At 65.0% G+C, this 56,992-nt stretch carries 55 protein-coding genes and 1 tRNA gene (2 of these 56 cut by a window edge); 23 read left to right on the top strand and 33 right to left on the bottom strand.

The window, feature by feature from the left end; genetic code table 11:
- Positions 1-11: the 3' portion of a DUF6802 family protein gene (locus tag CH293_RS08135; protein ID WP_094720088.1), read on the top strand. It extends 328 nt beyond the left edge of the window; the window shows 11 of its 339 coding nt (coding positions 329-339); its start codon lies off the left edge, out of view; the stop codon is at positions 9-11.
- A gap of 328 nt (positions 12-339) precedes the next feature.
- Complete coding sequence (locus tag CH293_RS08130) at positions 340-2,172, top strand: phosphoenolpyruvate carboxykinase (GTP) (protein WP_037112026.1); 1,833 nt, start codon at positions 340-342, stop codon at positions 2,170-2,172.
- A 106-nt stretch (positions 2,173-2,278) separates the two neighbouring features.
- On the opposite strand, the gene CH293_RS08125 is transcribed toward CH293_RS08130, so the two are convergent.
- Both CH293_RS08125 and CH293_RS08120 read right to left on the bottom strand, forming a co-directional pair.
- Positions 2,279-3,163: an ROK family protein gene (locus CH293_RS08125; protein ID WP_094719919.1), complete on the bottom strand. Its 885-nt coding sequence runs from the start codon at positions 3,161-3,163 to the stop codon at positions 2,279-2,281.
- A 168-nt stretch (positions 3,164-3,331) separates the two neighbouring features.
- Positions 3,332-4,129, bottom strand: coding sequence for a class I SAM-dependent methyltransferase (locus tag CH293_RS08120; RefSeq protein WP_176459944.1), 798 nt, complete (start codon positions 4,127-4,129; stop codon positions 3,332-3,334).
- 99 nt (positions 4,130-4,228) lie between these two features.
- Here CH293_RS08120 and CH293_RS08115 point away from each other — a divergent pair, with 99 nt between their 5' ends.
- The gene (locus tag CH293_RS08115; protein ID WP_094719918.1) at positions 4,229-5,440 is read left to right on the top strand and encodes a glycosyltransferase family 4 protein; all 1,212 of its coding nucleotides are present in this window, start codon (positions 4,229-4,231) and stop codon (positions 5,438-5,440) included.
- Here the strand turns inward: CH293_RS08115 and CH293_RS08110 are convergent.
- Positions 5,378-7,075: a hypothetical protein gene (locus CH293_RS08110; RefSeq protein WP_255122760.1), complete on the bottom strand. Its 1,698-nt coding sequence runs from the start codon at positions 7,073-7,075 to the stop codon at positions 5,378-5,380. The two genes, CH293_RS08115 and CH293_RS08110, sit on opposite strands and share 63 nt — an antisense overlap.
- A 76-nt stretch (positions 7,076-7,151) precedes the next feature.
- Here CH293_RS08110 and CH293_RS08105 point away from each other — a divergent pair, with 76 nt between their 5' ends.
- Positions 7,152-8,309, top strand: coding sequence for a polysaccharide biosynthesis protein (locus CH293_RS08105; RefSeq protein WP_176459958.1), 1,158 nt, complete (start codon positions 7,152-7,154; stop codon positions 8,307-8,309).
- 187 nt (positions 8,310-8,496) lie between these two features.
- On the opposite strand, the gene CH293_RS08100 is transcribed toward CH293_RS08105, so the two are convergent.
- Positions 8,497-9,624 carry a DUF3068 domain-containing protein gene (locus CH293_RS08100; RefSeq protein WP_037112013.1) on the bottom strand — a complete coding sequence of 376 codons (1,128 nt, stop codon included), beginning with the start codon at positions 9,622-9,624 and terminating at the stop codon, positions 8,497-8,499.
- A gap of 209 nt (positions 9,625-9,833) precedes the next feature.
- Here CH293_RS08100 and CH293_RS08095 point away from each other — a divergent pair, with 209 nt between their 5' ends.
- Positions 9,834-10,952: an acyltransferase gene (locus CH293_RS08095; RefSeq protein ID WP_094720086.1), complete on the top strand. Its 1,119-nt coding sequence runs from the start codon at positions 9,834-9,836 to the stop codon at positions 10,950-10,952.
- A 12-nt stretch (positions 10,953-10,964) separates the two neighbouring features.
- Here CH293_RS08095 and CH293_RS08090 read toward each other — a convergent pair whose 3' ends face one another.
- The 3 genes from CH293_RS08090 to CH293_RS08080 form a co-directional block, all read right to left on the bottom strand.
- Entirely contained in the window at positions 10,965-15,296 is a 4,332-nt protein-coding gene (locus tag CH293_RS08090) for an alpha-(1->3)-arabinofuranosyltransferase (RefSeq protein ID WP_217900748.1), read from the bottom strand.
- On the bottom strand, positions 15,277-15,447 hold the full coding sequence (locus CH293_RS08085; protein WP_019665569.1) for a DUF2613 domain-containing protein: 171 nt from the start codon (positions 15,445-15,447) through the stop codon (positions 15,277-15,279). The genes CH293_RS08090 and CH293_RS08085 overlap by 20 nt, the downstream gene beginning before the upstream one ends.
- An 84-nt stretch (positions 15,448-15,531) precedes the next feature.
- Positions 15,532-15,999, bottom strand: a complete 468-nt coding sequence (locus tag CH293_RS08080) for a universal stress protein (RefSeq protein WP_037112011.1) — start codon at positions 15,997-15,999, stop codon at positions 15,532-15,534.
- An 84-nt stretch (positions 16,000-16,083) separates the two neighbouring features.
- On the opposite strand from CH293_RS08080, the gene CH293_RS08075 reads away from it, so the two are divergent.
- Positions 16,084-17,250: a glycoside hydrolase family 3 N-terminal domain-containing protein gene (locus tag CH293_RS08075; RefSeq protein WP_094719914.1), complete on the top strand. Its 1,167-nt coding sequence runs from the start codon at positions 16,084-16,086 to the stop codon at positions 17,248-17,250.
- A gap of 122 nt (positions 17,251-17,372) precedes the next feature.
- Positions 17,373-17,978: a TetR/AcrR family transcriptional regulator gene (locus tag CH293_RS08070; protein WP_037112007.1), complete on the top strand. Its 606-nt coding sequence runs from the start codon at positions 17,373-17,375 to the stop codon at positions 17,976-17,978.
- A gap of 94 nt (positions 17,979-18,072) precedes the next feature.
- Here the strand turns inward: CH293_RS08070 and CH293_RS08065 are convergent, their stop codons facing one another.
- Together CH293_RS08065 and CH293_RS08060 are read right to left on the bottom strand one after the other, a co-directional pair.
- A complete protein-coding gene (locus CH293_RS08065; RefSeq protein WP_037112005.1) occupies positions 18,073-18,930 on the bottom strand; it encodes a MaoC/PaaZ C-terminal domain-containing protein in 858 nt (285 codons plus the stop codon).
- On the bottom strand, positions 18,927-20,273 hold the full coding sequence (locus tag CH293_RS08060; RefSeq protein WP_094719913.1) for a 3-oxoacyl-ACP reductase: 1,347 nt from the start codon (positions 20,271-20,273) through the stop codon (positions 18,927-18,929). The genes CH293_RS08065 and CH293_RS08060 overlap by 4 nt, the downstream gene beginning before the upstream one ends.
- A 132-nt stretch (positions 20,274-20,405) precedes the next feature.
- Between CH293_RS08060 and CH293_RS08055 the strand changes: the two genes are divergently transcribed.
- Positions 20,406-21,704 (top strand): acetyl-CoA C-acetyltransferase, encoded by a 1,299-nt coding sequence (locus tag CH293_RS08055; RefSeq protein WP_020110485.1) that lies wholly within the window; start codon positions 20,406-20,408, stop codon positions 21,702-21,704.
- A 129-nt stretch (positions 21,705-21,833) separates the two neighbouring features.
- Here the strand turns inward: CH293_RS08055 and CH293_RS08050 are convergent, their stop codons facing one another.
- The 5 genes from CH293_RS08050 to CH293_RS08030 are packed head-to-tail and all read right to left on the bottom strand — an operon-like array spanning position 21,834 to position 26,687.
- Complete coding sequence (locus tag CH293_RS08050; protein WP_094719912.1) at positions 21,834-23,153, bottom strand: ABC transporter substrate-binding protein; 1,320 nt, start codon at positions 23,151-23,153, stop codon at positions 21,834-21,836.
- Positions 23,150-24,205 carry a branched-chain amino acid ABC transporter permease gene (locus CH293_RS08045; protein ID WP_094719911.1) on the bottom strand — a complete coding sequence of 352 codons (1,056 nt, stop codon included), beginning with the start codon at positions 24,203-24,205 and terminating at the stop codon, positions 23,150-23,152. The genes CH293_RS08050 and CH293_RS08045 overlap by 4 nt, the downstream gene beginning before the upstream one ends.
- Before the next feature lies 1 nt (position 24,206).
- On the bottom strand, positions 24,207-25,085 hold the full coding sequence (locus CH293_RS08040; RefSeq protein WP_037112000.1) for a branched-chain amino acid ABC transporter permease: 879 nt from the start codon (positions 25,083-25,085) through the stop codon (positions 24,207-24,209).
- 26 nt (positions 25,086-25,111) lie between these two features.
- Entirely contained in the window at positions 25,112-25,831 is a 720-nt protein-coding gene (locus tag CH293_RS08035) for an ABC transporter ATP-binding protein (RefSeq protein ID WP_094719910.1), read from the bottom strand.
- A complete protein-coding gene (locus CH293_RS08030) occupies positions 25,824-26,687 on the bottom strand; it encodes an ABC transporter ATP-binding protein (RefSeq protein WP_255122759.1) in 864 nt (287 codons plus the stop codon). Before CH293_RS08030 ends, CH293_RS08035 begins: the two co-directional genes overlap by 8 nt.
- Positions 26,688-26,835: 148 nt before the next feature.
- On the opposite strand from CH293_RS08030, the gene CH293_RS08025 reads away from it, so the two are divergent.
- Positions 26,836-28,134 (top strand): CdaR family transcriptional regulator, encoded by a 1,299-nt coding sequence (locus CH293_RS08025; RefSeq protein ID WP_275041289.1) that lies wholly within the window; start codon positions 26,836-26,838, stop codon positions 28,132-28,134.
- A 195-nt stretch (positions 28,135-28,329) separates the two neighbouring features.
- Positions 28,330-31,149, top strand: coding sequence for a VanW family protein (locus CH293_RS08020; RefSeq protein WP_094719908.1), 2,820 nt, complete (start codon positions 28,330-28,332; stop codon positions 31,147-31,149).
- Here CH293_RS08020 and CH293_RS08015 read toward each other — a convergent pair whose 3' ends face one another.
- On the bottom strand, positions 31,150-31,917 hold the full coding sequence (locus CH293_RS08015) for an SGNH/GDSL hydrolase family protein (protein WP_094719907.1): 768 nt from the start codon (positions 31,915-31,917) through the stop codon (positions 31,150-31,152).
- 160 nt (positions 31,918-32,077) lie between these two features.
- Between CH293_RS08015 and CH293_RS08010 the strand changes: the two genes are divergently transcribed.
- The 6 genes from CH293_RS08010 to CH293_RS07980 all read left to right on the top strand — a co-directional run bounded on the left by CH293_RS08010 (position 32,078) and on the right by CH293_RS07980 (position 36,732).
- On the top strand, positions 32,078-32,590 hold the full coding sequence (locus tag CH293_RS08010; RefSeq protein ID WP_094719906.1) for an NADPH-dependent FMN reductase: 513 nt from the start codon (positions 32,078-32,080) through the stop codon (positions 32,588-32,590).
- On the top strand, positions 32,587-33,078 hold the full coding sequence (locus CH293_RS08005) for a flavin reductase family protein (RefSeq protein WP_019665585.1): 492 nt from the start codon (positions 32,587-32,589) through the stop codon (positions 33,076-33,078). Before CH293_RS08010 ends, CH293_RS08005 begins: the two co-directional genes overlap by 4 nt.
- A gap of 262 nt (positions 33,079-33,340) precedes the next feature.
- A complete protein-coding gene (locus CH293_RS07995) occupies positions 33,341-33,850 on the top strand; it encodes an NADPH-dependent FMN reductase (protein ID WP_037111989.1) in 510 nt (169 codons plus the stop codon).
- Complete coding sequence (locus CH293_RS07990; protein ID WP_037111986.1) at positions 33,847-34,347, top strand: flavin reductase family protein; 501 nt, start codon at positions 33,847-33,849, stop codon at positions 34,345-34,347. The genes CH293_RS07995 and CH293_RS07990 overlap by 4 nt, the downstream gene beginning before the upstream one ends.
- The gene (gene ribB, locus CH293_RS07985; RefSeq protein ID WP_176459957.1) at positions 34,347-35,564 is read left to right on the top strand and encodes a 3,4-dihydroxy-2-butanone-4-phosphate synthase; all 1,218 of its coding nucleotides are present in this window, start codon (positions 34,347-34,349) and stop codon (positions 35,562-35,564) included. Before CH293_RS07990 ends, ribB begins: the two co-directional genes overlap by 1 nt.
- Before the next feature lie 217 nt (positions 35,565-35,781).
- Complete coding sequence (locus tag CH293_RS07980; RefSeq protein ID WP_094719903.1) at positions 35,782-36,732, top strand: hypothetical protein; 951 nt, start codon at positions 35,782-35,784, stop codon at positions 36,730-36,732.
- A 151-nt stretch (positions 36,733-36,883) separates the two neighbouring features.
- Here the strand turns inward: CH293_RS07980 and CH293_RS07975 are convergent, their stop codons facing one another.
- A complete protein-coding gene (locus CH293_RS07975; protein WP_037111982.1) occupies positions 36,884-38,719 on the bottom strand; it encodes an acyl-CoA dehydrogenase in 1,836 nt (611 codons plus the stop codon).
- 91 nt (positions 38,720-38,810) lie between these two features.
- A complete protein-coding gene (locus tag CH293_RS07970; protein WP_094719902.1) occupies positions 38,811-39,434 on the bottom strand; it encodes a bifunctional 2-polyprenyl-6-hydroxyphenol methylase/3-demethylubiquinol 3-O-methyltransferase UbiG in 624 nt (207 codons plus the stop codon).
- An 81-nt stretch (positions 39,435-39,515) separates the two neighbouring features.
- On the opposite strand from CH293_RS07970, the gene CH293_RS07965 reads away from it, so the two are divergent.
- A complete protein-coding gene (locus tag CH293_RS07965; RefSeq protein ID WP_037111978.1) occupies positions 39,516-39,950 on the top strand; it encodes a MarR family transcriptional regulator in 435 nt (144 codons plus the stop codon).
- Positions 39,951-39,966: 16 nt separating this feature from the next.
- Here the strand turns inward: CH293_RS07965 and CH293_RS28155 are convergent, their stop codons facing one another.
- The 8 genes from CH293_RS28155 to CH293_RS07930 are packed head-to-tail and all read right to left on the bottom strand — an operon-like array spanning position 39,967 to position 44,620.
- Entirely contained in the window at positions 39,967-40,128 is a 162-nt protein-coding gene (locus tag CH293_RS28155) for a hypothetical protein (RefSeq protein ID WP_170945183.1), read from the bottom strand.
- A 45-nt stretch (positions 40,129-40,173) separates the two neighbouring features.
- Positions 40,174-40,515, bottom strand: a complete 342-nt coding sequence (locus CH293_RS07960) for a DUF4180 domain-containing protein (RefSeq protein WP_094719901.1) — start codon at positions 40,513-40,515, stop codon at positions 40,174-40,176.
- Complete coding sequence (locus tag CH293_RS07955; RefSeq protein ID WP_094719900.1) at positions 40,512-40,928, bottom strand: helix-turn-helix domain-containing protein; 417 nt, start codon at positions 40,926-40,928, stop codon at positions 40,512-40,514. Before CH293_RS07955 ends, CH293_RS07960 begins: the two co-directional genes overlap by 4 nt.
- A gap of 34 nt (positions 40,929-40,962) precedes the next feature.
- Positions 40,963-41,448, bottom strand: coding sequence for a hypothetical protein (locus tag CH293_RS07950; RefSeq protein WP_176459943.1), 486 nt, complete (start codon positions 41,446-41,448; stop codon positions 40,963-40,965).
- Positions 41,445-42,107: a DUF2064 domain-containing protein gene (locus CH293_RS07945; RefSeq protein ID WP_094719898.1), complete on the bottom strand. Its 663-nt coding sequence runs from the start codon at positions 42,105-42,107 to the stop codon at positions 41,445-41,447. Before CH293_RS07945 ends, CH293_RS07950 begins: the two co-directional genes overlap by 4 nt.
- The gene (locus CH293_RS07940) at positions 42,104-42,751 is read right to left on the bottom strand and encodes a glycosyltransferase family 2 protein (RefSeq protein ID WP_037111968.1); all 648 of its coding nucleotides are present in this window, start codon (positions 42,749-42,751) and stop codon (positions 42,104-42,106) included. Before CH293_RS07940 ends, CH293_RS07945 begins: the two co-directional genes overlap by 4 nt.
- A complete protein-coding gene (locus CH293_RS07935; protein ID WP_094719897.1) occupies positions 42,735-43,832 on the bottom strand; it encodes an NAD(P)-dependent oxidoreductase in 1,098 nt (365 codons plus the stop codon). Before CH293_RS07935 ends, CH293_RS07940 begins: the two co-directional genes overlap by 17 nt.
- The gene (locus tag CH293_RS07930; RefSeq protein WP_037111963.1) at positions 43,829-44,620 is read right to left on the bottom strand and encodes an S-methyl-5'-thioadenosine phosphorylase; all 792 of its coding nucleotides are present in this window, start codon (positions 44,618-44,620) and stop codon (positions 43,829-43,831) included. Before CH293_RS07930 ends, CH293_RS07935 begins: the two co-directional genes overlap by 4 nt.
- Positions 44,621-44,636: 16 nt before the next feature.
- On the opposite strand from CH293_RS07930, the gene CH293_RS07925 reads away from it, so the two are divergent.
- A complete protein-coding gene (locus CH293_RS07925; RefSeq protein WP_094719896.1) occupies positions 44,637-46,007 on the top strand; it encodes a hypothetical protein in 1,371 nt (456 codons plus the stop codon).
- Here CH293_RS07925 and CH293_RS07920 read toward each other — a convergent pair.
- The 5 genes from CH293_RS07920 to CH293_RS07900 form a co-directional block, all read right to left on the bottom strand.
- On the bottom strand, positions 45,983-46,657 hold the full coding sequence (locus tag CH293_RS07920; protein WP_037111958.1) for a methyltransferase domain-containing protein: 675 nt from the start codon (positions 46,655-46,657) through the stop codon (positions 45,983-45,985). The two genes, CH293_RS07925 and CH293_RS07920, sit on opposite strands and share 25 nt — an antisense overlap.
- Positions 46,654-47,133, bottom strand: a complete 480-nt coding sequence (locus tag CH293_RS07915; RefSeq protein ID WP_037111956.1) for a hypothetical protein — start codon at positions 47,131-47,133, stop codon at positions 46,654-46,656. Before CH293_RS07915 ends, CH293_RS07920 begins: the two co-directional genes overlap by 4 nt.
- Positions 47,130-48,425 (bottom strand): molybdopterin-dependent oxidoreductase, encoded by a 1,296-nt coding sequence (locus CH293_RS07910; RefSeq protein ID WP_094653347.1) that lies wholly within the window; start codon positions 48,423-48,425, stop codon positions 47,130-47,132. The genes CH293_RS07915 and CH293_RS07910 overlap by 4 nt, the downstream gene beginning before the upstream one ends.
- Positions 48,425-49,111, bottom strand: coding sequence for a hypothetical protein (locus tag CH293_RS07905; protein WP_020110506.1), 687 nt, complete (start codon positions 49,109-49,111; stop codon positions 48,425-48,427). Before CH293_RS07905 ends, CH293_RS07910 begins: the two co-directional genes overlap by 1 nt.
- A 356-nt stretch (positions 49,112-49,467) precedes the next feature.
- Positions 49,468-51,033, bottom strand: coding sequence for a GMC family oxidoreductase (locus CH293_RS07900; RefSeq protein ID WP_094719895.1), 1,566 nt, complete (start codon positions 51,031-51,033; stop codon positions 49,468-49,470).
- A 131-nt stretch (positions 51,034-51,164) separates the two neighbouring features.
- Between CH293_RS07900 and CH293_RS07895 the strand changes: the two genes are divergently transcribed.
- Positions 51,165-51,377, top strand: coding sequence for a DUF2945 domain-containing protein (locus CH293_RS07895; RefSeq protein WP_019665609.1), 213 nt, complete (start codon positions 51,165-51,167; stop codon positions 51,375-51,377).
- A gap of 11 nt (positions 51,378-51,388) precedes the next feature.
- Positions 51,389-52,186 (top strand): aminoglycoside 3-N-acetyltransferase, encoded by a 798-nt coding sequence (gene aac(3) / locus CH293_RS07890; RefSeq protein ID WP_094719894.1) that lies wholly within the window; start codon positions 51,389-51,391, stop codon positions 52,184-52,186.
- A gap of 35 nt (positions 52,187-52,221) precedes the next feature.
- Here the strand turns inward: aac(3) and CH293_RS07885 are convergent, their stop codons facing one another.
- The 3 genes from CH293_RS07885 to CH293_RS07875 form a co-directional block, all read right to left on the bottom strand.
- Entirely contained in the window at positions 52,222-53,193 is a 972-nt protein-coding gene (locus CH293_RS07885; protein WP_094719893.1) for a triacylglycerol lipase, read from the bottom strand.
- A 98-nt stretch (positions 53,194-53,291) separates the two neighbouring features.
- Positions 53,292-54,026: a glycoside hydrolase family 16 protein gene (locus CH293_RS07880; RefSeq protein ID WP_094653346.1), complete on the bottom strand. Its 735-nt coding sequence runs from the start codon at positions 54,024-54,026 to the stop codon at positions 53,292-53,294.
- 402 nt (positions 54,027-54,428) lie between these two features.
- A tRNA-Gly gene (locus tag CH293_RS07875) sits at positions 54,429-54,499 on the bottom strand.
- Positions 54,500-54,600: 101 nt separating this feature from the next.
- Here CH293_RS07875 and dcd point away from each other — a divergent pair.
- The 3 genes from dcd to CH293_RS07860 all read left to right on the top strand — a co-directional run.
- Positions 54,601-55,179, top strand: coding sequence for a dCTP deaminase (gene dcd, locus CH293_RS07870; RefSeq protein ID WP_019665613.1), 579 nt, complete (start codon positions 54,601-54,603; stop codon positions 55,177-55,179).
- A 104-nt stretch (positions 55,180-55,283) separates the two neighbouring features.
- Positions 55,284-56,438 (top strand): Hsp70 family protein, encoded by a 1,155-nt coding sequence (locus tag CH293_RS07865; RefSeq protein WP_094719892.1) that lies wholly within the window; start codon positions 55,284-55,286, stop codon positions 56,436-56,438.
- A gap of 71 nt (positions 56,439-56,509) precedes the next feature.
- Positions 56,510-56,992, top strand: partial view of a CYTH and CHAD domain-containing protein gene (locus CH293_RS07860; RefSeq protein ID WP_037111942.1) — the 5' end (the start) only. The gene runs 966 nt beyond the window's last position; only the first 483 of its 1,449 coding nucleotides appear in the window; the start codon lies at positions 56,510-56,512; the stop codon falls past the right edge of the window.

Raw genomic sequence — 56,992 nt, 5'->3', positions numbered from 1 at the left:
CCTTCGAGTAAGGATGACCGATTGTTGCTGATGTCCTGACAAGGAGAACGGGCTGCTGGAAGGCCTCGAAGTGCACGTAGGAGTAGCTGAATCGGTCTTGTGACCAATCGGACAACAGCCTGATTCCTGATTGGCAACTCACGGCGTTAACCTGAAACCAGGACACCCGGCGCCCGTGTCCTCGGTTTGACGTTGCCGCTATGATGCGGTATACGCAGATCGTGCGATCGGGCAGTTCCCCACCGAGAGGGGAAGATCGGATCTGCGTCTGCCTCGCTGAACTGACCTGTGTGCGAGCAGACATCAGAATCTGGTTCCGGCTCACCCCAGGAGAGTTAGATGACCTCAGCGACCATTCCCGGTTTGAACGGCACTGACGCCGCGCCTCCCACCCAGCACAAGGAACTCCTTGCGTGGGTGCAGCAGGTGGCGGAACTCACCGAGCCGGATCGCGTGGTCTTCGCTGACGGATCCGACGAGGAGTGGGAGCGTCTGACCACCCAGCTGGTGAACGCCGGCACCTTCACGCGTCTCAACGACGAGAAGAAGCCCAACTCGTTCCTCGGCAACTCGGACCCGTCGGACGTCGCTCGCGTCGAGTCACGCACCTACATCTGTTCCGAGCGTGAGATCGACGCAGGTCCGACGAACAACTGGATGGACCCGTCGGAGATGCGTTCTCTGATGACCGACCTGTACCGCGGCTCCATGCGCGGCCGCACCATGTACGTCGTTCCGTTCTGCATGGGACCGCTCGGCGCCGACGACCCCAAGCTGGGCGTCGAGATCACCGACTCGGAGTACGTCGTTGTCTCCATGCGTGTCATGACCCGCATGGGCGCCGCTGTACTGGAGAAGCTCGGCACCGACGGCTTCTTCGTCAAGGCTCTGCATTCGCTCGGCGCTCCGCTCGCCGACGGCGAGGCCGACGTGCCGTGGCCGTGCAACGACACCAAGTACATCACTCACTTCCCCGAGGATCGTGAGATCTGGAGCTTCGGTTCGGGATACGGCGGCAACGCCCTCCTCGGCAAGAAGTGCTACTCGCTGCGCATCGCATCGGCGATGGCGCACGACGAGGGCTGGCTCGCCGAGCACATGCTGATCCTCAAGCTCATCTCGCCGGAGGACAAGGCTTACTACATCGCCGCGGCATTCCCGTCGGCCTGCGGCAAGACCAACCTCGCGATGATTCAGCCCACCATTCCGGGGTGGCGTGCCGAGACCATCGGCGACGACATCGCGTGGATGCGCTTCGGTGAGGACGGCCGCCTGTACGCCGTCAACCCGGAGTTCGGCTTCTTCGGTGTTGCACCGGGAACCAACTGGGATTCCAACCCCAACGCGATGAAGACCATCGACCAGGGCAACTCCGTCTTCACCAACGTCGGCCTCACCGACGACGGTGACGTGTGGTGGGAAGGCCTGGAGAACCGGCCGGATCATCTGATCGACTGGAAGGGCAACGACTGGACGCCTGATTCGGATTCGCTCGCCGCGCATCCGAACTCGCGTTACTGCGTGCCCATGGCTCAGTGCCCGTCGATGGCCGACGAGTGGGACGACCCGAAGGGTGTCCCGATCTCCGCGATCCTCTTCGGCGGACGCCGCAAGACGACGGTTCCGCTGGTCACGGAGGCTCGTGACTGGCAGCACGGTGTCTTCATGGGCGCCACCGTCGGCTCCGAGCAGACGGCCGCCGCCGAAGGCACGGTCGGCACCATCCGCCGCGACCCGATGGCCATGCTTCCGTTCCTCGGCTACAACGTGGGCGATTACTTCCAGCACTGGATCGACCTCGGCAAGAACGCCGACGACTCCAAGCTGCCGAAGGTGTTCTACGTCAACTGGTTCCGTCGTGGCGACGACAAGCGCTTCCTGTGGCCAGGATTCGGTGAGAACTCCCGCGTCCTGAAGTGGATCGTGGAGCGCATCGAGCACAAGGCTGCAGGTGTCGAAACGCCCATCGGTGTCGTCCCCACAGCCGACGCTCTGGACATCTCCGGGCTCGACACCACCACCCAGGACGTCGCTGAGGCGCTCGCGGTGAATGTCGACGAGTGGAAGGCCGAGATCCCGTTGATCGAGGAGTGGTTCGACTTCGTCGGCGAGAAGCTCCCCACCGGCATCAAGGACGAGTTCGACGCGCTCAAGCAGCGCTTGGGTGCCTGAGTGTCGTAGCTAGCACCCTTTTTGTAGACCTGGCACCCCTGTTCCGATGCGAACAGGGGTGCCAGCCTCGTAAATAGGGTGTCAGGTTCCCAGCCGCTGAGCCGATTCAGCCACCGGACGCCAACACCGCTGCGCCCGTCAGGGTCCCGACGGCTCCGAGCTTCGCCGGCACGATTTCGAGGCCGTCGAGGAACTCGAGCTTGGCGTGCAGGGCCGCGGACTCCTGGATGGGATCCCAGAGCGGCGGGCCTGCCTGAGCGAAACCCCCACCGATCACAACGAGGTTCACGTCGACCAGAGCTGCCGTCGACGCGATCGCCTGACCCAGTGCCACACCTGCACGCTGAAGAGTGGTGATGGCGACGATGTCCCCGTCGCTCGCGGACTGTGCGAGGTCAGCGCCTGTGCTGCCGGTCCAACCTTGTTCCTGGGCCCACCGGACCGCCGACGGCCCGCTGGACACCGTCTCCACGCAGCCGAGGCCGCCGCACGTACAGGGCGTCGCCGATCCGGGTACGACGATGTGTCCGATGTGACCTGCGTTTCCGCTACGCCCGTGCACGATGCGACCTCCCAGCACCAGTCCGCCGCCGATTCCGGTCGACACGACGAGGCTCAGTACGTCGTCGACGCCGACGGCAGCCCCGAAGCGGTGTTCGCCGAGCGCAGCACACCCACCGTCCATCGCCAGCGTGACCGATGCGCCGTCGAACCGCGTCCGTACGGCGTCGGTCAGGGCGAAGCCGTCCTTCCATTCCGGGATGTTGATCGGCGCGACCGTGCCCGCGACGGTGTCGACCGGACCGGAGCACGCTATCCCGATTGCGTCGACGTCCGAGCCGACGGACACCGCGTCCAGCAGCTCCTCGCAGGCTCGCCACACGTCCGACTGTGGGGTCGGCACGGTCAGCGGTTCCCCCGGCCTTCCGTCGTCGCCGACGATGGCCGCGGTGATCTTGGTTCCCCCGATATCCAGTGCCAGCGCTGTCATCGTTCCAACGTACCGGCGCGAGTGGAGCCTGCGGAATGAGCCGGGTGGGCGGCGCGAGTGGAGCCTGCGGAATGAGCCGGGTGGGCGGCGCGAGTGGAGCCTGCGGAATGAGCCGGGTGGGCGGTGCGAGTGGAGCCTGCGGAATGAGCCGGGTGGGCGGTGCTCGCGTCAGTCGGCGCGGAAGACGAGGACGAGGTTGCTGGCGAGGAGTTCGCGGAGGCCGGGAACCCGCATGATCCACCACGCCCATCGGGGGTGGTACCGGGGGAACGCCGCGAGGAGGGTTCCGCTGGAAGTGTTTCGAGCCCAACGTAATCCGTCGCCTGCTCCGATGTCGAACAGTGATTCGCCGAATCTGTTCTTCGGCTCGTGGCCGTGTGTGCGCAGGTATCGCCGGGCCGCGTATTCGCCGCCGATGTAGTGCCACGGCCGTGTTTCGTGCCCGCCGAACGGGCTGAGCCACAGTGTGTAGGACAGGACCGTCAATCCGCCGGGACGGGTGACGCGGAGCATTTCCTCTGCCATGATCCAGGGCTCGCGGACGTGCTCGGCGACGTTCGAGGAAAAGCAGATGTCGACGCTGTCGGTGAGAAACGGCAGTGCCATTCCCGAGCCACGGACGCTGCCGTGGACGGTCAGGCCTGCAGCGTGCAGTTCGGACGCGTCGGGTTCGACGGGGAAGTACCGAGCTCCGCTGCGTTCGAAGCCCTCCGCGAAGTAGCCGGGGCCCCCGCCGACGTCGAGCACGACGCGATTGTCGAGCGAATCGCCCGTCATGCCCCGGTAGAGGTCGCCGATCAATTCGACGGAGTCACGGGCGAGTGCGCCGTAGAAGATGTCGGGCGCGGTCTGCTCGTGCCCGAAGTCCCGGAGCAGCCCGACCGACCTGCTGAGGGTGGCGCGTTTCGCGAACAGTCGAGTGACCCGGTCCCTACGCACGAGCAAGAACACTAGGCGAGCGTCCATGTCGAGCGACCGCTGGGCCACACGAACGGCTAGGGTGTCCAGAAGTTTCAGCTGTTCGGACGTTTGGGTGATGGTGTCGGCCGCGAAGGGGGTACGGGCGTGCGCGAGGTGCTGCTGCTGTGCTGGCGCGACACCGGGCATCCCCAGGGCGGCGGCAGCGAGCGGTATCTCGAGCAGGTCGGGGCCGGGCTGGCTGCGCAGGGAGTGAAGGTGACGCTGCGGACGGCGTCGTATCCGGGCGCGCCCGCCGAGGAGATCGTCGACGGAATTCGTATCAGTCGTGCCGGTGGACGGTTGAGTGTGTATCCGCGGGCGCTGGCGTCGATCGTCGCGGGGCGTCTCGGGTTCGGTTCGCTTCGCGGAATAGCCCCCGACGCCGTCGTCGACACCCAGAACGGCATTCCCTTCTTCTCGCGGATCGTGTCCGGAGCACCGGTGACGTTGCTGGTGCACCATTGTCACCGTGAGCAGTGGCCCGTCGCCGGACCCCTGATGGCCAAGCTCGGGTGGTGGCTGGAAAGCACGGTCTCTCCGCGGATCCACCGTCGTAACCAGTACCTGACGGTGTCTTTGCCGTCGGCCGACGAGCTTGTTGCCCTCGGTGTCGATCGCGAGCGAGTTGCCGTCGTGCGCAACGGCGCGGACGAGATTCCTGCAGGAACGCCGGTGGACACCAGAACTCCGTACCCGTCGCTGTCGGTGCTGTCGCGGCTCGTTCCGCACAAGCAGATCGAGGACGCACTGGCTGCGGTGGCCGCTCTTCGGTTCCGAGTCCCCGGACTGCACTTGGACATCATCGGGGGAGGTTGGTGGGAGGAGAACCTGCGTGAGCGGGTCGAGCAGCTCGGCATCGCGAGCGCGGTGACGTTCCACGGCCACGTCGACGAGGTTCGTAAACACCAACTTCTCGGACAGTCGTGGGTACACGTGATGCCGTCACGGAAGGAAGGTTGGGGTCTCGCTGTGGTCGAGGCGGCCCAACACGGAGTGCCGACTGTGGGGTACCGCAGCTCCAAGGGCCTCACCGACTCCATCATCGACGGTGTCACCGGTGTGCTCGTCGGCTCGGACGGCGCCGATCGTGATGTCACCGCGCTGACGGACGCTCTCGCCGAGCTACTGCTCGACGACGACATGCGTGCCGATCTGGGGGAGAAGGCCAGGGTCCGTGCGCTCGAATTCTCGTGGGTGCAGACCGCTCGCGGTGTGCAGAGCGTTCTCGCGTCGTCGATGCGCGGCTCGCACGTGTCAGGCCTCGTGTCGGCCGGACTTCCGGGTGCGGACCGCCCAGCCGAAGCCGCCCACCAGTAGCAGCAGCCACGCGAGGTGGGCAGCGACGACTGCCCGGTTGTCCGTCGGTTCGATTCGAACATCTCCCGGCACGCGGTACAGCGCGAGCTCGCCGTCCTCGTACTCCACCGTCAGCTGCTGCAGCGTCGCAACCGAGTTGCCCATCTGGCCGGGCGTCGTCCGTTCGAGGAGCACCCATCCGACTCCGAGTCCGGCCAAGTCGTCGGGAGTTCCGCCGTCCAGAAGAACCTGTTCGACGGCCTCCGCCCTGCTTCCTTCTCCGCGGACCGAACCGCCTGCGACGAGAAGCTCCCCGGTCTGGAGCACGTCCAGCGGCAGCATGCGAGGTGCAGGATCGAGAACGGCGGCGTCGCCGCTGTACGGGAACCGGCGGAACATACCTGCGGGCAGCACGGCTACGTCGCCGTCCTCCCCTGCCAACTCGTCGGCGACCACCGACCACGACGTCGGATACTCGACGGGCTTCACCTGGTCTCCGACGCCCCACGCGAGGTCCGGCAACGTGATCACCACGGCCAGCGCCGCTGCGACTCCGGGAAGCCAGCGGTTCCCGAGTCTCGCGGCAGCCCACGTGACACCCGCCGCCGCGGCGAGAACGTAGAACGGCACGGCGAGCGCAACCCACTTCTGGGCGTCGCGGAGCAGTCCGGCGCCCGGTACCTCGGTGGCGGCCCATTCGCCGACGCGAATCCCTGGAGACGTCGCGGCGAGGGCCGGACCGACGATCGCGAGCGCGGCCAGAATGCCCAGAGCGGTCACGACGGGGTTGCGTCGGCGTCGCCACAGGGGCCTGACTCCGAGCGCGACGACAACGAGCAACAGAGCGGTGCCCACGACAGCGAACGCCGATGTTCGCGTGACGGGGACGGCGTCGGCGTTCCAGATGCCGCCGAGTCCCGCGAGGGAACCGACCGTACCGAGTCCGGGTTCGGCGCGGGCTGCGAACGCGGCGACGCCTGCGGGGTCGGTACCGGTGGCCCCCGAGCCCGATACCGCCGTCGCGACGAGCCAGGGCGCCGACGCGAGCACTGTCAATCCCGCTGTGAGCGGAAATGTTTGCCTGGATGCGCATAACCACGCACATGACGCGGCGAGCAGCGCACCCGTCGGCGTCAGGCCCGCAACAGCGAGGCAGACTGCGAGCCACCCCCACCGGCCCGTCCGCCTGAGATCGAGAGCGGCGACGACCGTCCACGGCAACGCCGCATAGCCGATCAGAAGACTCCAATGCCCCTGTAGCAGACGCTCGGCGACGTAGGGATTCCAGATCGCGACCGTCGACGCCACCAGCAGTGCGGGCAGAGGTGCCGACGGCAGCACAGTCCGCGACATCTGCGCGGCACCCCAGCCGGCGAGCCACACCGCGAGCAGCAGAGCAGCTTTCACGACGAGTCCCCCGTCGACCACCGTGGACAGGGCGGCCACCACCGCGTCCTGCGGGACGGCCCGGGCGGCGGCGTCGCCGACACCGAGTGCCGAGTCGGTGAAGTAGGACCTGGGTGTGCTGACGGCGTCGCGCAGAAGCAGATAGCCGTTGCCGAATAATGGGCCGAGCACCACGAACGCAAGGGCGACGCTGTAGAGCGGCGGCGCCCACCGGTACCCGCGCGCAGCCCACCGACCACCCGACGCCATGTTCGGCACCCTATACCGTGGGCGCATGCCGACTCGCGCTGTCTCCGCCTCCGGATCCGGGTCCGCAGGCAGAGCGATGGTAGCCGGGATGACGATGGTGACCATCGGATCGATGACGGCCAACGTTGCGTCGTATCTACTGCATCTGCCTGCGAGCCGTCTGCTGGGTGTGGCGAAGTACGGCGAGTTCGCGAGCCTTCTCGCCGCCCAGCTGGTGCTGGCCGTTCCGGCGCTTGCGTTGCAGTCGGTCGTCGCCAGGGAAGTGGTGCGCGGTCGAAGCGCCGGCAAGCTCCGAAGCCTCGGATACCGCTGCGCTGCCGTGGTCGCCGTCCTGTCCGTCCTCGCGGCACCGATAGTTGCGGTCGCGATGGACACGAGTGTTCTGGCGACGACATCGGCGCTGGTAGTCGCCCCGCTGCTCGTGTTACTCGCGACCGAACAAGGGCTGCTGCAGGGCACCGCGCGGTTCGGCCGATTGAGTATCGTGCTGGCATCCGCGGGCTTCGGCAAGGTCGTTCCCGCCGTCGTGGCGCTGTTCCTCGGCGCGGGTCCCGGCACCGTGCTCGCGGTCAGTGCCGCCGGCACAGGACTGGTCGCCCTCGGCGCGCGGCTGGCGAACCGAGAGCCATCCGTGTCCGGCGGCCTGCTCACCGGTGACGTGCGCATCGGTGTCGCCACCGTGCTGCGGGCCTCGCAGGTTCAGTTGGTGCTGATTCTGCTGTCGTCGGTGGATCTGCTCCTCGCGCGCGCACTGCTGACCGAAGCCGACGCAGGCATCTACGCCCTCGGCGCCGTCGCCACGAAGGCAGCGTTCTGGCTTCCGCAGGCAGTAGGGGTAGTGCTGTATCCGCGCATGGCCAACCCTGCACACTCGGCGTCGGCGCTGCGATCGGCACTGTCCGTCGTCGCGGGAATCGGTGCGGTTCTGATCGTCGGGGCGGCCGTCGCCGCGGGACTGATCCCGCTGATCGTGGGTGAGGATTACGCGGCCGTTCAGGGATACCTGTGGATCTTCGCGTTGCAGGGGGCCTGCCTCGCGGTGCTCCAGAGCGCGTTGCTCTGGGCTATTGCAGGCGAACGCACGACCCTTGCGATCCTGGCGTGGCTCGGGCTGGCCGCCGAGGTCGTCTTGTTGACGCTGTGCGCGTCCACGGTGTTGCAGTTCGTCGTGGTCGCAGTGTCCGTGGCCGCTGCAACCGCACTCGCGGTGTGCGTGGCAGCCCTACGTTCCTGAGTGCACCGCAGTCCGCCACCGCAGTCCGCCACCGCAGTCCGCCACTGTAGTCCGCCACCGCAGTCCGCCTCGACGGCGCATCCGGCCCTGCAGCAGCGTTCTGTGTGCAACTGGGGCCGGCCACCCTGCCCGGAAACGAACAACGGCGCGACCCTAATGGGCCGCGCCGTTGTTGTTCGTGGAGGTGCTACTCCTTGGAGAGGTTGGTCCTCGGAATGACCTCGGTCCGATCGGTCGTCCAGTCGCGGTTCTGCGGAGCTGCCGGTGCTGCGCCGCCGCCTCCGCCCTGCTGCGGTCCGCCGGTACGCACGGGACGACGCGGGCCGTTCCCACCGCGGAGTCCGAGCACGATACCTGCGATCAATGCGATGACGCCGAGGATTCCGGCGATGATCGGCACGGTACGTCCGAACGTCGAGAGCTGGTCCTGGCCGTCCTTGGCGCGCTGGATCTGGTATTCGACGGTGTTCTCGTCGAACTTGATCGGTGCGTTGAGCACGTCCACCTCGGGCTGGCCCGCGGTGCGCGAGTAGTACTGGTGGATCTGCTCTTCACCGTCGACGATGACGCCGGTCTTGGGCTCGACCCACACCGTTCGCGTGTTCTCGTACCAGCGCGTCATGGTGACGGGAGCTTCGCCGCCCTCGACGCCCCACGTGTCGGCGGGAAGGGTGACCTTGTTGGTCGGGATGTTGACGACGCCGGACAGATCGACCGGGCCGACGGTCTGCTCGTACTTGTAGACCGGCGTGCCGTTGATCTCGGTCTCTTCGACGAAGTCGATGTCCTGAGACGCGCGGGCGTTGATGTCGAAGAACGGGTACGCCTTCTGCTCCGCGTTGAACGGGAACTTGTACTGCAGGCCGGTGTGCGGAACTTCCTCGGCCGGCTTGTCGCCTTGGACCTGGATGGTGCCGACGGGGTTCTCGACGGGCTCGGACGAGACACGATCGAGCGTCACACGGTCGACGCTGGCGGTGAGCAGCCCGGTGTCGCCCTGCTTGTCGGTGCGGCGCAGCGTCTGCCCGGCCTGCACGGTGATGTCGTCGGCGTTCGACGGCTCCTCGGTGGTGACGAAACGCTGCGACACCAGGTTCACGTTCTCGTCCACCTCGGCGCGGCCCGCGGCCAGTGATGCAGCGTTGAGAACGCTTCCGGTGCCGGTCGATACCGTCGTGACCTCGAGATCCAGCGGTGTCTTCTCCAGGCGGGGCACGGTGTACGTCGGGATCAGGATCGCTGCTACCAGCAGGAATGCACCCAATCCGACGAGTACGAGGGCAAGAATCCGGCTCGGCCCTGAGCGCTCCGCCATGTGAGAATCTCCTTAGTCTTATTTCCTTGGCGCGCCGCTGCTTCCACCCCCGACAGGTCAGGGTAGGAAACGCCCGTTCCTGGAGTGTCCGATTGGTATCGCCACGTCGCTGGTGACAGTAACAGTCATCACGTCGTACAGTCGCGGGCACGCCCGACGACCGTGGAGTTTCACAAGTGGACGGTGCGGAGTGTTTGACTGGTCGTGCCATGACTACGTCCACTGAATCGCTGCCGAAATCCGTCGCGCCGCTGCACGGATTCATCCCGTCGCTCGAGGGAATGCGCGCGTTCGCGTCGATCGGCATCATCGTCACCCACGTGGCCTTTCAGACAGGTGCAGCGAATTCGCCGGTCATGGGCCGAATCTGGGGCCGGTTCGACCTCGCGGTGGCATTGTTCTTCGCCCTGTCCGGCTTTCTGCTGTGGCGCCCGCACGCCGCCCAGGCGAGGGGGATGGGTCGTGCTCAGCCGATCGGACGTTATCTGTGGTCGCGCGCCGTGCGCATCCTTCCGGCGTACTGGGTCGTGGTGACGCTGGTTCTGCTGTTCCTGCCCAACACGGGGAGCAGTTGGCGTGTGTGGGCGGCGAACCTGTCGCTGACGCAGGTTTTCGTGCCTCTGACTCTCACCGAGGGCATGACTCAGATGTGGTCTCTGTCGGTGGAAGTCGCCTTCTATCTGTTGTTGCCGTTCCTGGGTCTGGCTCTGGCGGGCTTACGGGGTGATCGGGCGCGATTCCGTATCCCCGTCGTTGCAACCGTCGCCGCGATCAGTCTCTGCTGGGCGTTCGTCCCCGTGTCCACGCCGGAAGCGATTCACCACGACAACTGGTTGCCGGGATACTTCCCGTGGTTCGCGGCCGGAATGCTCCTGGCCGAGTACACGACCAGCCCACGAACGTGGTTGCACCGTCTGGCGAGTCGCCGACTGCTGATGGCCGCGATCGCCCTGGTGGCGTTCGCCCTGTCGGTGACGCCGATCGCCGGGCCGGAAGGGCTGGTGCGTCCCGAACCGTGGCAATTCGAGGTCAAGATCGTGCTCGGTGCACTCCTCGCGTTCGCGTTGTTGGCGCCTCTCGTCCTGGCCGACGGACCCCGACGCGTCCTCGAGCACCCGGTGACTCTTGCTCTGGGACGTTGGTCCTACGGCATCTTCATCTGGCATCTGGTGATCCTGGCGATGGTCTTTCCCGTGTTCGGGATCATCCCCTTCAGCGGACACTTCCTGCTGGTTCTGGTCGTGACCGTCGCGTTGTCGATCCCTGTCGCCGCCGCGAGCTACGCGCTGATCGAAGAACCGATGCGCGTGTGGCTTCGGCGCCGGTGACGTGACCGCCGGTTATTGGCGAGCCCGCAGAGCACTCACTGCCACGGCGACGAGTGCGATCAACGCGGCGAGTTGAATCAGTGACGAGTGGCCGATGTAGCCGTCGGGGGATCGCCACGGGCCCTTCGACAGCAGGGCTGTCGCCAAGAGTGTTCCGATTCCGGCGACCCACACCGCCGTCCTGGCTTCCACCGATCGGCCGAAGCGTCGGCCGACAGCCACTGCCACGGCCGCGGTTGCGGCGACGACGGCAACTCCGCCCGGTCCGGAGATCACGGCGACGGCCGCGGTCAGTCCGACCCAGCCGAGCACCGCGCTGCGCCAGGGCTGTGGTGCTGAGTCCTGCGTGACGCGGCTTCGACGAAAAGCGAAGAACGCCAACGGGATCAGCAGGAGCAATCCGCCGAAGATTCCGAGTCGGTACCACTTGTCCGACGGGTATTCGAGCGTCACCGTTCCCGATGTCCCGGCCGGCACGATCCAGCCTTGCTGCCAGCCGTTGACGGTGACAGCCTGCAGTTCTGAAGCGGGAGTGGAGCCTGCGGAATGACCGGGTTGGGCGGGAGTGGAGCCCGCGGATGCTGCGGTTGCGTGCCAGCCGGTGTTGCTGCTCTCCGGTACCACGAGCAGTTGATCGACGTCCGATTCACGAACGGTCACTTCTCGGTGGTCGGCGTTCCACGCTGTCGTCTCCGCGGTTCGAGGATACGAGCTCGTTGCGCTGACGGCGGGGACGGGCATCGTGCGGAGTCGCACCCCGTCGACGACGAAGGCTGCACCTGGGTCGACGACGACGTCCTGTCTCCCTTCCGGCAGGGGTATCGGGTTGAGCGTCTCGTTGGGAACCGGGAAGGGACCCTCGCAGATGGTCGCCTGCAGTGGTTCGCCCGACAGGAATTGCCGCGCCGTCGCCGTCACCGACGCCCGGATGGTCTGGCCCGCAATGGACATGATCGGCCCGACGTCGCAGGCGACCGTGATCGTGCGGTCATCGGCGGCGTCGGGTGCGGCGCCGATGTCGCTGCCGCCCGACAGCACGGCGACGTCGGCGAGACCGGGCGGTTGTGGCAGGACGAAGCCGAGGGAGTTCTTGTCCAGTCGGTCGTCCCAGTCGACGATGGAGAGCACGATCCGATCCGTCACCCGTGGCGCTAGATCGATGGTCGTCGGACCGTCGGGATCCACCTCGCGCACCTGCGGTCCCCCGCCGAGGTTCACGGCGACGGTCGTCGGGTGCGCGGGAAGGTCGCCGAGGCTCGGGGTCAGGGTGAGGCCGTCCACCAGCGTCGGCGCGGGCAGGTCGATCGTCAGTGTCGGCTGCGTTCCGGCCCGCTGCTCGATGCTTTTCTCGGGCGCGGTCCAGGATGTTCGATCGTCGCCGTCGGTGGCCGCGAAGGCGGATCCTTGGAGGTCGCCGACGTCGGATGCGCCCGTGGCCACGGGTCGTCCCGGTTGCGCCAGCAGTGCTTCCAGTTCGGGGCTCTGCCGGGTGCGCAGAGTCAACTCCGGCAGCACCGCGGTTCCGGTAGGCACCGACAGGGTGCGCGAGAACCTTCCGAGTTCTTCGGGTGCGGCGGACAGTCCACTGCTGCACCGGATTCGGTCCTCGGTGTCCAGGCAGGCCGGCCTGCCGGGGAACTCCTGGCCGAGCTCCCAAGCCGTGACGTCCGCTCCGGGGGTGACGCCCGGCAGCACGGCACGATGCACGATCGACACAGGGTGCGGATTGTCGCGGTCCGAGTAGTCCTCCACCGACAGTTCGCTGATTCCGAATTGACTTCCCCGGGTGCCGTCCACGGTCGATTTCGCCGTGATGCGCACCCACGGTGTCGACCCGCCGGGGAGCGAGACGGTCATGGGCTCGCCCGCAGTGTCGACTCGTGCCGCGGTACTACCGCCCGGCGTGGTGATCTCGAGCCACTTCACCGGGTCGCCGATGGTCCCCGGGCTGGTACGCAGATGCAGGAGTCCGCCGGAGATGGGCTCGTCGAAGTCGAGTTGAAGCCACTGTCCCACAGCGCTTTCGATGCCGTTGCTGACCCAGCTCGTCGCGAGATCGCCGTCGACGACCGCCGCGACCCCACTTCCCGGTTTGGTGCCGCCGATCTGAGTCGAATCCGACGCGGAACTCGACGCGGTGATGCTCGCACCCTCCCATTCCCCGTCGACGGTGTCCGCGCCCACGACGGGATAGTCCGCGACTTCGTTCAACGAGCGACGAGGATCGTCGGCGGTTCTCAGCGCCGAATTGTGGTTGTCGACCTGCCCGAAGTCCGTCTCCCTGTTCATCGGAGTATCGGTGACGGTGACCGAATCGACGTCCAGGCCTGCGGCGGTAGCGTCGGACGCAAGGATGACCGGGCCTGCAGGCACTGGATCGGGGACACCGGATCGGCGCTGTTCGTTCAGTCGCTGAACGGATTCCGGCCCGCCTTGCACGAACGGGACACGGTCCAGATCGACGGTGTAGGGCCCCGAAACCTCGGATTCCTTCGAGCTTGGCTCCTGCAGCTTCACCGAATAGATCTCGACAGCCGGATACGGCGGCCGCATGTCGCCGTCGACCGTGATGCCGTCGACCGTTCCCGGCGAGATGTCCTCGCCGAACTCCGCGACCTTCTCGAGACCGGGAGAGCCGTCGAGTGCGGCGTGGACCTGGACGGGGCGAGCGGAACGTGACGTCTCGGGATCGAGATCGTTGCGGACGACCACGTAGTGAATGCCCTGCCCGACGAGGGTGTCGGCCAAGCCGACCGAGGATCGGCCGTCGGCGATCAATCGTTGAACGGAGTCGAGGGCACGGATTGCGCCCGGCGGAGTCAGTGGTACCGAGTCGCGGACGGCCCACGGCGTCGTCGCGAGGGCCTGGAGGGGTTCGTCGCGAGTGAGTCCCCACGTCTGAATCGCGAAGGGAGCACCCGGAACGACGAGCGCGCGCTCGGCATCGGAGCCGTCGGGTGAGCTGCCCGACGCGTGGGCGGTGAGCCAGTCCGCGGCGTCGTGCCAGTACTGCGGAATGGATTGGTACGCCCCGCGAGGTGCTAGCTTGCCGGTCCACGCGAGCGACGTCGAGAACGTCAGCGCGACGAGCACCAGACCGGCCACGGCCACCATCTTGTCCTTCTCCGGGTGTGCGATGGCCGTCCGCCACGTGCGTGCCGGTACGGCACCGGGGAGCGGGATCTTCGCCAAGAGGTGAGCAAGTCCGAGGACCAACGGAATGCGGACGAGCGGTTCGAGTTTGTGAACGTTGCGGAGCGGCGCGCCACCGGAATCGAGGAACACGCGGACGGTGTCGGCGATCGGAGAGCCGAGTCCACCGACGTATCCGGCTGTGAGACCGAGGATTCCGACGAACAGCATGACGGTCAGGCGGCCACGGGCGGGCATCGACCGCATCGCGAGACCGACGACACCGGCTGCGGCGACGACTCCCGTCGCGACGACCGCGGCCGGTTGCGTGACGAGCACCGCTCCGGCGACGCGCTCGGGCGAGACGAACGGTGTCCAGCTGCTCGTCCCGCGGAGGATCTCGATCAGTGAGGCCCACTGGGTCGTCGTCCCCGAGGACTCGATGTAGTCCAGGAACGGCGGGCTGACGGCGCCGAGCAGAAGGAGCGGAACGATCCACCACAGGGTCGCGAGGGCCAGGAAGCCGGCCCACCACGCACTGAAGACGATCCACAGTCGGTTGGGTCTGTGGCAGAGAATCCAGATCACGCCGACGAGACAGGCGGCTGCGGTCGCGACGGCGTTGACGGCTCCCATCAACGCCACGGCCAACGCCGACTGCGCGGCGAGTGTGCGGGTGGAAGTGTTGCTGCGGAATGCTCGAACGATGGGAATCAGTACCCATGGCGCCAACATCATCGGCATGGATTCCGACGAGATCGACGCCAGCGTCGTGATGACTCTCGGGGACAGGGCGAACGCGGTGGCGGCGATGATCCGCGAACTGCGGCTGCCGACTCCCAGTGCTTCGGCGAGACGGACGATTCCCCAGAACCCGGCGATCAGAAGTAGCGCCCACCAGATGCGCTGGGTGATCCATGGGGGAATCGACGCGATGTCACCGAGCGCGAAGAACGCGCCGTGTGGGAAGAAGTAGCCGTACGCCTGGTTCTGTACTTGGCCGAGGGGAGCTTGCGACGTCCACTGATGCGACGCGCGTGCGAGGAATCCGAGGGGATTCTGCGTCAGGTCGTACTTGGTATCGGCAACGGTGTAACCGGGAACCTGCAGAAAAGCGAGGAGAAACGCCAGTGCGGAGACGCCGAGCAACCACCTACGACCGAGTGGTTCGGAAGAGATCGGAGCAGGTGCGTCAGCGGCTGCCGTACTCAACCTGGTTCAGCAGGGACGAATCAGCATTGCCGGAGCGATCGATCTCGGGACGTGTGTTGTCGGCCGCCGCAGCAGTTACTCCGAATACCACCCCGGCACCGAGCACAGCGCCGACTACCGCAGCAACAACTCCCGGGACAGCGAACTTCATCTCGGTTCTCCACTTTCGTCGACTGGCACGCGTGCGCGGCTCACGCTATCACCCGCAGGCCCGATAGCCGGAGCGCACGCGCGTCTACTTTCCAGGCGGCACGATCAGGACAGGCCGGTGACTGTGGCGCAGCACATGGTCCGCGACCGAGCTCTGGAGAAGCGAACGCAACCCCGTCGTGCCGCGAGTGCCGGTGACGATGATGTCCACGTCGAGATCGTCGGCCTTCTCCACGATGGCGCTCCAGATCGCCGTCGTGCATTCCGTGCAGTGGCCCTCGACCTGAAGGCCGGCCTGCTGGGCGAGGCGAACGCCCTCGTCGTTGGTCACCTTCGCGTCGGTGAGCGCCACATCCTCGGCCTCGTCGTCGGGAACCCACTCGGGTTGCATGACCCCGGACAGTCCGGACATTCGCGCTGCTTGGCGCACCATCGGTTCCCATGCGGTGACGACGATCGCCCTCGTCGTCGTCAGGAATCGGCCGGCGTACTCGATGGCACGCTTGGCGTTGTCGGAGCCGTCGTAGGCAATGAGAATCAGGTCTGCGGGCATCTCGTAGTCCCTCCTCGTGTCGCTTTTGTCCCTAGGTTACTGCGCGCGTACAGCTGTGTGGGACCACTCCGCTACGGTCGGGGCATGAGGAAATTCCGATCGCCCGTCGCGGTCGCTGCAGTGGTGATCGGGGTCGGATTCACGGCCTCGTGTTCGTCCGGTGACCCGGTTCCTGCGGCTACGGAGTCCGCATTGCCGCCGACTACGACCACCACGACCACCCTTCCCCCCACCACCGACGCTCCGGTGAATTCCTGCGAGGCCTTCGTCGAAACGCTGAGCGAGCGTCAGCGATTGGCCCAGCTGCTGACCGTCGGCGTCACCGGGACGGCCGATGCCGTCGACATCATGGCTCGGGAACAAGTGGGCGGGATCTTCATCGGAAGCTGGACGGATACGGCGACGCTCGCCAATCGCGAGGTTCCGCAGATCGATGCCGCAGCAGCAGTGCCTCCGATGGTCACCATCGACGAGGAAGGCGGGCGAGTGTCCCGCGTCGCGGATCTGCTGGGCGAGGACCCGTCGGCACGCCGGACGGCATTGACGATGTCCGTCGACGCCACGTACCGCATGGCCCTCGAACGCGGCCGTGGTTTGCGAGACCTCGGGATCACCGTCGACTACGCGCCGGTCGTCGACGTCAGCAGCCAACCGAACGATTCGGTGATCGGCGACCGTTCGTACTCCGCGGACCCGATTCAGGTCGTCGCGTACGCCGGTGCCTACGCGCAGGGCTTGCGCGACGCCGGCGTTCAGCCCGTCATCAAGCACTTCCCCGGACATGGTTCCGCGTCCGGAGATTCGCACACCGGTGCGGTGACGACGCCCCCGCTGGAGGAATTGATCCAGTCGGATCTGATCCCGTTCGCGCAACTGTCCACCGGTGGTGTCGGCGTGATGGTGGGTCACCTCGATGTACCGGGCCTGACCGAGCCGGGTGAACCTGCCAGCATCAGCCCAGCGGCGATGTCGCTGCTGCGCGACGGAGTCGGGTACGGCGCGGCGCCTTTCACCGGCCCGATCTTCACCGACGACCTCAGCGGCATGGCGGCCATCACCGACCGGCTGGGCATCGTCGCGGCCGTCGAAGCAGCTCTCGTCGCAGGCGCGGATGTCGCTCTGTGGCTCACCACCGACGACGTTCCGCAGGTACTCGACAATCTGGAGGACGCCGTCGCGACGGGACGCCTCGATGCAGCGCAGGTCGACGAGTCCGCAGCGACGGTCGCTCGCTTCAAGGGCGTCTGTTAGAACTATCCGGGTGCCTGCTGGATGGTTCCGGCGCCGCGGCATTCATCGGGCAGGCACAGTAGTGACGCAGGCCTCCTTACCGTGGAGTAAGGTCATGAGTTCGATATCGGTTTGGAGGACTCATGGCTGGTGGCACCAAGCGACTGCCGCGCGCCGTACGTGAGCAGCAGATGCTCGACGCGGCAGTCGACGTGTTCTCCGACAACGGGTTTCACGAGACCTCCATGGATGCGATCGCCAAGAAGGCAGCGATCTCCAAGCCCATGCTGTACTTGTACTACGGCTCGAAGGACGAGCTGTTCGCGGCGTGCATCAACCGCGAAGGCGTCAAATTCGTCGAGGCACTCACACCCGCTGCAGACCCCACCCTCACTCCACGCGAACAGCTCCGACGCGCACTTCTCGGCTTCCTCGGATTCGTCGGCGAGAACCGTAAGTCCTGGATGGTGCTGTACCGGCAGGCGATAGGTCAGAGCGCCTTCGCCTCACAGGTCCAGAGCAGTCGGGACAGACTGATCGAACTGACGGCCCGTCTGCTCGAGATGAGCACCAAGGAACCGGATCCGGATCAGAACTTCTCCCTCATGGCAGTAGCCCTCGTCGGTGCAGGCGAAGCCGTCGCCGACCGCGTCGCCGGCGGGGAAATCGAAGTCGACGCCGCCGCTGACCTGCTGGAAAACCTCGCGTGGCGCGGTCTGGCAGGTAAGAAAACCGCTCCGACGCAGTAGTCGGCGCACCCCTCGTTGTGGGAGCGAACGTGCCGTTCGGTCACTTGAAGTGACCGAACGGTACGTTCGGTCCCGGAAGGGGGTGGAACTGTACCTATCGCAGGGTTGCGGTGAGGTGGGGGTAACCCTTCTTGGGGTTCTTGAGTGACAGGTCCCAGCCGGCGCCGACGGATTCGGCGTAGAGGTTGACCGTTGCGGGCAGGACGATGGGCTTGCCGAAGCGGACATTGTAGGTCACTTTGTCAGGGATGCGACCTTCGATGACCTGCAGTACCGCTGCTGCGCTCCACATTCCGTGTGCAATGGTCCGCGGGAAGCCGAAAGCTTTGGCGCCCAACGATGACACGTGGATGGGGTTGCGGTCGCCGGAGACGGCCGCGTACTTGCTGATGGTCTTCTGATCCACTCGCAGTGTGCGCGTCGGGGGCGGCGGGACCTCGTCGGCGGGTGGAGCTTCACGAGGACCGCCGGAGAGGGAGGTCTTCTGCAGGCTCAGGAAGCTCGAGGTCTGCTTCCAGACGAGCTCGCGTCCGACGCTGACTTCGCTGATCACGTCGATCAGCAGGCCCTTGCGGTGTTCGCGCAGGTTCTCTGCGTGCACCCTGATGTCGAGTGGTTCCGACGACGAGATGGCCCGGTATTGCTCGATGACGTTCTCGGCGTGTACCGATCCGATGGCGGCGAACGGAAATGCCTTGGACACCATCAGTTTCATGACCGTCGGGAAGACGAGCGTGAACGGATACGTGACCGGCAGAGTGTCACCGAACCGCAGACCGGTGGCCCGGCTGTACGCGGCCAGGTTGTCGGGGTCGACGCGAAGTCCGCGGAGTTCGTACACCGTCGACGGTGCCGTGGTGGACTTCGAGCCGAGGAACGGCAGGGCTCCGAGCGCGGCGGAAGTGTAGATCTCCGACGTCTTCGGCTGCTCCGTGAGCTGGACGACGCTCATGCGCCGAGAAGGCTCTGGCCGCAGACTCGGACGATCTGTCCGGTGACGGCGTTGGATGCGGGAGAGGCGAAGTAGGACACCAGCTCTGCGACGTCGACGGTCTGGCCGCCCTGCAACAGCGAGCTCATGCGTCGGCCTGCCTCGCGTGTCGCGAACGGAATCGCGGCCGTCATCGCGGTCTCGATGAATCCGGGTGCGACGGCGTTGATGGTGATGTTCTTCTTCGCGAGAACCGGCGCCGAGGCGTGCACGAGGCCGATGACGCCTGCCTTGGACGTGCCGTAGTTGGTCTGGCCGCGGTTGCCTGCAATTCCTGCGATGGAGGAGACGTCGACGACGCGTCCGCCTTCCTTGAGTGCTCCTGATGCCACGAGTTGGTCGGTGATGCGCTGCGGCGCAGCCAGGTTGACGCCGATGACCGAGTTCCAGCGGCTGTCGTCCATGTTGGCGAGCGTCTTGTCGCGGGTGATGCCTGCGTTGTGGACGATGATGTCCGCGCCGCCGTGGCGTTCGAGCAGGTGCTTGGAGAGGACCTCGCCGGCGTCGGGCGCCGTCACGTCGAGGGCGAGGGAGGTGCCGCCGACCTTGTTCGCGGTCTCGGACAGTGCCTCACCGGCGGCGGGGATGTCGGCTGCGATGACGGTGGCGCCGTCGCGCGAGAGAACCTCGGCGATGGTGGCACCGATGCCGCGGGCTGCGCCGGTGACGACCGCTACCTTGCCTGCGAGGGGCTTGTCCCAGGATGCGGGTGCCTCGGAGTCGGCGTCACCTACGGCGATGACCTGGCCGTCGACGAATGCGGACTTTGCCGACAGCAGGAAGCGAAGTGTGGATTCGAGGCCGGACAGCCCGGTCGATGCTTTCGGGGAGATGTAGACGAGCTGAGCCGTCGCGCCGCGCTTGACCTCTTTGCCCACACTGCGGGTGAATCCTTCGAGTGCTCGCTGGGCGACGTGCTCGTCGACGCTCGCGGTCTCTTCCGGCGTCGTGCCGATGACGACGACGCGTGCGGACGGCGCGAGGTTGCGGATGACAGGCTGGAAGAACTGGAACAGCTGTTCGAGCTCGGAGACGTTGCCGATGCCGGTGGCGTCGAAGACCAGGGCGCCGTACTTGGTGTCGTGTGCCTGCGCCTGGGGGTAGTCCGACAGCAGTTCGCGCAGCGGCTCGACGAGTCGGCCGCTTCCGCCGATGAGCACAGGCCCGGCAAGTGGCGGTTCCCCCGCCTTGTAGCGGCGCAGCTTCTCGGGCTGCGGCAGACCTGCTTGCTTGGCGATGAAGGCTCCGGGCGCGGACGCCAGGAACGTGGAGTAAAGGTCTGGGGCTCCCTTGGTGGCTGCCACTGTCCTACCTTTCGAATTGGCGCCTCCCTCGTGTGGAGCAGGGAGCGCACGACCGGGTGTCGACAACCAACTTACTCGCCAGTAAGATGAATCTCCACCAGGGTCTTTTTCCACGATGTTTGGAGACGAAAAGTGACAAGCAAGCAGCTACGACCGGTCGCAATCGTCGGTGGCAACCGCATCCCGTTCGCGCGCTCCGACAAGAAGTACGCCCTGGCTTCCAACCAGGATATGCTCACTGCCACCATCGACGGGCTGGTCAGCCGGTTCGGCCTGCAGGGTGAGCGGCTCGGTCTGGTTGCTGCAGGTGCCGTCCTCAAGCATTCGCGTGATTTCAACCTGACCCGCGAGGTCGTGCTCGGTAGCGCATTGAGTCCGTACACCCCGGCGTTCGACATCCAGCAGGCCTGCGGCACCGGGCTGCAGTCGATCATCGCGGTCGGCGACGCCATCGCGTCGGGACGTATCGATGCGGGCATCGGCGGCGGCGTCGACACCACGTCGGATGCGCCGATCGGCGTCAACGACGAGCTCCGTGAGTTCCTTCTGTCGCTCAATCGCGCGAAGACCACCACCGATCGCATCAAGCTGCTCGGTAACGTTCGTCCGTCCATGCTGGGTATCGAGATCCCGCGCAACGGCGAGCCTCGTACCGGACTGTCGATGGGCGAGCACGCCGCTATCACGGCCAAGGAGTTCGGCGTCCGCCGCGAGGATCAGGACGAGTTGGCTGCGGCGAGCCACAAGAACATGGCCGCCGCCTACGACCGCGGATTCTTCGACGATCTGGTGACGCCGTTCCTCGGGCTTACCCGCGACGACAACTTGCGTCCAGGCTCGACCGTCGAGAAGCTGTCGACCCTCAAGCCAGTGTTCGGCAACAAGCTGGGCGACGCCACCATGACGGCAGGTAACTCGACGCCTCTCACCGACGGCGCGTCGGCCGCTCTGTTGTCGACGGACGAGTGGGCGTCGGAGCGCAACCTTCCGGTGCTGGCGCATCTGGTGGACTCCGAGACCGCTGCGGTGGACTACATCCACGGCAACAGCTCGTTCAAGGACGGACTGCTGATGGCACCGACTTACGCCATTCCGCGTCTTCTGGCTCGCAACGGGCTTACGCTTCAGGACTTCGACTACTACGAGATCCACGAGGCGTTCGCATCCGTCGTGCTCGCGACGCTGCAGGCATTCGAGAGCGACGAGTACTGCAAGGAGCGTCTGGGCTTGGACGGCGCTCTGGGTTCCATCGACCGCAGCAAGCTCAACGTCAACGGGTCGTCGTTGGCTGCAGGCCATCCGTTCGCAGCCACTGGTGGCCGCATCGTTGCGTCGCTGGCCAAGATGCTCGCGGAGAAGGGCTCGGGCCGTGGCCTGATCTCCATCTGTGCAGCCGGTGGTCAGGGCGTCACCGCGATCATCGAGCGCTAGATAACCGAGCGTTGAGCCGCAAGAACTTCGAGCGCTGAACAGGCGCTCGACACCGGGGGCACATGGTCGGCAGATCCGTCAGCGAGGGGTTTACGGATCTGCCGATCGTGAATCGTGCGGGAAATCGCCTCAGCCCGGAATTCCGCTTTCGGGCGGGGTGGACTCCTCTCCGGTGTACTCGACCACTTCCGAGTCTCCGATGTCCGTCTGTAGGACCGGCGTCAGGTACTCGGGTACGCCGTTCACGATTTGGTACACGCTTGCGCCGGAGATGCCGAGGTGGCTGTCGTCCGAATATCGGAAAGGCGCGAGTTGCGGTCCTTCGAAGTCCATGCCGCCCTCTTGGATTGCGGAGACAATCCCTTCGCGGGTGGGGTTCTCGCCGGCTGCTTCCAACGCTTGAACGAATGCGTATGCCTGGCTGAGGCCGTAGATGCGGTAGTTGGTGAGAGGTTGGCCGTCGCCGTTCTCCGCCCACACCTTCTGCCACAGTTGAGTCCAGGGGTTCTCGGGTGAGTCGATTCCGGGGATGTACTCGAGCGAGATCATGCCCTCGAGTGATTGGTTCCCGTCGGTCACGGCGCCCTGGGAGAACCGCCCGAGGAGTGAACCGACGAGGTCGACGTCGGATCCGATCGAGGAGTAGAACCATTCCGGGTCGTAGTTGAGGCGCATCGCCGTCAACTGGCTCAGGGCGGTGTACGACGGGACGTCGAATCCGAGCACCAGGTCTGCGCCTGCACCTTGGAGTGCAGCGATCTGCGGTGCGACATCGGTGTTGCCGGAGGTGTAGCGGACTACTTCGACGATCTGGTCGTCGAGATACTGCCGGACGGCTGCCTCACTGTCCCGTCCGAGGTCGTCGTCCTGTAAGTACAAGCCCACCTTGGCATCCGGGCGGTTCTTCTTGACCCAGTCGCCGATGATCTTGCCCTCGACCTGGTAGTCGGGTTGCCAGCCGAAGGTGTTGGGATACTTGGCCGGATCGTTGCCCCACATGATCGCGCCGGAGGAGACGAACAGATCCGGCACGCCTTCTTCGTTGAGGAAATCTATGACGGCGCTGTGCGTCGCGGTGCCGAGTCCGCCGACCACCGCGAACACCTCGTCCTGCAGCACGAGTTCGTTGACGACCTGCGTCGTGGTCGTCGGGTCGTAGGAGTCGTCGCGCACGACGTACTCGATCTGCCTGCCGTTGATTCCGCCCGCGGCGTTGACGTAGTCGAAGTATGCCTGTGCGCCGGTGGGGATTTCGCTGTATCCGGGAGCGGCGACACCGGTCAGAGGGAAGTGGGCGCCGATTTTCACCGACGTGTCGGTGATGCCGACGGTGGAACCTTCCGACGTTTCGGTGGCCTCGTCTCTACCTCCCGCGCCGCAGGCAGCGGCCAGTGACACCACCGCGACCAAGGCGGTCGCCCGCGCTGCCAGCGATCTGGTTCTGTTCATCTTTCCCCTTTTCTCGTGATGTTCCGTGTGAGACGCCACTTTCGGTAGGTTCCGGTCAAACCCAGTGGAGCGAACAGGATCACGAGAACCGTGAAGATTCCCGTGACGAGTGGTGCGAGCTCGGCGGATTGCAGGCTGCTCAGTCCGGCGTCGAGTCCGAGGTTCGTCACGACCGGTGGAATGTAAGTAAGTAGGGCTGCACCGATGAGTGCGCCCGACAGCGTTCCGAGCCCGCCGATCACCACCGCCGACAGCAATGTCAGCGACAGTGTCAGGGTGAATCCGCTCGGTGCTGCGATGCGGGCGGACATCGCGAGGACCGCGCCGGCGGCTCCGGCGCAGGCGGAACTGACGACGAACGCGAGTATTCGTGCGCGCCCGAGGTTTATCCCGGCGAGTTCCGCGGCCACCTCGTCGTCCCGTACCGCCCGCCACCGTCGTCCGATTCGGCTGGCGGACACGTTGGCGAGGAGAAAGAAGACCACGACGAGCAGGATCCAACTGACGTAGGCGACGAATTTCGTTCCGCCGAGCTCGTTTCCGGTGATGAAGTACATGACATCGTCGATGGGTCCCGGCACTTTCGGAGCGGGGACCACGAGGCCCTGCTCTCCGCCGAGATAGTCCTTGAAGTACAACGCGAGGCCGGGGACGGCGACAGCCAGCGCCAGTGTCGCGCCTGCGAGATAGGGGCCGTGGAGTCGGGCTGCGGCGACGCCGACGACGACTCCGACGATGCCGGTCACGACGGTGGCGGCGAGGAGAACCAACGGGACGGACCATCCGGAATCCTGGGCACGGAGCATCAGTGCCGCGGTGTAGGCACCGACGGCCATGAACGCGCCGTGACCGAGCGAGAGTTGACCGCTCAAACCGGTGAGGACGGTGAGGCCGCCGGCTGCGATCGCGAGGTAGGCCACCGACGTCAGCTGACTCTGCCGGAACGTGCTCAGGGATTCGAGAGCCAGTACGACGACGACCAGGCCGAGTACTGCGCAGAGGAAGTGGCGTCGGACCGGTGTGGATGTCATTCGGGTGACGACTGCGTTCATGTCACACCCGCCTTGCCGCGGTGCCGGCGAACAGCCCGCTCGGTCTGAGCAGCAGTACGACGATGAGGATGACCAGAGCTGCGGAGGACACCAGGTCCTGGCCCAGGTAGCCGCTGACGAAACTGAGCCCCACGCCCATCAGGAGCCCGCCGACGACGGCACCACCCGGGCTGTCCAGTCCACCGAGCACGGCGGCGACGAAACCGAATACGACGATCGAATCCATGTATCCGGGGTGGACCAGCGAGCCTCCTGCGATCAATAGCCCTGCCAGGGATCCGACGACGGCGGCCAGAGCCCATCCCAGCGTCAACATGCGGCCGACGCGAACACCGAGCAGTTTCGCCACCTCTTGTTCGAAGGCGCTCGCCCGCATCTTCAGGCCGAGATCGGTGAACCGGAACAGCAGAACCAGCAGTCCGAGGACGATCAGCACGGCCACGATCTTGAAGACGTCGTACCCGGTGAGCGCGATGTTCAGATCCCCGACCTTTTGACCGGTCAGACCGAAGGGCGCAGGGAAGGAACGGAACTGGTTGCCGAACACGATGGCTGCCACCGCATGAATGATGATGAACAGCCCCAGCGTCAGGATGACGGGATTGATGTGCGACGAGCTGTCCACGAACCGAACGACGAGTCGTTCGACGGCAGCTCCGAGGATGAGACCGCTGACGAGTGCGACGCCGAAGCCGACCCAGTACGAGTAGCCGGCGTCGATCACCACCAGTGCGACGTAGGTGGTGATCATGGCCATCGGTGCTTGGGCGAAGTTGACGATGCGTGTCGACCGCCAGATCAGAACGAGGGCGAGGGCGAACGCGGCGTAGATCATGCCGGTCGTCACTCCGTTGATGAGGATGGTGAGCAGTTGCTGCACTTGAGGTGGCGTCCTTTCAGCTCGCGTCAGAACCCGAGGTAGGCGTGTCGGAGGGCGTCGTCGTCGGCGAGGGTGGCTGCCGGGCCTTCGACGGCGACCTTGCCGAGATCGAGGACAACGGCGTGTTCGGCGATCGACAGGGCGCTTCGTGCGTTCTGTTCCACGAGAAGTACTGTCATGGACTCTGTTTCGACGAGCGTGCGGAGCGTGTCGAAGATCTGCGCGACGACTTTCGGCGCGAGCCCCAGAGATGGTTCGTCCAGGAGGAGCACGGATGGGGTTGCCATCAGGGCGCGTCCGATGACGAGCATCTGACGTTCGCCGCCGGACAGCGTGTGTGCCGACGACGTGCGACGCCCGTCGAGTGGCGGGAACATGCCGTAGACCCGGTCGAGTGTGACGGCGTCGTGACTTCGGTTGCGGCCCAATGCTCCTAGCCGGAGGTTCTCCTCGACGGTGAGTTCGGCGATGACGCCTCGGCCTTCGGGGACGTGGGCAAGTCCTTTGCGGGACATGCGGTCCGGCGGAACTCCCACCAGCTCGGTCCCGGCCAGCTCAATGCTGCCCGATTCGGGTTTCAGCAGGCCTGACACGGTGCGGAGCAGGGTCGTCTTGCCCGCGCCGTTGGCGCCGAGCACCGCGGTGATCGCGCCGGCTGCAACCGTCATGGTCACCGAGTCCAGCGCTGTCACCGGTCCGTAGCGGACGGTCAGGTCGGTGATGCGAATCTGGGCCGAGTCACTCACCGTGGTTCACCTCGTTCCCGAGATATGCGGCCAGAACGGCCGGGTCCTGACGAATGTCGTCGGGCGAGCCGTGAGCGATCACCTTGCCGAAATCGAGGACGAAGATCCGATCGCACACGCTCATGACGAGGTCCATGTGGTGTTCGACGAGCATCACCGACGCCGGGGAGGCGGGAGTGGAGCCTGCGGAATGACCTGGGGAGGCGGGAGTGGAGCCTGCGGAATGACCGGTTTCGGGGTGGGCCAGGGATCGGATTTCTTCGCCCAGTTCGGCCATCTCGTCCGATGACAGACCTGACGCCGGTTCGTCCAGAAGGATCAGTGATGGTTCGCTCACGAGGGCGCGGGCGAGGGCGACGCGTTTGCGCACGGCGTAGGGCAGGCTCGGTGGCAGGCGGTCGGCGTACTGGTCGATTCGGAGGCGTTCGAGCGTGGCCATTGCGGCTGATCTGATTTCGGCGTCGTCGGATGCACTCGACGGAAGTCCGAGCAGTCCTGCCAGGATTCCGGTGCGTGCCCCTTTGTCCGCGCCGATCATGACGTTGTCGACGACGCTCATCCGGTCGAACAGTCCGAGTCCTTGGAGTGTTCGGCTCATGCCCAGCTTCGGGAGGTCGTGGGGTCGCAGCCGGGACAGGGTCTCGCCGTTCCGGGTGAGTGTTCCGGTTCCTGGGCGGACGAGTCCGCAGGCAACGTTGAACAGCGTGGTCTTGCCTGCGCCGTTGGGGCCGATGACGCCGAGAACTTCGCTCGGCCGCACGTCGAGACTGACGCTCGACAGCGCGACCACGCCGCCGAACGTGACGTCGACGTCGGTCATGGTGAAGATCGGGGCTGGGGTAACCGTCGAACTCAAGTGATCCACCTCACAATCTGTGTGCGTTCACTATGGTTGCCGCGCACAACCGGCGGTATGGGCGCAGCGCACAGAATGTTTGGGTCCCGCGGCACCAGTACCGGTCAAATCGCCCTGTCGACTGGGCGGGATGCGCAAAACTGTGTCGATGGTTGCCTCCGACCGACCCGCCGACCGATCTTCGGTGGGTGCCCCTCGTGCTCGGGTGCCTGCATCGGATCAGGAGAAGATTCAGCGTGCGTGGTCTGCGCTGATCGATCGGGCGGATTCGATAGCGGACTCCATCACGCTGGCGCTGATCGAGCAGGAGCCCGCGTACCTGGCCAGTGCGACGCCTGACATCGCCGGCGAGATCAGGCGAAGCACCCGCGAGCACATCCGCCAGGGGCTGCGGACGCTGTCCGGGGTGGCGGCCGCCGACGACAACACCCGTGAGGTCTGGCGCCGCACCGGGCGGGAACGTGCGCGTCAGGGCATCCCGATGGAGTTGGTGCTCAAGGCGTACACGCTCGGCAGTCGGACACTGTGGGAAGAGTTGGTTCACGCACGTGATCGTCGACGGTCCGACATCGACGAACATTTGCTGCTGGTGGCGGGCCAGCAGTTGTGGCGTGCACTCGACGGGCAGTACGAGACCCTGGTCGACGCCTATCGCCGCGAGAGTGCACGGATGCAGCAACGCGACCTGGCGAACGTTCTGGTGGTGCTCGACGGGCTTCGCTCCGGGCGTGGAGGTGATCCGTCGTTCGTGCTCGAAGCGCGTGCGACGCTCGGTCTTTCGGCGTCGCAGCAGATCGCGTGTGTCGTCGGGCCCGTGGACGACCAGGGATCACCTCCACTCACGGCGCCGGAGGATGCGCTGGATCAGATCGGTGCGGTATCGCATTGGAACATTCGCGACGGGCATCAGTTCGCGCTCGTTGCGTTGGCCAAGGGATCACTGAATTCGGTCGTCGACGCGCTTTCGGTCAGGGCCGTGGGCCCGGTGGGTGTGGCGCATTCGCCCGACGGTGTGTCCTCGTTCGCGGCGGCGTATCGGCTGGCGACGCTCACCGCTGACACGATCTCGGAGGAGGCAGGGGTGGCGTTGGCGACCGATCGGCTGCCCCGGGTGATCATGGCAGCCGACGAGGAATCGTCGGATCTGCTCGTTCACCACGCGTTGGGAAACATGTGGACGCATCCGGAACCTCAGCGTGGGACGTTACTCGAGACGCTCGCTCACGTGCTTGCCAGCGACGGATCGCCGACGAATGCCGCGAAGGTCCTGTACTGCCACCGCAACACGGTGATCTATCGAGTCCGACGGATCGAGGAGTTGACCGGCAAGGACCTCACCGATCCGAGGGATCGTCTGCTGCTCACGCTCGCCCTGGTGAGGACCGGACATTGGGGCCGTGCCGTAGGACAGGGTGACAGCTCGACACCGCGCCGATCATTCACCTGAATGAATTGACGAGACACCGCACGATCGGTTGTAACGCTTCACAAGCATGCGCGATACTCGTAGTGGCTCCACACTGCTGCCCGACCCCCGACCCGGCAGCGGTGTGGAGCCTCTTTCGTGGGCTTGCGGCGGCCGGGGTTTCCCGATGCTCGAGTCGATCCCCTCATGTGTCGATGCGTAAGCTCGTGCGCGACAGTGTCGGTGTTCGTCCGGGGTTTCGGGAGGGTCGAGAACGTGAGCGTCGGTGGAGACGGCAAGGGCAAGCACGAGCGCGGCTCCCATTCCGACGAGGAAGCCCGTGACGAGGCGCTTCGTGGCGATGCGGGTGATGTCGGTGCGCACGGCGACCCACGGGACGACGTCGAAACGGTCGATGCCGAGCCCGAGCACGTTCTGCCGTACGAGGCCATCACCGAGGTGATGCGTGCCATCGATCCCAACGAGCCCCCTCCCGGGCACTCCCCGGCTCAGCCGTCCGAATCTGCCGCTTCCCCTGTCCCTCAACCCCCTGTCCCGGAGCCACCCGTCCAGGAGCGCGTCGAGCAGGAGTCGGCCGAGCAGGGACCGGTGGCGGAAGGCCTGTCCGACGAGATCCCAGCCGACGAGACCCCAGCCGATCAGGTCTCAGCCCATGAGATCCCAGCCGACGAGCTGCCAGCTGATGAGGTAACAGCCGAGAACGAACACGGCGACGACATTCCGGCAGAGGATTCTTCGGCCACGGACGCTGGGGCCGTTGCATCTCACAACGTTGCCACTGAGAACGTTGCCGCTGAGAACGTTGCCGCTGAGGACGTTGCCGCTGAGGACGTTGTCGCTGAGGACGTTGTCGCTGAGAGTGATCGACTCGAGGACGAACCAGTCGCGGGCCTCCCGGGTGAAGGATCGTCGACTCCGCTCACCCCCGAAGAGCCTGATGTCGACGAAGCGATTGCTTCCGAGGCCGACACGCAGGACCAACCCACACCCCCTTCCGGGCTTCCGGCAGCAGGGCACGTCAGCTCGGTCCGGCCCGGTCCGGTCGAGTCTGCTCCGACGCAGGCGTATTCCGCAGTGACACCGCCCGGTGATCGGGGGCCGATGACCCCGGAGCCCGAGGGTGAGGACAGCGCCACCGTCGCGATTCCCGTCGTCGCAGCGTCGTCCGAACAGCAGCCTGCCCCGACCGAGCAGTTCGTGCCTGCCGAGCAGTTCGTACCTGCCGAGCCCGCTGACGGCGACGTGGAGGGACAGCCCGCAGGCAAGGAAGAAGAGAAGTTCTCTCGAATGAAGATTGCCGTTCTCGCCGGCGCTGCGGTGGCGATTCTGGGAGTGTTCTACACGGCGGACATGCTCTCGACGAGTGGTTCGGTTCCCCGGGGCGTCACCGTCGCCGGTATCGAGGTCGGCGGTCTGAGCCACGAGGATGCCGAGGCGAAGCTCGTGTCCGAGCTCGGCCCCCGTGTGAACGAGGCGGTTCGGGTCGACGCGGGCGACCAGCAGCTCGAGGTGGTGCCGTCGGAGGCCGGTCTCGGTGTGGATTGGGTGACGACGCTCGATCGTGCCGGGTCGCAGCCGATCAATCCGTTCACACGTGTGATGTCGTTCTTCACCGGCCGCGAGATCGGTGTCGAGTCGACCGTCGATGCCGCATTGCTCGACGCCGGCGTCGAATCGATGAGGGCACAGACGGATCGAGCGCCGTCCGAGGGTGACGTCGTGTTCGAGGGCACTACTCCGGTCGGTGTCACCCCGGCGCCGGGTCAGACGATGGACGTGCAGGCGGCGCGGGACGAGCTCGAGGCGAACTGGGCGTTCGGTGAGGTCGAGGTACCGGTGGAGACCGTCGACGTGACCGTTCACCAGGATGAGGTCGATCGTGTTCTGGCTGAAGTCGCGACTCCCGCGGTGTCCGCGCCGGTGGTGTTCACCGGTCGTGACGGTGCTCGTGCGGTGCTCTCGCCCGAGAACGTGGCAGCAGTGCTGCATTTCGAGCCGGACGGCGAAGGTCAGCTGGCGACCAGGTACGACACGCCCGCGGCGACGGCGCTTCTCGCGCCGCAGTTGGCGTCGACGGAAACACCTCCGAAGGATGCGACGTTCGCTCTCGGTGGCGGAGTACCGACTGTTGTTCCGGCGGTCGTCGGTGAATTGGTGCAGTGGCCGAAATCGTTGGAGCAGTTGCCCGCCCTCCTGGCCTCGGTTGATTCTCGCTCCACCGACGCCGTCTACGAGCAGGCGCAACCTGCACTGACGACGGAGGGTGCTCAGGCGCTCGGCATCAAGGAGGTGGTGGCCGAATACACCACGGGCGGTTTCGAATACGCGTCCGGTGTCAACATCAGGCTGACCGCCGACATCGTCAACGGCGCGTTGGTGAAGCCGGGTGAGACCTTCTCGCTCAACGAGTACACGGGCCCTCGCGGCACGGCTCAGGGTTTCGTGGAATCGGGCATCATCGACAACGGTCGACCGGACAGGGCGGTCGGAGGCGGGATCAGCCAGTTCGCGACGACGTTGTACAACGCCGCCTACTTCGGCGGCATGGAAGATGCCGGGCACACCGAACACAGCTACTACATCAGCCGGTACCCGGAGGCCCGCGAGGCGACCGTGTTCGAGGGTGCGATCGATCTGAAGTTCACCAACACCGGTAAGACGGGTGTGGTGATCGAGTCGTTCGGGTCGAGTTCGGATGTGACAGTGCGGCTCTGGGGCACCAAGACCGTCGACGTGGAGTCGATCACCGGGCCGCGTTCCAATCCGACGAGTCCGAACACCATCACTCTCCCGGCCGGTAACGCGTGTGTGCCGTCCGGTGGTGGACCCGGTTTCACCGCCAGCGACACTCGGGTGATCACGGACATCGCCACCGGCAACGAAGTCTCCCGTGACACGAGGACGGTCAAGTACGACCCGATCCCGATCGTGCGGTGTGAATCGCCTGAGCCGGAACCGGAGCCCGAGGACGAGCCGGCCGACCGACCGGCCGGAGCAGCTCCTCCGGCCGCGCCGTCCGCGGAGGACGGCGAATAGTCAGACCGTGATCGGTTGCGGGGCAGTGTGCTTCGGGCTGATGTCGTCGCCCGAGGATGCGCCGCGGAGGCGTCGGGACACCCATGGCGCGGCAAACGATTTGACCCATTCGGCGTTCTCGCGTCGTTGGATCGCCTTCTCGACAGGAGGCAGCGGATCGAGGGCCGGCATCGAGATGGAGTGTTCGACGCCGAGGAAGTCGAGCACTTCGGCAGCCATTCTGGTGTGCCCGCGGGTCGACATGTGCAGTCGGTCCCAGTCCCACATTCGAGGATCGTCGTAACCGTCGAATCGCCAGTAGTCGATCAGTTCGACGCCGCGGTTGTCGGCAACTTCGCGGAGTAGTTCGTTGTAGATCGCGGTGCGACCGCGGAGGCTGCGAAAGATCGGTGACCATCCGGCGTCGTATGCCGTGAATGCCAGTACGCGCGCCCCGGTCGACTTCAGGCCCGCGAGCGCGGCGTCGTAGCGCTCGATGATTCCGTCGATGTCGACCTTCGGCCGCATCAGGTCGTTTCCACCCGCGTAGACGGTGACGAGGTCGGGTGCGACGTCGATGGCGGTGCCGACTTGATCTTCGATGACCTGGTCCAGAAGTTTCCCTCGCACTGCGAGGTTGGCGTATCGAAAGTTCGGGTTGTGAGCGCCGAGTTCTGCGGCCACTCGATCCGCCCAGCCACGGACTCCATTGGGGCTCGACGGGTCGGGGTCGCCGACGCCTTCGGTGAATGAGTCGCCGAGAGCGATGTAGGTGTCGATTGTCGGCACGGGACCGTCCTTTGTGAGTTCTGCTAACTACCTCAGAGTACGACGCCTGGACTCTGCCGTTCATTCCCGGGTTTCGATCTGCGTGATTCAGAACCTGGACACCCGTCCGCGGTGAGGTGTTGGCTGATGGGGAATGTGTTCTCGGATCGAAAGAAGGCTCATGACGGTCACCGTGGTGGCAGGCAACCCCAAACCCGAATCCAGGACTCTGGCGGCAGCGCATCTGTTGGCGTCGGAGATCACCGGAGGGCAGGCCGACGGTCAGGTGGACGTCATCACGCTCGGATCCGGGCTGCTCGGCTGGGGTGACGACGCGGTGAAGGCGGCTGTCGACCAGGTGGCGACGTCCGACATCGTCGTGTTCGCGAGCCCGACGTTCAAAGCCACGTACACGGGTGTGCTGAAGTTGTTTCTCGACCAGTTCGCCACCGACGAGGGTTTGCGTGATGTAGTGGCCGTCCCACTGATGCTCGGGGCGGGACCGGCGCACGCGCTGGCTCCGGATCTGCTGCTCAAACCGGTCCTCGTGGAGCTCGGCGCCATCACACCGGCTCCCGGTCTGTACCTCGTCGATACCACTTTCACCGAGGACACTCGTATCGTGGACTATGCGCGGCGATGGGGACCCGTCATCACGGCCGCCGCAGACGCACGAAAGGGAGCTTCGGCATGACGCTCACACACACCGACCTCGACCAGGCGACGTTGCGCCAGGCGTACGCGCAGTTCCCCAGTGGGGTCGTCGCCGTTGCCGCGGAGATCGACGGGGTTCCGGTCGGGCTGGCCGCGAGCAGTTTCGTCGCGGTGTCCATCGAGCCGCCGCTGGTGGCAGTCTGCATTCAGAACACGTCGACCACATGGCCCAAGCTCGAAGGCGTCCCCAACATCGGAGTCAGTGTTCTGGGCGAGGCTCACAACGATGCTGCGCGGACGCTTGCAGCCAAGACGGGTGACCGCTTCGCCGGGCTCGACCTGACGACCACCGAGCAGGGCGCCGTGTTCATCGAGGGCGCGACGGCGTGGCTCGACACGACGATCGACCAGCAGGTTCCGGCCGGAGATCACCTGATCGTTCTGCTGCGCATCCATTCGCTGAAGGTCCAGAGCGACATCGATCCCATCATTTTCCACGGCAGCAAGTTCCGCAAGCTTCAGGCGTAGCCGCTGCACCGTTGGGCGGCGGAGCCGCTGCGGTGTTGGGCGGCGTAGCCGCTGCCGTGTTGGGCGGCGTAGCCGCTGCCGTGTTGGGCGGCGTAGCCGCTGCGGCGTTGTGCGGCCTGGTGCGGGCTCGCGCCCTGGTAGGTCGCACGACGGGAAGTACGGACGCGGCGCAATACGTCCGCCACATTCGGGTTGCATATTCGACACGACCTCGGTGTTGAGTAGCGGTCACATCAGGAATCGATGTGGCTGGAGGCCCGAAGTGAAACTGACAGTGGTTGCAGGTAACCCGAAACCCGGCTCTCGCACGTTGGATGCTGCGCGCATCGTCGCCGAGGCCGTGGCGGGCCGTGAGGTCGACGAGATCATCGACGTCATCACCCTCGGCCCAGGCCTTCTCGGGTGGGGTGACGCCGGTGTGGCGTCTGCAGTCGAGTCGGTCCGCGACTCGGACCTCGTGGTGGTGGCGAGCCCGACCTTCAAGGCGACCTACACCGGTGTGTTGAAGCTGTTTCTCGACCAGTTCGCCACCGGAACAGGCCTCGAGAACGTAGTCGTCGTGCCGGTGATGCTCGGTGCAGGCCCCGCACACGCGATGGCGCCGGATCTGTTTCTGAAGCACACCCTCGTCGAACTGGGTGCTGTCACTCCCGCCCCCGGTCTCTATCTGATCGACACCACGTACACAACAGACACCGCAATTGCCGATTACGTCGCACGCTGGGGCCGCGTGTTGACCGATGCGGTCACGACACGAACGGACATCTCATGACTCTCGCTACCACTTCCCTCGACTCGGCCGTTCTCCGTTCGGCTTTCGGTCAGTTTCCCAGTGGTGTCGTCGCGCTGTGTGCCGAGATCGACGGTGTACCAGTGGGTATGGCGGCCAGTAGTTTCGTCGCCGTGTCGATCGACCCACCTCTGGTCGCCTTCTGCGTTCAGAACACGTCGACGACCTGGCCCAAGTTCGCTGCTGCGGATCGGATCGGTATCAGTGTTCTCGGTGAGGCGCACGATGTCGCTGCTCGGACGCTGGCCGCGAAGACCGGCAACCGATTCGACGGTCTCGACGTGACCACCACCGAGGACGGCGCAGTGTTCATCGGCGGTGCGAGCATGTGGTTGGACGCAACCGTCACCGAGGAGGTACCCGCAGGCGATCACGCGATCGTGCTGATGCGGATCAACGAACTCGAGATCAAGGATGTTGCGCCGATCGTGTTTCACGGCAGCAAGTTCCGTCGCCTGGCCGTGGAGGTCGAGCAGTGATGAAGGAAGCGCTCGACGCACTCCGTGCAGGCAAACCCGTACTGGTGACCGACGACGCACGGCGTGAGAACGAAGGCGATGTCATCCTCGCTGCGGATCGGGTGACGCCCGAATGGACGGCGTGGACCATCCGCAACACCTCGGGATTGCTGTGCGCGCCGATGTCCGGAGCACGTGCCGACGCTTTGGAGCTGCCGCCGATGGTGGCGGACAACCAGGATCCGAAGAAGACGGCCTACACCGTGACGGTGGATGCTGCCGAGGGCGTGACGACAGGTATTTCCGCGGCCGATCGTGCCCGCACCCTGCAGGTGTTGGCCGATCCCTCCTCCAGTGCAACCGATTTGATCAGGCCCGGGCATGTCATCCCACTGCGTGCGCGTCCCGGTGGAGTCCTCGAGCGTCCGGGCCACACCGAGGCCGCGGTCGATCTGTGCAGCCTGGCAGGAGTGCCCGCTGTCGGTGTCATCGCCGAGCTCGTCGCCGACGACGGAACGATGATGACCTTCCCGGACATCGAGCGTCTGGGGCGTCGGATGCAGCTTCCGGTACTGACCATCGAACAGCTGATCAACTACCGGTTGGCCCACGGAGTGACGGCAGTTTCCGCTCCGCGACGCGTCGAACGAGTCGCGGAAACGGTCTTGACGACCGCGCACGGTGATTTCCGAGCAATCGGATATGCGGACAAGGAAACCGGGGCCGAACATATCGCGCTGGTCAAGGGTGAGCTCGCCGGGTCACCGATCGCGCGTGTTCACTCCGAATGCCTGACCGGTGAATCGTTTTCGTCCCAGCGTTGCGAATGCGGACCGCAGCTCGACGCTGCACTGGCGCGTGTCGCTCGCGAAGGTGGCGTTGTGGTCTACCTCCGCGGACACGAAGGCCGCGGCATCGGTCTGCTCAAGAAGCTCGCTGCCTACCGGTTGCAGGATCAGGGTTTCGACACGATGCAGGCCAATCTGGAACTCGACGAACTGGCCGACGGTCGAGAATACGGCGGAGCCGCAGCCATTCTCGAGGATCTCGACGTTGCTGACGTTCGGCTGCTCACCAACAACCCGTTGAAGGTGGATGGGTTGCGGAAGAACGGCATCGCAGTCACCGCGGTCATTCCACTACTCGTCGGAGCAGCACCCGCCAACGTGCGTTACCTCGAAACCAAACGTGACCGAATGGGCCATCTGCTCCCGGGGCACTTGGAACAGAGCATGTGAACGCTCACCTACGTGCCGGACGCACGGCCCAGTGCTAGCACCTGGGCGAGCGTCCGGCACACAGGTGAGCGTCCAGGCCATCCACGTCCGACGCCCGCCGGTGTGCGGATCAGCCGCTGTGGTACCTCCGTCCAGGAATTCATCCACAACCCCCGCTTTCATCCACAAAGTGCGAATCCGCTACCCGAACGACTATCCCGGCGGGCAGTCTTGCTCCATGGAACTCGATCCGACCGGACTGCTGCGACGTACCGATGCGCTCGAATCCGGTTTGGCGCTGCACGAGTTCCGCGCGTTGTACTCGAGTGGTGGGTGGGAGCGTCTGGCGCGCGGAGCCTATGTCTTCAGCGACCATCATTCGACGCTGGACGAGCGGGAGCGTCATGTCCTTCGCATAATTGCGCTGCTGCCGAATCTAGCGAACGATTCGATCGTGAGTCACGATTCCGCCGCTGTTCTTCACGGATTACCCTTGTATGGACTGGATCTGACGAAGGTGCATGTCACCAGAGCCCGGCGCGGCGGTGGCCGTACGACCGCACGCGTCGTCGTTCATTGCGCAGCGGTGGAGGATGTCGTCGAGGTGAACGGCATGCGGGTGACGTCGGTAGCCAGGACCATTGCGGACGTGGCGCGAACCCGCTCGCTCGATGCGTCGGTGTCGATGGGAGACATGGCGCTCCGCAGCGGTCTGCATCCGGATCTACTACTGCATCAGTTGGATCTGGCCAGGAAGCGGAAGGGTGTTGCCCAGGCTCGTCGAGCAGTGGCCATGTTGGACGGTCGCAGTGAAAGTGTCGGTGAGTCCTTGGGGCGAATTCGACTGCTGCACAGTGGCTTCACCGACGTCGAGTTGCAAGTCGAGATTCGCGACGAGGACGGAAATTTCGTCGGACGCCTCGATTTCGTCGTCTGCGCCCGGGTGGTTCTCGAATTCGACGGCAAGGTGAAGTACGAGAAGTACCTGCGGCCAGGTCAAAGTGCCGGCGACGCTGTGTTCGAGGAGAAGCAGAGGGAGGATCGCATTCGCGGGCTCGGATACCCAGTGGTGCGCTTCACTTGGGCCGATCTGTTCGCCTTCGAACGAGTAGCGGAACGCGTGCGTCGAGCGATCGCACAGGCCGATCGGATGCCTGCTCCACGTGGATCTTTGGAGCAGAGCCTGTGAACGCTCACCTACGTGCTGGACGCACGGCCCAGTGCTAGCACCTGGGCGAGCGTCCAGCACACAGGCGAGCGTCCGGCACGCAGGTGAGCGTCGGCACCGACGACAACGGCCGCACCCTTCGACAAGGGTGCGGCCGTGGTGACAGCAGGGATCAGAATGCTGCTTCGTCGAGTTCCATGACGTCGAGGTCGATGTTGGAGAGGATGTTCCGCGTCGCGGTGAGCTGCGGCAGAATGTTCTTGGCGAAGAACGACGCGACGCCGATCTTGCCTTCGTAGAACGCCTTGTCCTTGCCCTCGGCGCCGTTGTCCAGTGCCGTGATGGCGATCTCGGACTGACGCAGCAGCAGCCAGCCGATGAGCAGGTCGCCGAATGCCATGAGGAAACGCACCGATGCGAGGCCGACCTTGTAGAGCTCGGTGGGCTGTTCCTGAGCACCCATGAGCTGCTGGGTCATCGTGGTGACGATGGCCTGTACGTCCTCGAGAGCGGTTGCGAGCAGTGCACGCTCGGCCTTGAGGCGACCGTTTCCTGCTTCGCTGTCGATGAACGACTTGATCTGTCCTGCTACGTGAGCGAGCGCAACGCCACGGTCGCGAGCGATCTTGCGGAAGAAGAAGTCCTGCGCCTGGATGGCCGTCGTGCCCTCGTACAGTGAGTCGATCTTCGAGTCACGGATGTACTGCTCGATCGGGTAGTCCTGCAAGAAGCCGGATCCGCCGAGAGTCTGCAGCGACTCCGCGAGCTGGTGGTAGGCGATCTCGGATCCGACACCCTTGACGATCGGGAGAAGCAGGTCGTTGACGCGGTAGGCGATGTCCGCGTCGGCGTCGGAAACCTGCTTGGCGGTGATGGGATCTTGGTGCGCTGCCGTGTACAGGTACACCGCGCGCAGGCCCTCCGCGTATGCCTTCTGCGTGATGAGGCTGCGACGCACGTCGGGGTGATGCGTGATGGTGACGCGCGGTGCTGCCTTGTCGGTCATCTGTGTCAGGTCGGCGCCCTGCACACGCTCCTTGGCGTACTCGAGTGCGTTGAGGTAGCCGGTGGAGAGGGTGGCGATTGCCTTGGTGCCGACCATCATTCGTGCGTGCTCGATGACGTCGAACATCTGCGCGATGCCCTTGTGGACCTCGCCGACCAGCCAGCCCTGAGCGGGGATTCCGTGTCCGCCGAAGGTGAGCTCACACGTCGCCGACGCCTTGAGGCCCATCTTGTGCTCGACGCCGGTGACGAAGACGCCGTTGCGTTCGCCGAGTTCACCCTTCTCGAAGTCGAAGTGGGTGTTCGGGACGAAGAACAGGCTGAGGCCCTTGGTGCCGGGTCCTGCTCCTTCGGGTCGGGCGAGAACGAGGTGGAAGATGTTCTCGAACAGGTCGTCGGACACGGCCGAGGTGATGAAGCGCTTGACGCCCTCGATGTGCCAGGAGCCATCTTCCTGCTTGATGGCCTTGGTTCGTCCGGCGCCGACGTCGGATCCGGCGTCGGGTTCGGTGAGGACCATGGTGGCGCCCCACTGGCGCTCGACGATGACCTTGGCCCATTCCTTCTGCTCGTCGGTTCCGTTGTGGAACAGGACGTTGGCGAAGGACGGTCCGGCGGAGTACATGAACGCGGCCGGCTGGGAACCCAGCAGCATTTCGTTGAGGGCCCAGCCGAGGTTGCGGGGAGCAGCGATGCCACCGACCTCGTCGTCGAGGCCGACGCGCCACCACTCGCCGTCGTAGAGCGCCTTGAAGGACTTCTTGAACGAGTCCGGCAGCTTCAGGGTGTGAGTTTCGGGGTCGAACACCGGCGGGTTGCGGTCCGCGTCGGCGAAGGATTCTGCGAGGGGACCCTCGGACAGGCGTACTACCTCGCGAAGCATGTCGCGTGCAGCTTCACCGTCCAGGTCTCCGAAGTTGTCACCTGCGAGGGACTCGTCGAGCCCGAACAGCTCGAAGAGGTTGAACTCGAGATCCCGAAGGTTGCTCTTGTAATGGCCCATTGCGTCTCTCCAGTCGGTGGTGCGGTCTCGTGAGTACCGCCCAAGCATTTAGCTACTCGGTATAGCTACTCGTCGGTAACATAGAGGCATGTTACCCCCGTTCATTCGCGCTGCCAAGGCGGGACCTACTGGCGAGTAGTAACGAATCGATAGCGGTACCGCCGGCCGTTGTCCTGAGGCTCGTTTCGCAGAGGTTCACGACGGCTCGATCCCCGACATCGATCGCCAATTCCTCTGGCGTATATAGTAGTTCGACTTCCTGGGGTCCGCCCACTCCGTCGGCGATGTTGTTCGAATGGTGACCGAGAATCATGAGGATTCCGTCAGGTTTCAGCGCATCGAGTGCCGTCGAGATTGCTTTACGGCGTTGCTCGTGGGGCAGATGCAGATAGAGCACGAGAACCAGGTCGTATCCCGGTTCCGGTAGGACGGTCGTCACATCCGCGTGAACCCAGGTGAGCCTGTTTCGGACGGACGCAGGCGACGCCGACGCGACGCGGTGTGCTCGTGTGAGTGCCTCCGACGAGAAGTCGACGCCGGTTACTTCCCAGCCGCGGGTGGCCAGCCAGATGGAGTTGCGGCCGGCGCCGCACGCCAGGTCCAGCGCGCGTCCCCGGGGAAGCGAGGTCGCGATCTCGACGAGTGTCTGGTTGGGCGGCTCTCCGAAGACCAGTTCGCGACGTTCGTACTTTCGGTCCCAGTCTTCGGCGTCCATCCCCTGATGATGCCGCAGAATCCGTGTGCTCGACGCGTCGGCCGTGCGCGACCTGTTCGTTCGGCACGCTAACCTGTCGGGATGAGCTCGGAATCGGACACGCACCTGGCCAGGGACCTGTCGGTGTCGGCGATGCGCCTGAATCGTCGGCTTCGTCTGCGGCACGCCAGCGACCGAATTCCTGTCGCTCAGTTGTCGATACTGACGACCATCTTTCGGGAGGGTCCGATGACGACGGGTGAGCTGGCCGTGCGTGAGCGGATCAAACCGCCGTCGGTGTCGAGGTCGTCGCATGCCCTGGTGGAGATGGGTTTGCTCGAGAGAGTGCCGCACGCGACCGATCGGAGACAGGTGGTTCTGACTCTCACCGACTCGGGTCGGGCCGTGGCGGACAGTGACGTCGCCGAGCGCGAGCGGGTACTCGCCGAGAGACTGGGTGAGCTCAGCGACGACGAGCGCACCACACTGGCGGAGGCGGCACGGATACTGACCGAAATCGTGGAGAAGAACGAGTAGGTAGTGGAAGTGGCGGCTATCGATCGTGCTGAACGGCCTCGTCGATCTCTTCGGTGTCCCAGCTCAGAGTCGATCCGAGCTCCTCGCTGTCCGCGCGCTGAGAGACCCGACCCAGCACGACGGCGACGATGAGAGCCATCGCCATCCAGATCGCCACGCCTATGAGTACCCCGGTCACACATCGTTTGTAGCACCTGGTCCTGAGAAATGACTGCGAAAGCGGCTATCGGATTGTTGCAATCCGGTCCTGGAGCGATAACCGATTGGGAACGAACCATATGTGTCGGCCCCGATTGGATTCGGCCACGAATGCGCGTAGCGGCTCGCTGACCTGGGTGTATGGCTGGATATCGCCTTCGATCACCAGCTGAATCCGGTAGTTCACTAGTTTCTGTACGAATTCACCGGCGAGGCGGGTGCTGAGATCGAAGAATTCCGGCATCAACCGCTGCACCGGCACTACGGCGACGCGCGCCTCGATGCCGAACGCATCGCCGACGATGTCCAGTGCGTCCTGTTCCGTTCCGATCGGGTCACCTGCAGCTGGTACGTAGAGAACGTTCACTTGGTTCCCTCGATGAACGTGTCGATCAAGCGCAGGACCTCGGCGACGTCGCCTGCACCGCCGAAGGCGACGATCTTCAGCGTCGACGTCGAGGTGTCGTATGCAGTGTCGATCCGAAGCCGCCGAGCGCTCGGCCCACGGCCGGTAGCAGCGGTCGAGAGAAACAGTGCGAGGCGCGACGCTGTCTGCTCGTCGATCGCGGTGGCGTCGACGATGCTGGTCACGCTGACGTCGACGTCCGGCGAGGGGGTGTCGCCTCCGGTCAGGGCAGCCAACCCGGCGGGGGTGATGCGGTACTGCTTGCCGATTCTGACGGCAGGCAAACGTCCGTCCTGGATGTAGTTGCGCACCGTTCGAACGTGAAGGCCCAGCAGTTCGGCGACCTGTTCGGCGGTGTAGAAGTCGTTCGCCACAATTCCCTAAACTACCCTATGAGGGCATTTCAGGTTAGTCTTCGGTAGTCGCACCGCTCCGTGTGAGCACCAGAGCACTTCCGACGACGCCGATCAGAGTCACCGCGATGGCAATCGACGACCACCCTTCGTTCTGCCAGTACACGTCCTCGAGTGTGATGAGAAGAGCTGCTTCGTCGACGATCAGCCCCAACGCAACGCCGAGTGCGATGCCCATCCAGGAGCGAGTTCTCGGGCTGCGGTCGACCAACCCGAAGATCGCGACCGCCGCCAGCAGGAGAATTCCCCACAGATAGTGGTGCAGGTGAACCCCGCCGGCACTGAGATCGCCGACGCCGCGGGTGTCGATCTGGATCAACCACGTGACCAGCCTGGCCCCGCCGAAGGTGATGGTGAAGGCCAACCACGCGAGGACAATTCCGCGGCGCGCGGGATCGATTTGTCTCAGCCGACGGGGAAACCGGATCCGAGCGGGTTTCTTGTCAGACACTGGTGTTCTCCGAGAGCATCCATCGATCATTGCAGACGCGGTACGTACCGCTCGGCCGCGGCCCGAAAACGACTGCCCGACGCGCATTCCGCGGCCACGTACTGCACGTCGCTCTCGTGATCGACGTCCCGCAGGACAGTCAGCGGTCGCACGCGGGCTCCCAGCTTCTCCAGGGCGGTGCGAGTCGCGGCTCCGGTGGTGGGTGTGGACATCGGGACGTCTCGCAGTGACTGTGCAAGAGCAGCATTCGGCAGTCCCAGTGCCCACCATCCGCCGTCCTCGGCGAGTCCGAGCACCGACTGTTCCGGTTCCGTCAGGTGTATCGCCGACGCGTCGAGCAGTTCTGCGGTGACCTGCGGGGTGTCCATCCCGATCTGGAAGACAGGGGTGCCCGACGCGTCCTCGTGTGCATGGATCAGGCGCTCGGCGAACCCGTCGCCGCGCTGCCTCACCACGGTGTACGACGCCAGTGCTGCCTCCAATTCGTCTCGGCGGCTTGCTTTGTCGAGGTCGCCGGTGATGGCGACGACGCGGTGATCGAAGTCGGCGGCGGACACGGCGTCGAGGGTGTCGAGCAGTGCGGCGGCGGCGATGTCGGCGGCGGCGGCGTTGCCGAGGGTTGCGGCGAGCCTTGTCTTGGCCAATCCGGGGACGGGGGATTTAGCGACGACCAGGGCGGTGACCTTCATGACAACACCTTCCAGAAGTCCAGTGTGGCAACGATCGTCCCCTTGATCGAGCCGGATACCTTGGATTTACCGGCGGTTCGCGGATTGTAGGAGACGTCCAGTTCGCGGACGGTCAGCCCGGCCTTGGATGCGAGCACCAGCAGTTGCAGGGGGTATCCCGATCGTCGGTCCGTCACGTTCAGGTCCAGCAGTGTCCGTCGGCGTATCGCCCGCACCGCGCCCAGGTCGTGCACAGGTAGCGAGTACTTGGTTCGCAGTCGGAGGGAGAGAACGGCATTCCCTAGCCGTGCGTGCAGCGGGGAGTGACCGGACTGTCGGCGCCCGACGACCAGGTCGACGGTGTCCAGTGCGCGCACCAGCGGAGGGAGGTCCTGCGGATCCATCGACCCGTCTCCGTCCATCACGCAGACGATGTCGGTCGTTGCTGCGAGTACTCCTGCGTGCACAGCAGATCCGTATCCGGGAACCGATTCGTGTACCACGGTGGCGCCGTGTGCTTTCGCGACGTCCGCGGTGCCGTCGGTGGAGTTGTTGTCGACGACGAGCGCGGTGTATCCGTCGGGAATCCGTGCCAGCACGCCAGGGAGTGATCCTGCTTCGTTCATGCACGGAAGGACGACCGTCACGTCAGACACGGGGTGCACCGGTGCCTTCCGCGTCGCGAAGGGGTGCCGTCGCGAACTCTCGGAGACCCTGTTCCGGGGATATCGCCGCGACGAATCCGAGCGTCCGCCTCGCTTTTTCAGGGCTGGCGACGATGTGTCGTACGTCGCCGGGGCGGTACTGGCCGGTGATCTCGGGAGCAGGGCCGTGACAGGCGTCGGACAGCGTCGAGGCTACTTCCCCGATGGTGATCGGGTGACCGGACGAGACGTTCAGGGCAGTGAATCCCGGTAATGCGGCGTCGATGGCTGCGGTGTTCGCGGCGGCGATGTCGCTGACGTGTACGAAGTCTCGCGCCTGGTGCCCGTCCTCGTAGACCTGGGGAGCCTTGCCGGCTTCGAGCGAGGACCTGAACATGGCGGCGACACCGGAGTACGGGGTGTTTCTCGGCATGTGAGGCCCGTACACGTTGTGGTACCGCAGTGCGGTCACCGAGCCCCCGGTGGCGAGCGACCAGGCAAGGGCGTAGTTCTCCTGGGCTACCTTGCTCGCTGCGTAGGTACTCCTCGGCCGCAGCTCCGCGTCTTCCTCCACCAGAGTCCAGTCCAGAACCTCGCCGGTGGCGGGGTCGGTGTTCTCGAAGATGCCGTCGGCCAACCTCGTACGGGGGCCCGGCATCACGAGGTCGCCGGCGGCGTTGCGATATTTTCCTTCGCCGTACACGACCATCGACGATGCCAACACCAGCCGGGTGCAGCCGGTTTCCGCCATGGCTGCAAGCAGAACAGCGGTCCCGAAATCGTTGTGGCTGGCGTAGGCAGGCGCGTCGGCGGAGTTCACGCCTGCGCCGACGACGGCAGCCTGGTGACACACGACGTCGACGCCCGTCAGAAGCTCGACCAGTGCAGCATGATCGCGTACGTCGACTCGGGTGATGTCTCTCCCGGATTCGCCGCTGCTGGTGTCACCGCTGCCGTATTCACCGCTCCCGTGTTCACCGCTGTGGCCGTGAGCCGAGGCGAGCATCGCGTCGATGGCGACGACGTCGTGATTCGGCTCGAGTGCCGATCGGATGTGTCCGCCGATGAATCCGGCTGCGCCGGTGAGAAGTACGCGCGTCATGGCAGCTCGATCGGGAGGGTAACGCCGTCGTGCACCCGGCAGGACTCGCACGGCCCCATCAGCGCGGCACCGATAGCGCTGCGCACCAGGGCTTTCAACGGCTCGATGTTCTTCTGAAATTCCGCGAAGACATCGACGGCTCTGACACCCTGCCCGGTTTCGATTCCTGCATCGAGGTCGGTGACGAGGGCGATCGGGGTGTAGCAGAGCTCCAACTCCCGGGCGAGCACGGCTTCGGGATGGCCGGTCATGTTGACCAGGGTCCACCCCTGCCGAGCGAACCACTGGCTTTCGGCGCGGGTGGAGAAGCGAGGGCCTTCGACGACCACCATGGTGCCGCCGTCGACCACACCGTCCTGCAGTGCTGCGGCGCGGAGGTCACCGCAGTAGGGATCGGCGAACTCCACGTGTACTCCGCCGCGGTCGAAGTAGGTCTGCGCTCGCCCGCTCGTGCGGTCCACCAGCTGGTCCGGCACCACCACGGTTCCCGGCCCGAACTCGGGAACGAGGCTGCCGACGGCGCACGGTGCGAAAATCCGACTGACGCCGAGCATTCGCAGTGCCCACATGTTCGCCCGATACGGCAGTGTGTGGGGCGAATACTCGTGGTTCGCTCCGTGACGAGGCAGAAATGCGACCGGTCGACCGTCGACGTCGCCGACGGTGATGGGGCCGCTGGGCGCTCCGTACGGGGTCTCCATCTCGATGCTCTCGGCGTCGGGACCGAAGAACGAGTAGAAGCCGCTGCCGCCGATGACGGCGATGTCCGCTCGTTGTCGTGAACTCATGGTGTCATTCTCTTCTATGCTTCAGGGCGACGCTGTATCGCACGAGAAATGGGTGGACGTTATCCGATACTGGAGAGAAGCTCTGGCAGGCGGACTTGCCGCCGTGCTGGTCGCGGTGGCGTTCGTCGTACCGTACCTGGGAAACGAACTGATCACCCCGATCATCAATCGCACCCCTCAGCAGGTTCGTGATTTTGCCGACGCGGCACCACTTTTCGGCTTCCGTGAACCTCACTACGGGTGGGGCACCCCGGTCGCGATTCTGCTGGCGATCGCCGGTGTTCTGTGGGGACCGGAGATCGCGCGACGTCTGCCGTGGCGTCGGCTGCTGTTGGTGGTGTGGGGATCGTTGGCGGCGTGGACGATGTCGCTGGCGATGATCGACGGATGGCGTAGGGGATTTGTCGACCGGCTCGCGTCCACCGACGAGTATCTGCACGAGGTACCCGGCATCACCGACATCCCGGAGACGCTGAGAGGCTTCTCCGATCGCATTCTGGACTACCAGGTCGATTCCTGGACGACCCACGTCTCCGGTCACCCACCGGGCGCTCTGCTGACGTTCGTGTGGCTCGACCGCCTCGGGCTGAGCGGTGGAGCGTGGGCGGCGTCGCTGTGTGTCCTGGTCGGAACCAGCGCTGCAGTAGCGGTTCTGGTGACCGTCCGTGCCGTGGGTGACGAGAACATGGCCCGTCGGGCAGCGCCCTTCGTGGTGCTCGCGCCCGCTGCAATCTGGGTCGCGGTGTCCGCGGACGCCTTCTACATGGGCGTCGTTGCCTGGGGTATCGCGTTGTTGGCGATATCGACACGGAAGAACTCGAACTACCTCTGGCCCGCATCCGTGGCCGCTGGTGTACTGCTCGGCTTCGGCATCTACCTCAACTACGGATTGGTCTTGATGGGCCTGCCCGCGGTGGCTGTTCTGATTGCGGCGCGCACGGCCTGGCCGCTCCTCGGAGCGGTGGCGGGTGCACTCGTCGTCACGGCTGTGTTCACGGTCTACGGATTCTGGTGGTTCGACGGTTACGAGCTGGTCCAGGAGCGCTACTACCAGGGCATCGCGACGGATCGTCCGTTCGCGTACTGGGGTTGGGCGAACTTCGCGGCGTTGTTCTGTGCACTGGGCCTGGCTGTTCCGGCTGCGTTGCCCCGCATCTTCACACGGCTGCAGCCGATCAACCTGCTTGTCCTCGCCGGCCTCGCGGCGGTGGTGATGGCCGACTTGAGTCAGCTGAGCAAAGCCGAGACCGAACGCATCTGGCTTCCGTTCGCGATGTGGATGCTGCTGGCCCCCGCTGTTCTGCCGCAGCGTTCGCACAAGTTCTGGTTGGCACTGCAAGTGATCGCCGCACTCGCGATCAATCATCTGCTGTTCACGAATTGGTGATCGGCCAGGCTCATACGCGCGAAGTACCGTCCGTGCACGGGTGCGACGTCGACGACGGTGAGGCCCGCTGCGTGCGCGAGGTCGGCCGTCGCGTCGACGCTGACCCGGGCCCACGCGAACCACTCGCCGACTGTCGTGTCGGTTTCCCACCGAACGGATTGCTCGATCACGTGATTCGATCCAGGCGCATCGACTTCGGCTATGACCGTGCCGTCGGGTCGGATCAATTCGGCGGCGCGGCGCAGCAGGCGCACCGGGTCTCCGCCGATGCCGATGTTCCCGTCGGCGAGAAGCACGGACGCCCATCGTCCTGCGTCGGGTAGTGCGTCGAACAGGTCGCGTAGAACGGCGCGGCCACCGCGGCCGACGGTGAGGTCGACGGCCTTTTTCGAGGTGTCCACTCCGAGGGAGGAGACGCCGCGACGTACGAGGCTTTCGGTGAGGCGGCCGGGCCCGCACCCGAGATCGAGTGTCGGTCCGATGCAGTGCCGCAACATTTCGTGATCGGCTGCGACGTCCTCCTGGCTCGCCGCAGCGCCGCCCATCCATCGTGCGGTCGGTAGTGCTGTGCGTGAACCATCGGAGTACCCCATCCAACAGGGGAGCCCTGATGCGGCGCGGCCGAACATCTCGTCCGCAGTGACTGTCATGGTTTTCTCCTGTTTCGTGCACTACGTGATGTTGCGATCCGGACGGTGTAGAGGACCGCGCTGACCCCGAACAGTGCGGCGGTCAGCAGCAGCCATCGGACGAGGTACGGCTCCTGGGTCAGGCCCGTCGCGGTCCGGTAGGTGTCAGCGCCTTGTTCGATGATTCCGGGGAAGAACAGTGCGAAGCTGAGGGCCGCACCGAGCGCGGGTATTCGAATGTGGTTCAGGACCGGCACACTCGGTCCGATCAGACGTGACAATGTCCGCAGTGCGCGGTCGACAGCCGAATAGAGCGGCACCAGAACGAGGTCGTGGAGCACGACGGCGCCCGCGAACCACACGGCGATGGATTGCCACCACACATCGCGGTTCCAGAAGGTTGCGATGCCGGCCACGTGGACGACATAACCGATGAGGGCGAACACGAAACCCATGAGCAGCAGGTGCGTTGGTCCTGCGCCGTACAGACGTTTCATGTGCCGGCCCGGAACTCGATGCTCGCCACCCATTTGGTGTTGTGGACGCCAGGCATGGCGGGGACGATGATGCGTGCCGGATAGCCGTGATCCAGCGAGAGGTCGGCACCGTTGACCTTCAGCGCCAGGAGCGAGTCGGGGTGAAGCGACTGATTGGATTGCAGGGTCGCCCGACTGAACGGCCCGTTCGTCTCCAGTGAGACGACCTGAGTCGAGGCGATGTTGTCGGCACCTGCTGCGGCGGCGAGGTCACGGAGTCGAACTCCGGTCCAGGTCTGCACCGTCGACCATCCTTCGACGCAGGCAATCGGAAGTTCGGCGGTGTGCTGCTCCATGCTCAGCAGTTGATCCCTGCTCAATGTCAGTGGCGTGCTGCCGCCGGAGACCTCGAGCCGCCAGTCCGTACCGGTGTTGTCGGTGCCGATTCCCGCGGCGACGGCTGTGCGGTTGATCTGGAAGTCATTGGGTCCGTCTCCGTAGGATCGGCCGCGAGGCAGGAGAATTGCTGCGTTCCGGAGAAATCCGCCGGTCGTCTGACCTACGGTGAGCGCGGCGACGAACACTGCGCCTCCTCCGACGAGTGCAAGTGCCCCGCGGCGGCTGATCGTCGGTTCGTGGGGGTCCTCGGCGATCAGTTCGGACTCGCCGGTCTCTTGTTGTGTCTGTTTGTCTTCGAGCACCTGCATCAGGGATCGGGAGCGCAGCGCCGTCACCATCGTGGGGATCTTGATGATGGCGTGGCTGACGAATCCGGCGATGAACACCCATGCGCCCCAGTAATGCGCAGTGTAGAAGCTGAAGCCGAAGATGTAGTCGTACTGGATGTTGAGGACGCCCGTGACGGTTTCGAAGATGATGCCGCCGACGAGAGCGATCAGCGAAAGGCGCTCCAGCGCAGAGGCGATCGAGCGAACCGGAGGGACCGTGAACAATTTCGGTATGACGGACCACAGTTTGGCGAGGACGACGGGTACGAGCACCAACCCGAGGCCGACGTGCAGCCCCTGCGTGAGTCGGTAGAGCCAGGACGGGTCGGTAGGCCAGTCGAACTGGGGGAGACGAAGAAAGCCGACGTCGGCGGGGATCGCCTGACCGAACTGCGGGCCGTAGGCCATGTAGGACAGCAGTCCTGTGACAATGACGATGGGCAGGCCGAGCAGCAGTACTGCGCCGAAGACGGACGTCAGCCACGGCCCCCGCAGTGGGCTACGGAACGTCGGAGGGGTGGGGCGACGACGCCGAACGCGCGAGGCCACCTGGAGCGGTGATCTCGCGCGTTCGGGTTCGGTCATTACGCAGTGGCGATGGTGATGGTGGCAACGCCCACGAGCAGGCCGGGGGTGACAGCATCGGTCTGGAAGGTGTCGTTGAGCAGGCCGGCAGCCGTCTCCGAGATCTTGACCTGCGTGCCCTGCAGGATCGCGGTGTTGTCGGGACCGGTTGCCAACGGGTTCAGAGTGCGGCCGTCGAGGTCGAAGATGACTGCATCTTCTGCAGCGACCTCACCATTGACGGACACGTTGCCGGTGAGCAGCGAGGTGCCTGGGTCGATGTCGAAGTCGGTCAGTTCGACGACGGTGTCGCCTGCGGTGAGCGACAGGCCGCTTCCGTCGTGCATGATTTCACCCTGAACGTAGGGGTCGACCGTGCCGGGCTCCCAGTACTTCACGTCTCCGCCGGTGATCGGGAAGCTGATGGAACCGTCTGCGAGAGTTGCGGTTCCGATGACACCGGGGGTGAGGCCGAGGGTGGTGAGGGCGCCGGTGAAGCCTGGGTCCAGGAGGACTGCGGTGCTGACGCCGTTCGAGAGGTCGTCGACCTCTGCCACGGGCTCTGGTGTCGACTCGGTGGTCTCGGCGGCGGCCGACGACGTGGTTTCCGCGGTGGACGAGGAATCGTCGGACGAGCATGCGGCGAGAGGTACGAGAGTGAGTGCGCCAATTGCAGTGGCGGCCATGACTTTACGGATGGAGGTCATTGTGTGTCTACCTTTCGTGCTCATGTCTTGAGCGTTGTCTGTAATTCGCCACCGGGTCGGTACCGGATGGGTGAGGTCTTCGACCATTTGCGAAACAGAGGCGATTTGGGCACGGGAGATCTGCGAATCCTGTGCGTCACGACTCTGTCCGCCGCTGCCGAACCGTTCCTATGGCTTTGGTACACAAAGGCTCTCACGTCCAAGACGTCTTGTGTGACCAGAATGTCCGAATCGATCACTCGTAGTGGGGCCGTGTCCTGTTCGACACCCCTCTGTTACCGATCTGTTATCCAAAGGCCCGAAACAGGAGGTTATCCGACGGTCCGGTTTTTTCCGACCTACACGATCAGGGGTGTTCAGCCGCGCAGAATCATGTCCGACGCTTTTTCGCCGATCACGACGCTGGGTGCGTGCGTGTGGCCGCGGATGATGGTGGGCATGATCGACGCGTCCGCCACGCGGAGGTTGTCCACGCCGCGCACTCGGAGGTCGGGCGCGACGACGCTGGAGGCATCGTTACCCATCCGGCAGGTGCTGGTGGGGTGGTAGAGCGTGTGCGCATTCTGCTCGAGCGCCTCGGACAGGAGGTCGCCTGCGTTGCGTGGTCGTACCACGTCACCGAGCTGACCTTTCAGGGCCGGTTGGGACGCGATCTCGTTGCATACGCGCAGTCCCTCCAGCATGGCTGCGCGGTCGGCGCCGTCACCGTCGCTGAGGTACCGCGGATCGATGATCGGCTTCGCGAACGGGTCGGCAGTGCGCAGCGTGATCTCTCCGCGGCTGCGCGGACGGAGCAGGACGGAGCCGATGACGGCGGCGTGGGCGTCGGGTGCGATCAGGCCTTCGTCGAAGAACGGGGCGGGGGCGTAGATCAGCTCGACGTCGGGCAGAGCGAGGTCGTCTCTGCTCTTGATGAAACCGTAGGCCTCGGCGACGTTCGACGTCAGCATTCCGCGCCTGCGAATCAGGTAGTTGAGAAGTTCGGGGATCTTCTCGGCGAAGAACAAGGAATCGCTGTCGACGCTCCAGCCGATGAGCGCTGCGAGGTGGTCGGTGAGGTTACGGCCCACCTCGGGGGCGTGATGTTGGACGGTGATGCCCAGGTTCTGCAGAACCGTACGGTCGCCGATTCCGGAGAGCATCAGCAGGTGCGGGCTGTTGATCGCGCCACCGGCGAGTACCACCTCCCGCGCTGCTCGGACCGTCTTGGTGTGGCCACTGGACACGTACTCGACGCCGACCGCAGCCGAACCGTCGAACACGATCCTGGTGGCCTGCGCCTCGGTCAGGACGGTGAGATTCTTCCGTGTGCGAATCGGCGCCAGGTAGGCGTCCGCTGTGCTCCAGCGGGCTCCGCGCTTCTGGTTGACCATGGTCTGCGAGAAACCCTTGGGCTCGGGCAGATTCGGCGGTTCCACCGGATAACCTGCCTGTTCGACGGCCTCGAGGAACTTGGCGGTGAGCGCGCGCGGGCTTCGCTGGTGCGAGACGATCAACGGCCCGGTCGTGCCGGCGTCGAGTGCCGTCGTTCCTTCGATGGACTCGATCTTGCGGAAGTACGGGACGATCTTCTCGAAGGACCACGACGAGTCCGACAGCGATGCCCACTCGTCGTAGTCGGCGGCGAAACCGCGAACCCACATCATGGCGTTCATCGACGAGGATCCACCGAGCATCTTGCCTCGTGGCCAGAAGATGCTGCGGCCCTTGAGCTCCGGTTGCGGCTCGGAGTCGTAGTCCCAATCGACCTCGCTGCGGAACAGCTTGGAGAAGGCTGCGGGGATGTGCGCGAACTTGTTCTTGTCCTCCGGCCCTGCTTCGAGCAGGACGACAGTGTTCCGCGGGTCTGCGCTGAGCCGGTTCGCGAGCACCGCGCCCGAGGAACCTGCGCCGACCACGACGTAATCTGCAACCAGTGACATTCGTTTCCCCTCTTCGCAGCGCCCGAGGGAAAGGTAGCAGTCGCGACGCCCGCTGCGACCGCTTTTCGGTCGGGTGGGGGCGTCCGGGCGGGTGATGCGTCGAATTCCCCCGGATGGGGTAGTCCGGCGGCATGACGCACCGAAAAGGCACGACCGTGCAGTGGAACTGGGGACAGGGCACTGCCGAGGGCAAGATCGTCGAAGTGCACACCGACAAGGTGACCAGAAAGATCTCGGGTAGCGAGATCACCAGGAACGGGACCGAGAAGACGCCCGCCTACCTGATCGAACAGTCCGACGGGCAGCGTGTGCTCAAGCTCGACAGTGAGGTCGACACACCCTAGGGTCGTCGTCCATGATCGCTACGCGAGCGAGCCTCGGCACGGACGTCCGCGCCCTGGGGATCCGTGACGGCGACGCCGTGATGGTGCATGCCGCGTGTGGACGCGTCGGGACGATCCTCGGTGGCCCCGACGCACTGGTCGATGCGGTTCTGGACATCGTGGGACCGTCGGGAACCGTTCTCTCGTATCAGGACTGGGAGTTGGGTCTCGACATCTGGGGCGCCGACGGCACGGTTGCGGCCGACATTCGGCCGCATGTCCCGCCGTTCGATCCTTCGACCGCGCGGGCGGCGCGAGACCACGGGATACTCGCGTCGACGATCGGTACCAGGCCGGGAGTCCTCCGGAGCGCGAACCCGGGTGCCTCGGTCGCCGCGCTGGGTGCGAGGGCCGACGAGTTCACGCGTGATCACCCGTTGGACGACGGATACGGCGAGGGCACGCCGTTCGCCCGTCTGGTCCGGGCCGGTGGCAGGGTGTTGATGGTGGGTGCGCCGCTGGACACGATGACGTTGCTGCATCACGCGGAGGCGTTGGCGGATGTCCCGGCCAAGCGCCGGGTCAGGCGTGAGTACCCGTTTCTGGGTCCGGACGGCGAGACCGTCTGGCGATGGTCCGAGGAGTTCGACACGTCCGATCCCGTGATTGCGGGCCTGGACGACGATTACTTCGCGACGGTGGTCCGGGAGTTTCTTGCGACCGGAGCCGGAGCTCGTGGGCTGGTGGGGCTCGCGGAGAGCGTGGTCGTCGACGCCGGACCCATCACGGCGTTCGGGATCGAGTGGCTGGAACGTCACGCGGCGCGGTGAGTGCGGGATCGGTGTCGCCGCCGATCATCCGGCGATCATCCGGCGGGCGGCGCGTTGCTGGCGATCACCACGTCCAGAACACCGGCACCGATCGGAACCGGTGCGCACGGCGGGACGATTCCGGCCCCGGGGTCGAGGGCGCCGAGAACGAGGGCGATGGTCGTCGGGTCGTAAGTGAACGTGAAGTGTGCGACGTTGTTCTGTGGGCACACGTCCTGGACGACGATGTTGCGGGCGTCCGGATCACGAAGCAGCGCATTGGTGTACGGCTGGATGACCTCGTCGACGTCGGTGGCGATGCTGGTGTATTCGACGCCAGGGGCGGTGTCACCGCCTTCGTTGAGGTCCTGGAGGAATGTCGAGCCTTCCATCAGTTGGACCAAGGCGGGCCCGAACTCGCTGGACACCAGTCGCGTGGCGCTCGGCACGGCCTGGATCGCCGGTGACACTCCGTAGACGGTTCCACCGTAGGCGGGGGACGCGATGCCGATCCACTTGTCGACGACGTCCGCGCCGCCGAGGCGGTTGGTGAAGTATCGGGTGACTGCCGCGCCCTGCGAGTATCCGACCAGATCGACCTGCTCGGCGCCGGTTGTGGACAGAACTCCGTCGGTGAAGTCCTTCAGCTGCGCGGCGCTACCGCGAATGTCGGTGTAGCCGAAGCTGGTTCCGTCCGGGGAGGCGCCGTAGTTCAGTCCGTAGACGCAGTAGCCGACCGATGCCAGCGCGGGCGACAGTGCGGCCCAATCCGCGTACACCGACGCGTCGGTGCCATGGACCAGGATGACCGGATTCGGATGCTCTGCGGACGGGACGCAGTCCACCGGGTTCATGCCGGGAGGCACCGAATCTGGGTGGTTGGCGGCGTACGCGATCGCGGCGGCATGAGTGCTCTGGGCCGGCCCCGGTACGTCCGGCGCGTTCGGCGGCGCCGCATGAGCGACGCCGAACGCGGCGAACAGGAGCAGAACGGTGGCGGTCGACGTAGTCGAGAATCGGTAGCTCACACAGCACCTCGGGTTGTGGGTTCCCCTCGACCCTATGCCGATGTGCTGTGCGATGTACCAATGAAACGTGTTTGTTTTGTTGACGTATCACAGTCGAATCAATTGATCCGACTTGCCTTGACCCAGTCGATGCTCATGGTTTGCGGAAACGGAGTCGAGGCGGGGGCTTTGCCTACCCAGTCGTTGCCGACTGCCACGTTGAAGAGGACGTAGTGGGGCCATGCACCGGAGAACGGCTTCCAGTTGCCCCCTTTGGCTTCGTAGTCGCCCTTCGTCACGGTGAATTTCTGGACACCGTCCACGAACCAGGTGATTCGGTCAGGGAACCAGTCGACCCGATAGGTGTGGAAGCCGTCGGAAATCGGGCTCATTCCGCTGCCGGTCTTGATGTCCGTGTTGGAGTTGTTTCGCGCCGGGCCGTGCAGGTTGAAAGAGGGGCCGTTTGTGCCGGGAATTTCTACGACGTCTATTTCTCCCTGCCGCGGCCAATTGTATTCATTACCCGGTTCGAGGCCGAGTAACCAGAAAGCAGGTAGTAATCCGGCCGCGCGAGGCATCTTTATGGACGCTTCCAGGCGAACTGGCGGGGTTACGGATTGTTTTCCGAAGCTCACGACACGAGCGCTGGTGAAGTTGTTCGGCGCGGGTTTGCGGTCCGGAGTCGTCTCCCTCCTGGCCGTGATGTTCAGCGAGCCGCCCGCGACCGACGCATTGCTGGTCGAGTTGGTGTAGTACTGCTGTTCACCCGAAGTTGCTCCCCACCTGCCGGTTTGGAAACCCCACTTTCCAGGATCGACGGCGCCGGACCCGTTGAACTGGTCCTCCCAGAGCACCGTCGTCTGCCCGCCGCTCGGTGGTGGAGTAGCCGTGGTTACCGGAGGAGGGGCCGTCGTCGTGGGCGGTGGCGCCGTGGTGGTCGGAGGTTTCGGAAACACCGTCGGTCGCGGGTAGGTGGGAAACGGATATGTATAAGGCGCCGCAATCAGGATCGGGGCCATTACGAGAGCGAACCACTTCATTTCGGGTCCTTCGTATCAATTGTCGAGGGGTAACAAAAGCACGAGGGATGTCTAACACAATGCAGCCTGCTTGCTGCACTGGAAAGCGAAATATGAATATTTGTTCTCGATGCAAGGGTCGATTCCGCCGAATTAACGGTCGGATTCTCGAATTCCATCCTCGAGGACCGTGTTTCGGTCTGTTTGTCGATCGGAAGAACTCGGAAGGACGAAGGGAGCCGGTGACGGGAATCGAACCCGCCTCTCAACCTTGGGAAGGTCGCGTTCTACCAATGAACTACACCGGCACGGCGGACGTCGAGGCTGTCCGCGCCGAGCAACTCTAGCAGTCGGGTGTCGTGTGGGTGGTCAGCGGGAACGGTGTGCCGCCGGAGCGATAGCCTGCACTGTGCTGCTTTCCGATCGCGACATCCGCGCTGAAGTGTCCACCGGCAACCTCGGTATCGAGCCTTTCGATTCTGCGATGGTGCAGCCGTCGAGCGTCGACGTTCGGTTGGACAAGCTGTTCCGGGTGTTCAACAACACTCGCTACACGCACATCGATCCGTCGAAGCAGCAGGACGAGTTGACGACGCTCGTCGAGCCTGCGGACGGCGAGCCGTTCGTGCTCCATCCGGGCGAGTTCGTGCTCGGGTCGACGCTCGAGCTGACGACACTGCCGGATTACCTGGCGGGTCGCCTCGAGGGCAAGAGTTCCCTGGGCAGGTTGGGTTTGCTGACGCATTCGACCGCAGGCTTCATCGATCCGGGTTTCAGCGGGCACATCACGTTGGAACTGTCCAACGTGGCGAATCTTCCGATCACGTTGTGGCCGGGGATGAAGATCGGGCAGCTGTGTCTGTTCCGGTTGTCGAGCCCGTCGGAGAATCCGTACGGCAGTGCGGCGGTCGGATCGAAGTATCAGGGCCAGCGGGGGCCGACCCCGTCGAAGGCGTACCTCAACTTCGTTCAATCGCCTGTCGACTGAACCGCTGGTCTGTTTGAGGCTGATTTTCAATACGCGCATACGGTTTCTCCGGTAGTCTCGACCCTTGCCGAAGTGGGTTGGGGCTTACCGGAGCGAGGTTTTCGATGACAGCCGTACTCGGCGCATCGCTCGGTGTGAGCGGAATACGCGCAGCATGTAGCGACGTGCGCGGAGATCCCCAGCTCAGCACCGAGACCATCATTGCCGTACCCGAGCGTTCGCAGGATCCGTGGGGCGCGGTGACCTGGGCCGTCCACAAGTTCGCGCGCGAGAACGGCGCGTCGGGCACTGTCCCCGTACTGGCTCTTCGTGACAAGAACCCCAGCGAGGTCTACGGGGTGGAGCATGTGGACGGCCTTGCACTCGTGTCGGACATCGGTGCGCAGATCGGCGCGCTGCAGGAGTCCGGCGATCTCACGGCAGATCAGACTGTCGCGCTGTTCGATGTCGGGGCGGGCGGGGTCACCGTGTCGATCGTGGAATGCCACTCCGGCCACGTCCTCGGTTCGCGGCGCAGCACCGTGCTGTCCGGAGACGGGTGCGACGCCAGGTTGTCCCGGCATCTTCTCGGGTCGCACGTCCTGGACCCGGAAGCTCGCGAGCTGTTCGTCGAGACCGTCTGCGAGGCCAAGGAGAGACTGTCGTCCGTCACGGCCGTGGAGGTGGCGACCCCGGCCGGCGTCGCCACTCTCCATCGATCCACCATGGAGGATCTGGTTCGGGACAGCGTGTACGACGCAGTCACCCTCACGTCGTCGATGATCACCGACGCGCCTCATGTCGACGCCCTGTTCGCGGTCGGCGGAGGCGCGAACATGCAGATAGTGCGACAGAGCTTGATCGACGGTTGGTCGGTGCCCGTCTTCGTCCCGCGCGAGCCGGAAGCTCTGGCTGCGCGAGGTGCGATAGGAATGGCTCGGGGACTCGCCGTCGCGGCAGCCCAGCATTCCCAGGGAGAAGCCCGGACCCGCGCGACCGGGAGTGCCGCACGTCCCCGCCACAGCGACACGTCGTCGCGGCGTCTGACGCGCCTACGCGCATCGCGGTACCTGGGCGTCGTTGCGTTGATCGCAGGCGGTGTGGTCGTGTCGACTGCGGCGGCGTCGAGCGATCGCGGTGCAGAGCCACCGGGACGACCCACCGCGGGCCACTCGTCCGACCACGACGACGCGGTCATCGCCCCAATCGCCCCAATCGACCGTGCGACCGTCGTCGATGCCTCCGCGAACGTCCCCGAGCCGGTAGAACCGAGCCGGTAGAACCCAGCCGGTAGACCTGCCACGCGATCGATTGCCTCCGTTTGTTCACCTGTTTACGGCAGACTCGTTCCATGGCTTCGATACACACCGAACGTGAGGACAAGTTCGACGTCGACCCGGACTTCGTTCTTCCCGATGTGGACCAGCTGATTCCCGCGGGCGGTTCCGCGACGGAGTCGGAGGTCTCGCTCGTCAGCACGTACTTCGACACCGAGGATCTGGATTTGCTGCAGCGCGGCATCACGGTGCGTCGCCGCCGCGGTGACGCCGACACAGGGTGGCACGCAAAGGTTCCGGCCGACAAGGCGCGGACCGAGATCAGGTTGCCGCTGGGTAGTGGTGAGGATGCGACCGTCCCTGGTGAACTCGCGGAGCTTCTGATCGGTGCCACGCTCGGCAAGCCGTTGTCCTCTGTGGCTACGTTGACGTCGCTGCGCAGACTTCACGTTCTGTCCGATCGCAAAGGTCGTGTGGTTGCCGAACTCGCCGACGACACCGTCACGGTCGATCTGTCCGGCGCCGACGGGCACGGTTGGCGGGAGGTGGAGGTCGAG

The organism is Rhodococcus sp. 14-2470-1b, from assembly GCF_002259415.1.
Lineage (GTDB): Bacteria > Actinomycetota > Actinomycetes > Mycobacteriales > Mycobacteriaceae > Rhodococcoides.
Note: the sequence above shows the minus strand (reverse complement) of the source record. Positions and strands in the feature narration are given on the sequence as shown.

Bases quoted from the DNA above. Each gene is read 5' to 3' on its own strand.
- CH293_RS08010 (WP_094719906.1), top strand. From the start codon at position 32,078: ATGACGGTCACCGTGGTGGCAGGCAACCCCAAACCCGAATCCAGGACT.
- CH293_RS08005 (WP_019665585.1), top strand. From the start codon at position 32,587: ATGACGCTCACACACACCGACCTCGACCAGGCGACGTTGCGCCAGGCG.
- CH293_RS07965 (WP_037111978.1), top strand. From the start codon at position 39,516: ATGAGCTCGGAATCGGACACGCACCTGGCCAGGGACCTGTCGGTGTCG.
- CH293_RS07925 (WP_094719896.1), top strand. From the start codon at position 44,637: ATGCTTCAGGGCGACGCTGTATCGCACGAGAAATGGGTGGACGTTATC.
- CH293_RS07990 (WP_037111986.1), top strand. From the start codon at position 33,847: ATGACTCTCGCTACCACTTCCCTCGACTCGGCCGTTCTCCGTTCGGCT.
- CH293_RS08080 (WP_037112011.1), bottom strand. From the start codon at position 15,999: ATGCCCGCAGACCTGATTCTCATTGCCTACGACGGCTCCGACAACGCC.
- CH293_RS07910 (WP_094653347.1), bottom strand. From the start codon at position 48,425: ATGACCGAACCCGAACGCGCGAGATCACCGCTCCAGGTGGCCTCGCGC.
- CH293_RS08075 (WP_094719914.1), top strand. From the start codon at position 16,084: ATGAGGAAATTCCGATCGCCCGTCGCGGTCGCTGCAGTGGTGATCGGG.
- CH293_RS07945 (WP_094719898.1), bottom strand. From the start codon at position 42,107: ATGAAGGTCACCGCCCTGGTCGTCGCTAAATCCCCCGTCCCCGGATTG.
- CH293_RS08045 (WP_094719911.1), bottom strand. From the start codon at position 24,205: ATGAACGCAGTCGTCACCCGAATGACATCCACACCGGTCCGACGCCAC.
- CH293_RS07950 (WP_176459943.1), bottom strand. From the start codon at position 41,448: ATGATCGATGGATGCTCTCGGAGAACACCAGTGTCTGACAAGAAACCC.
- CH293_RS08085 (WP_019665569.1), bottom strand. From the start codon at position 15,447: ATGAAGTTCGCTGTCCCGGGAGTTGTTGCTGCGGTAGTCGGCGCTGTG.
- CH293_RS08125 (WP_094719919.1), bottom strand. From the start codon at position 3,163: ATGACAGCGCTGGCACTGGATATCGGGGGAACCAAGATCACCGCGGCC.
- CH293_RS07865 (WP_094719892.1), top strand. From the start codon at position 55,284: ATGACAGCCGTACTCGGCGCATCGCTCGGTGTGAGCGGAATACGCGCA.
- ribB (WP_176459957.1), top strand. From the start codon at position 34,347: ATGAAGGAAGCGCTCGACGCACTCCGTGCAGGCAAACCCGTACTGGTG.
- CH293_RS08025 (WP_275041289.1), top strand. From the start codon at position 26,836: ATGGTTGCCTCCGACCGACCCGCCGACCGATCTTCGGTGGGTGCCCCT.
- CH293_RS07895 (WP_019665609.1), top strand. From the start codon at position 51,165: ATGACGCACCGAAAAGGCACGACCGTGCAGTGGAACTGGGGACAGGGC.
- CH293_RS07980 (WP_094719903.1), top strand. From the start codon at position 35,782: ATGGAACTCGATCCGACCGGACTGCTGCGACGTACCGATGCGCTCGAA.
- CH293_RS07920 (WP_037111958.1), bottom strand. From the start codon at position 46,657: ATGACAGTCACTGCGGACGAGATGTTCGGCCGCGCCGCATCAGGGCTC.
- CH293_RS07935 (WP_094719897.1), bottom strand. From the start codon at position 43,832: ATGACGCGCGTACTTCTCACCGGCGCAGCCGGATTCATCGGCGGACAC.
- CH293_RS07905 (WP_020110506.1), bottom strand. From the start codon at position 49,111: ATGACCTCCATCCGTAAAGTCATGGCCGCCACTGCAATTGGCGCACTC.
- CH293_RS08120 (WP_176459944.1), bottom strand. From the start codon at position 4,129: ATGGACGCTCGCCTAGTGTTCTTGCTCGTGCGTAGGGACCGGGTCACT.
- CH293_RS07915 (WP_037111956.1), bottom strand. From the start codon at position 47,133: ATGAAACGTCTGTACGGCGCAGGACCAACGCACCTGCTGCTCATGGGT.
- CH293_RS08105 (WP_176459958.1), top strand. From the start codon at position 7,152: ATGGTAGCCGGGATGACGATGGTGACCATCGGATCGATGACGGCCAAC.
- CH293_RS07970 (WP_094719902.1), bottom strand. From the start codon at position 39,434: ATGGACGCCGAAGACTGGGACCGAAAGTACGAACGTCGCGAACTGGTC.
- CH293_RS08110 (WP_255122760.1), bottom strand. From the start codon at position 7,075: ATGGCGTCGGGTGGTCGGTGGGCTGCGCGCGGGTACCGGTGGGCGCCG.
- CH293_RS07900 (WP_094719895.1), bottom strand. From the start codon at position 51,033: ATGTCACTGGTTGCAGATTACGTCGTGGTCGGCGCAGGTTCCTCGGGC.
- CH293_RS08100 (WP_037112013.1), bottom strand. From the start codon at position 9,624: ATGGCGGAGCGCTCAGGGCCGAGCCGGATTCTTGCCCTCGTACTCGTC.
- CH293_RS08130 (WP_037112026.1), top strand. From the start codon at position 340: ATGACCTCAGCGACCATTCCCGGTTTGAACGGCACTGACGCCGCGCCT.
- CH293_RS07930 (WP_037111963.1), bottom strand. From the start codon at position 44,620: ATGAGTTCACGACAACGAGCGGACATCGCCGTCATCGGCGGCAGCGGC.
- CH293_RS08070 (WP_037112007.1), top strand. From the start codon at position 17,373: ATGGCTGGTGGCACCAAGCGACTGCCGCGCGCCGTACGTGAGCAGCAG.
- CH293_RS08050 (WP_094719912.1), bottom strand. From the start codon at position 23,153: ATGAACAGAACCAGATCGCTGGCAGCGCGGGCGACCGCCTTGGTCGCG.
- CH293_RS08095 (WP_094720086.1), top strand. From the start codon at position 9,834: ATGACTACGTCCACTGAATCGCTGCCGAAATCCGTCGCGCCGCTGCAC.
- CH293_RS08065 (WP_037112005.1), bottom strand. From the start codon at position 18,930: ATGAGCGTCGTCCAGCTCACGGAGCAGCCGAAGACGTCGGAGATCTAC.
- CH293_RS07975 (WP_037111982.1), bottom strand. From the start codon at position 38,719: ATGGGCCATTACAAGAGCAACCTTCGGGATCTCGAGTTCAACCTCTTC.